Here is a 57,671-nt window from a genome sequence, read left to right as displayed (position 1 = left end):
CCACGGAGGCGCTGTCCTCGCGCACAATGGAAGCGAAGAACTTACCCGGTCTTTATGTCATCGGCGAGGCTGTCGATGTCACCGGCTGGCTTGGTGGCTATAATTTTCAATGGGCGTGGTCTTCGGGCTGGGCAGCGGGAACAGCGATTGCTAAGCGGCGTGAGGGCTGAATGCTAGGGCCCGACGGTGGCGCTTCCTGCACGATACCTACGCTTAGAGAGGTGTGTCTTGGGTTTTCGGCCAGTTTTCGTTAAGCACTGTCAGGCCTCACGTTGTAGAGGTTCTTCCGTACTGCGAGATCTTGCCCACCGTGCCTGGACCACATGATTGGTGTGCATTCAAATTATTTCTGAAATGGCAATTTCAACGGAACGCCGACATTCGTCAGGTAAGCCTTGGAGGTCTTCCATCACCCTCGTTAGGAGAGCCTCTCCGCCGTAGGAACGCGCAGTTTTCTTCAGGATACGATGGACGTCGTTACATCGACAGGCCGTTAGGGCGAGGTCACTTGGTGTCCAATCTGACGACAAAAACGCAGAAACTAGTTCACGTCGGGCAACTTTGCATCGATCCCAATCAAAAAAGGGGAAAAGCCTCAGGAAATCTGGTGTCGCATCCTGTTTAGCTAGCTCTTTATAAACAATTGGAAACGCAACTGCGACAACTGACGAAACTTGGTCTTTTACTTGATGCAATAGGATTGGCATGATCTGTGCGGCAGCAGTCAGAGCGCTTCTAGGTGTGAGCCGTTGAGCTTCGGTTAGAAAGTTAGTGTAAGCAAAAGATGCGTCTGAGGACAAATCGAAGTAACGACGCCCGCATAATTCCTCGGTCATTTCTGCAATCGCACGAGTTAATCGAGTCCTCACCAACTCGGCGGAACTATGGAACGCGATCATGTTTCTGTTAGCAATATTTGTGTCAAGCTCTGAAGAAAGCCCCAGACGCACTGACCTAGCACCATCAAGTCGGTCGCCTGCTGCGTTGAGCATATCGACCAAAAAAGTCCTTTCGTCTCCGCCAAACGGACTTCCAAGGCAACGCTCTAATGCTCGGACCGCCAGTTCTTGTCTTCCTTCGGGGCCTTTGATGATGAAAGCCTGTCGGACAGCGAGTATAAAAAGACCAATCGGTATATCCACGAAGAATATTATTCTATCGAGTACGTCTGGAACGTTTTGAAGAATTTCAGCCGCGACTTTTCCCCCAATTTCCGTATCGTTAACCAGAAGTGATAGATCACCAATATCTGCTTTCCGTAGGAGCAGTGAGAGAAGCTCTGATCTGCTATCGTCTTCCAATCGCGTATCATTTAGAAGCCAAACAACGTCGTCAATTGAGGCATCCAGGGTATGGCTTAGTATCTCATTGCGGGTTGGCGAGCAGGGGAGATCTGCCAGGGCGGAACGTACCTCGTGATTTGCTCCGACACCTCTGGCGTGACTGAGCGCCAACTCGATTATGCTTGGTGCTTGGAATTTTTCGAGCGAGGCAAGGTGCTTAATTTCTACCGCTATTTTCTTTCTGTCAAGATTCGCAATAAGCGGCGTAGCCACAGGTAGCTGCCAATCCTCTACTAGGTGAGGAAGAAGCGTTTCTGAAATTTCCGAGACTAGGGGTGCATTGAGCTCGGGCAGACTTTCGCCAATCCTCGAGATCAATTTTTTATCTTTGGCCACACATTCAGCTAACTTTGGGCCATTGGCGATCAATCGTCCGAACACCACTGGCTCGGCTGAGAAGAGCGCGTTCTTAGCCTCACTAGCGAAGGAGTTTCCGATCCCTGCGGCTATCCAGACAAGCATTGTGTCAAAAACGCCCTGAGCATCGGGCTTCGACAATAGTGCAACTGCTCCTTCCGGAGCACGCCCTGCCAATTCCTCTGTGGCTTGTCCAAGAGCTCCCGCTCCAAGAGACATCCTCCGCCCTAGAGTTTTTCGAGCAACCGCCCCCAGAAAGTCCCAAGCTTCTGGGGGCGAAAAGGCATTGGGCGCACGAAGTATGGCTGTAGCAAGCGGAGCCTCCAACTCGCTCATAGCAACCTCCTCTCTCACTTTGCCCGAGTTTGCAATATCTAGGAGGCCGAGAGCCGCTGCTGGTGTCTTTTCCAATTTGGAGAGAAGCTCCTCCCACAACATTATTATTCGTAACGATGTCGCGCTTCCCCCGTCGTCAACAAGAGCAACATCCTTGGGAGAAAGGAGGTAAGGGTGCGGATGCTCAAACACTCTGTTCGCGATTGTGTCAGTCCAGTGATGGCGAGAACTTTTAGTCGCACTTCCGTCAACCCTCCTGCCATCCCAGTCACTGAATTTTGCACGAGCGTTTATCGGTGCAAACACAAGATCAAAGTCACGGCCACTGACCTTGCGTGCCGATAAGGCAAAAGTGGAAAACGAGAAACGGCGCCGCATTGATGGCCAAAGAGCGTTGAGAAGGCGTATTGCAACCAATTCAGGATCAGGCGCATCAAACACTACGATGGGCCGCGCATCTTCAAGAAACAGTGCTTCGAGAAATTCCTTCCCGTTAAATCTTCGAGCAGGCGGCAGAGAAACAGTATCGCCTAACGATATTTTTGCGCGGATGGCCTCGCCCGGCTCCGGCATCTGCTCTCTCATCAGAAGGTTCAGATACGGAGAGATCTCTTCGGCCGTCGCCCAATCGGACGCGGGGATCAGTAAGCTCAATGTCCTCACGCAGCCAGCGCGAGCGACAGTCGTATCTTGCCACGTTCTGGCCAGTACATACCATTCGCGGCTTGGTAGCAGGTATCCAGTCAAGTAAGGTTCGAACCGCTCTCGAGGGCGCAGTGCGCCTGCCATGTCCGATAGTCTATCGATCGTTGACTGATCGTCTTTCTCCAGTTGCGCGGAAGCAGCTAGGCGTTGATGCCCTTTCCGATAACCATGAACTTGCTGTTCTACGGTGATCACGAGCCGACCACCCATGCTACCGGCAAGGTTAAATCGTCGTCTTTAACCCAATTTCCAGTAGAATCCTGAACCGCTACCCAGCCCCGGCCGTCCAAGCCATTTTCTTGCACCGTGTCACGACAGGCCTCGTCAGCCTTAAGATCCCCTCCCACGACACTGAGGCCGAAAACGCGAATATCGAGGCGCTCAATGTCGCTGAGACGGCCGGCGAGCAATGGATACTCATGTTCCAAAAATGCCTGCGGGCCACTAGCGAAACCGTTACTGTCAATGAGATCCCAGGCGCTAACGACAATCGAGACCTTGGGACGGCCGCCGTCGGGGCGATCAGCGAGCGACACTTCAAGAAAGCGAAGAAGTTCGCAGAGCATTACCTGCGTCGGCATGCCTTTTTCTTCCTCGTCTCCTAGCTTAGAGAGCAACTTCTTTGAAGTGACCCAATCCAACGACGGAACCTCTTGGTCAGACCCCACACGTACAAACAGAAGCGCGCCGTCAGAGCTGCGTAGTTCATCCATCCACTCCACTGAAATTTCAGAATTCTCGACTGCGCGTAACCATAGCTCACCGGAGATGTCAGGAATTATTATAGACGCCGTCTCTGCACCTTTGCCCTCGGCGACCAGAACCTCAAAGTCACGTCGTGCATCAGCAAATTCAGAGCGCGGGGCAAAGTTCCCGGAGTTTAGGTGGTCTGTTACTTCAAGTACAAATCTAATGTCGGTAGGCTGCTCGGCTGCAATGAGACGCCCTTTTTGCGCATCCAAAGCTGGCCAAAGTCGGCCGACATAGTTGGTCTTACCGGAGTCGGGACCACCAAGAAGGACAACGGACCGTCTCATTGTTGCTTCCTAAAATTTAGATATGTGCGTGGCTCTTCCCTCGGAGGGGCGTCAGGCCAAAATTGAGGAAGCTCCGGAGTGCAACCAACTGTACTGCTTATCAAATCCGAGATCCCGAACCCCGGCGCTATCTCGGGAACGTCAGAGAAAGTCGCAACTGGGATTATCTTTGCGACCACGTCACGACGTTCTAATTCCAATGATAGGCGCGTGGACACATTGGCAGGCAATTCGCAAGCATCGCGATGCGTGACCACTATCAGTAGTCGAGGAACACGCCCATCGAACATAGTCTTCAGTCGCTCTATAAGCTGCCCTAGCCGCGAAATTACACTTTGCCTTCGTTCTTTGTTCTCTAGCGTCCGCCCATCCACCACCAGCCAGATCGCCTCTGCAGACTTAAGGAATTCAAAGCGGTCAGAACGGGCCGTTTCCACTAAGGCAGTAGTCCATTCTCCGGGTAGATCCGGTAGAGCTAGGTCGAAGCGGCGTTCGTCAGCCTGGCGCACGAGGCGCAAGTGAAGAAACCCTGGCCTACGTTCATCTGCGAGTTCCGTATGAACAGTCATTTGTTCAGGTGGCTGTCCAGTATTCCAGTCCCTCGCGCCGCGGGCAATATCCTCGAAGGCCAGCAAGCTCTTACTGTCGGCAAAGGACCAGCCGTCAAGTTTAGCGTTGGCTAGCATCAAGTAGAGACTCACCAAACATGCGGTCTTTCCCGCCTCGGGGTCACCCAAAATTCCAACAACCGTTGTGTAACGCGATGCCATCAATGTGGCTACAACTTCTGGCGACTGCGTGCGGCTACTTGGGAACGAAAGGGTATCACGCGGCCTCTCTAGTACCGGTTCACCAATGTCGTTTGACTCTGAGCTCCTGCCAGGGAGAGGCTCATCTGCTTCCGGCGTATCAGTTGCTACCGACCGATGCTTACAATTATCCGGATCATTCTCAAGTGCGCACGTTCCTGTTTCAGCTACCGTGCAGCCCTCGAAATTGCAGGCCACATTCATCGCTTAATGACCCCTGTGCTCACCATGCGCGCCAATGCCCCCTCAAGTAGTGCGTGGCTGCCCCAAGTTGATGCCGTTCTCTTCACTCTCGCTAGGGGGGCTTCGGTTTCACCTGTGGACAGAGCGTGTATGATTGGGAAGACGGTAGGGCAGGATAAAACCTCACTCGACGCAAATTGGGCCACCAGTGCGTCTTTGTTTTCGCCGATCTCTGCAACTAACTCGACTAGGTCAACCTCTGGATCTTGATCAACTGTACGAAGAACAAGATCCCGATGGACGTCAGCCGGCAATCTCCTCAGATGTCCAGCTGCTTCAAATCCCGAGGCAACGAGCCGAGTTGCTTCGGGCATACTGGTGAAGGTACTATCAAGTAGACGACTGCGATTTAGTTGTATCCACCACAAAAAGTCCAATTCTTCGCGATCAAGTACGGCGTTTCGGATCAGTGCTTCGATAGAAGTCTTCGCTGCCTGCGTAAAGTTCGTCGTGGCTACAGCATCCTCCTCTTTCACCGAAACCTCAAGATCAACCGGCGCGGCCACTTCTTCTCGTTCACGCGCCTTGTTTGCGCTATCAATGCTCCGCTGCCGTGCTAGAGCGAATACCTCTTGACGTAACGCCTCCCGTTTATCGTCATTGCAGGGGGGCTGGAAACCGAGTGCCAGCCAAAGTGCGTTTGAGTAGACATCTTTAATAGTCCACCCACTCGAGCCCATTTCACCCTTCATCAAGGAGACGGCGGCCATACCTGCGCATACACCAACATCGAGTGGTCGTTCGGAGTAGAGAAATGCAGACGCATGTTTCTGCACAGCGCTTTGAACCTCCTCACCGAGCTTTTCGGCCGGGACGCCATCGCCCCCAAGCGCCTCCGCGATCAAGCTCGCCTTAGATACTATCTGTTCAGGCTGACGGATCTTCATCCAGTTCGTCGAGAGCTGTTCAGCCGCCTTACGCCGAGAGTTTACGTCCTCGTTCGAAGGCGTGAGGTCAGAAATCCTCATGTGTACCGCGATATTGTCCATCATTTGTCCCCCTTGTGTCGTTCGGATACGAGTTTATCAATGAGAGAGATAGCGTCTGGAAGCCTTCCCTGCCGCGTCAAAAGTTCGAACAACCTTCGCTCTACGTTTTGCGTCATCCTCTCATCGAAGTCCGCTGGAATAGCGTCCAACTCGACAAGGATGTGCAAACGTTCACTCTCCAAAAGGTCGCGGAAAAATCGAAGAAGCGTTAGCTCATAGCCTTCCTCATCTGGTGGCATCTCCGATGCTGCCCCTGCTGTTGGTTCAGCAACAATGGCGGGAACCAACTCGATTACGGGTTCAGCTTTTTTGCCGTCTTCTCCCTCGACCGAGGCTGCTTGCGGCAAGGCGCATTTTCTGAAGTTCGGTGACCCCAGCGCGAAACGACGCTCCCGCCCACCCAAGCGATCATCATCGGGCTCAAAGCGCGTTTGCTCTGAATTCCATGAGCGCGGATACATCGTTACGGACAAGGCGTCCGTCGTCTCGTCCCAGTCAAACTCTAGTATGTTGTAAGTGTAATTGTATGTTTCATCTGTGTTCCGAGGTACGGCCGCCCCTGCCGCCACCATTAAGACTTCGCAGCCTTCTTCCACTTTTTCAACCGAGACCTTAGGGTAATGCTCATGCCCAGAAATTAATACCCGAGCTCGGCTTCGCACATACTGACGAACGTCATCTTCATCCTTGCACCAGTGTAGAGGATGATGGACGAGGACAACGTTCTCTTCACCTTCCACACGCGGAATAACAAATTGCCTGGAACCAATAATCAACTCAGCAGGGTCGTCCCGTTCTCTGCCAGTACACAGCAGCGACGAGTTTAAGAGGATAAACCTTATCGCTCGTTTGGGAGCAATTTCAATGCGCAAATTGGTGGCATATTTGGCCTCACCGTTGAGTCCGCATGTGTATCCAACACTAAACCGATTATAATCCTCAAATCTCGACAGCAAAGTCGCACGGTCTTGCGGATTTGATACCACCTCTTCGTATTCGGCGGGCCCGCCTTGTCGAATATAGTTTAAGAGTTGGGTGCCGCCGACTGAAACTTTAGATCGGTTTACGTCATGGTTCCCCGGGACCATTTGGACGCGATGTATTGGGCACCCAATGTTCTCTGCCAGCTTGTCAAGCCAAACACCTGCAGCTTCGAATTCTTCCCACTTGCCCGAGTAAGCTATGTCCCCGGATACTAGGATGCCTTTGATGGTGCCTTCCGGAATGTGGCGAAAGACCTCAGCGGCATCTGCGATTAGCTGTTCCTTCACGTCATCATGGACATGCACCGAGTCATCTTTCTCCTGGCCAAAATGAATGTCTGAAACATGTACAAAAACTGCCGGCATGTGTTCTCCAAGTGCAACCTAAAGGCAATGTGGCGATTTGTGCATACAGCACAACAAGTTCCAAGACGGAATCGTATTTTGGGTGAAGCTTAACTAGGCAAGCTTCACCCAAACTGTGGGCGCTAGTGTTGAGTATTGCGGCTCTCACCTGCAGTGAGAAGCAAACTTACACGTAAGCACAGCCAATTCGCCGATAAGGAGCCGCCGCACCAGAATGGCTTCTACGGTGTACCTACGCAGCGGTACACCAAAAAAACCGCACAGCATCTACGCGGATTGCGGAACCGAAACCTGCCTGCAGTCGACCAGGACGAAGGTTTCGGCGGCATTGATGCGGCCGCAAGGCGCCGTCGCTCCGTCAATCCCAGTGAGTAGTATAGTGCGCGGATCAACCGCCGTGCCGCTTTTCTTCATAGGGGGTGGAAAGCGGCATTGGGCCTTGGGCATCTCAACCGGGAGGAACGGGAGCGGCTTGATGGCTGCGTGATGGCGTTAGGCTGATCGAAGTTCCAACTGAACACCGGGCCGATAAGCTGGCGCCCGAGTTGCACGGAGGCGCTGTCCAGCTAAAGCGCTTGTGTACTCTGCAACGGCCCTCGAAGCCTCAATGGGTATAAAGGGAACGCTCATCAGGTGTATGTACCTATGTAACCCATTGATAGTACACTTCGGGGTACACTTTTCACTCTATACAAGAGGCCGGAGATGCGGATCTTCTCGCCCGGCGCCTTGGCGTGGTCGATCACCAGAGTGCTGCCGCCCGAATAGCGTGCGCACATCATGCCGGCCGCGCCGGCGCCGAGAATCAAAGTGTTTATCTGCATGGCGCGCATCGACCATGGAACCGGCGCCGGCGCAAGGGGAAGACCGGGCAAGCGGGGATTTGCGGATCGCCGCTGCCGGACGGCGGCATCCCGCCTGTCAAGATGCCAGCAGGGCGGTGTGGTGGATTTTTGCCGAACTGTGTTCTTTTTCTGGCGCAGCGGCTCACGTTTCGTTACAGTTTCAGGGAGACCCCGAAAAATGGGGCGGAACGAGGCATATAGTGGCGGTATTCCCATGACTGAGATGGTCTATGGCGCGGTTCCCGTGCAGGCTGGTGAGCCGATTCTTCCCAAATGGTGGCGGACGCTGGATAAATGGACGATGTCCTGCGTCCTGATGTTGTTCGTGATCGGATTGCTCTTGGGGCTGGCGGCCTCGGTGCCGCTGGCAGAGCGCAACGGGTTCGGAAATTTCCATTATGTGCAGCGGCAGGCGGTGTTCGGCCTGACGGCGCTGGCGGCGATGCTGGTCACCTCGGTGATGTCGCCCACGCTGGTGCGGCGGCTGGCGGTGGTTGGCTTTGCCCTGACATTTGTCGCGCTGGCCTTTTTGCCGATATTCGGCACCGATTTCGGCAAGGGCGCGGTGCGCTGGTATTCGCTGGGGTTTGCCTCGCTGCAGCCGTCGGAGTTCCTGAAACCCGGCTTTATTGTCGTTGCGGCCTGGATGATTGCCGCCAGCCAGCAGATCAACGGACCGCCGGGCACGCTGATGTCGTTCGCGCTGTGCATGATGGTGGTCATGATGCTGGTTTTGCAACCTGATTTCGGCCAGGCCTGTCTGGTCCTGTTCGGCTGGGGCGTGATGTATTTTGTGGCAGGCGCGCCGATGCTGCTGCTGGTTTGCATGGCCGCCGTTGTGGTGCTGGGGGGGGTCTTTGCCTATAACGGCTCGGAGCATTTTGCCCGCCGCATCGACGGCTTTCTGAACCCGGATATCGATCCCACCACCCAGCTGGGCTATGCCACCAACGCCATCCGCGAAGGCGGGCTGTTCGGGGTTGGAGTCGGCGAAGGCCAGGTGAAATGGTCGCTGCCGGATGCCCATACCGATTTCATCGTTGCGGTCGCGGCCGAGGAATACGGGCTGGTGCTGGTGGTGGTGCTGATCGCGCTTTATGCCTCGATCGTGGTGCGGTCGCTGTTACGGCTGATGCGCGAGCGCGATACGTTTATCCGCCTGGCGGGCACTGGCCTGGTGTGCATGTTCGGCGTGCAGGCGATGATCAACATGGGGGTTGCGGTGCGGCTGTTGCCCGCAAAAGGCATGACATTGCCTTTTGTCAGCTACGGCGGATCTTCGCTGATTGCCACCGGGATTGCGGTGGGTATGCTCCTGGCCTTTACCCGCACGCGTCCGCAGGGCGGGATTGCAGATTACCTGAGTGGCCGCGGCCGCTGACGAGATGTGAAAGAGACCCCCTGAGGATGGCACAGAAACTGCTTTTGATGGCCGCTGGCGGGACCGGCGGCCATATGTTTCCGGCGCAGGCGCTGGCAGAGGTGATGCTGGCGCGCGGCTGGCGGGTGAAGCTGTCGACCGATGCGCGCGGGGCGCGCTATACCGGCGGCTTTCCGCATTCGGTTGAAATTTCGCAAGTGTCCTCGGCCACCTTTGCCCGCGGCGGCTTGCTGGCCAAGGCGCTGGCGGGGCCGAAGATCGCGGGCGGTGTGCTGGCGATGGCACTGCAGATGCGGCGCGAGCGCCCCGATGCGGTGATCGGCTTTGGCGGCTACCCGTCGATTCCGGCCCTGGGGGCGGCGACACTGCTGAAACTGCCGCGGATGATCCACGAGCAGAACGGCGTGCTGGGCCGGGTGAACCAGCTGTTTTCCAAGCGGGTGGCAGGCGTGGCCTGCGGCACCTGGCCAACTGACCTGCCTGAAGGGGTGGCACATGAACATGTGGGCAACCCGGTGCGCGGCGCGGTGATGGAACGCGCGGGTGCGGCCTATATCCCGCCGGGGGATTACCCGATGTCATTGCTGGTAATGGGCGGCAGTCAGGGCGCGCGGATTCTGTCCGACGTGGTGCCTGCGGCGGTTGCCGCGCTGCCGGATCACATTCGCCGGCATCTGCGGGTGTCGCATCAGGCGCGCGCCGAGGACCTGGACCGGGTCAATGCGTTTTACGCCGAGCATGGCATAAATGCCGATGTGCAGACATTCTTTCACGATGTGCCTGCGCGGATGTCGGAGGCGCAGCTGGTGATCTCGCGTTCGGGCGCCTCGTCGGTGGCCGATATCTCGGTGATCGGGCGGCCCTCGATCCTGATCCCCTTTGCCGCAGCCGCTGGCGACCACCAAAGCGCCAACGCCCGTGGGCTGGTTGACGCCGATGCTGCCGTGATGATCCCCGAAAGCGCCCTTGATATCCCGGTGCTGGCAGAGCATATGGGCGCAATTCTGAGTAACCCGCAGGCTGCCACCCAGATGTCGGCCGCTGCACTGAACGCCGGGATTCCCGATGCCGCCGAGCGATTGGCGGCATTGGTTGAGCAACTGGCCCAGGAAGGATAACTGTCATGACCCCTGCAACCAAGCTGCCCGGCGATGTCGGCCCGATCCATTTTGTCGGCATTGGCGGCATCGGCATGTCGGGCATCGCCGAAGTACTGCTGAACCTGGGCTACAGCGTGCAGGGGTCGGATCTGAAATCCTCGAAAATCACCGCCCGGCTGGAAGAGCTGGGCGCGCGGGTGTTTGTGGGCCAGAAGGCAGAGAACCTGGAGGAGGCTGCGGTTGTGGTGATCTCCTCGGCGATCAAACCGGGCAACCCGGAGCTGGACGAGGCCCGACTGCGCGGCCTGCCGGTGGTGCGCCGGGCCGACATGCTGGCAGAGCTGATGCGGCTGAAGTCCAACGTCGCCATTGGCGGCACCCACGGCAAGACCACCACCACCACCATGATGGCCGAGCTGATGGTGGCCGGCGGCTTTGACCCCACCATCGTCAATGGCGGCATCATTCACGCCTATGGCTCCAACGCGCGGATGGGGCAGGGCGAATGGATGGTGGTCGAGGCGGATGAAAGCGACGGTTCCTTCAACCGGCTGCCCGCGACCATTGCGGTGGTGACCAACATCGACCCGGAGCATATGGAGCACTGGGGCGATTTCGACACGCTGCGCGACGGGTTTTTTGAGTTTGTGTCCAACATCCCGTTCTATGGCATTGCGGTCTGCTGCACTGATCACGCCGAAGTGCAGGCGCTGATCGGGCGGATCTCCGACCGCCGTGTGGTGACCTATGGCTTCAATGCGCAGGCCGACGTTCGGGCGGTGAACCTGACTTACAAGGCAGGTGTCGCGCATTTCGATGTGCATCTGCAGGCCGAGGACCGGGTGATCGAGGGCTGCACCCTGCCGATGCCGGGAGACCACAATGTCTCCAACGCGCTGGCCGCGGTGGCGGTGGCTCGGCATCTGGGTATGAACAGTTCCGAGATTCGCGCGGCGCTGGCGGCCTTTGGCGGTGTGAACCGGCGATTCACCAAGGTGGGCGAGGTGAACGGCGTCACCATCATCGACGATTACGGCCATCATCCGGTCGAGATTGCCGCGGTGCTGAAGGCGGCGCGCCAGGCCAGCGAGGGCCGGGTCATCGCAGTGCATCAGCCGCACCGCTATTCACGCCTGTCCAGCCTGTTCGAGGATTTCTGCGGCTGCTTCAACGAGGCCGACGTGGTCGCCATCGCCGAGGTGTTTGCGGCCGGAGAGGAGCCGATCGAGGGCGCCAGCCGCGACGATCTGGTGGAAGGGCTGATCCGCCACGGCCACCGCCACGCCCGCGCCATCCTGAGCGAAGAAGACCTGGAGCGCCTGGTGCGCGAGCAGGCGCGCCCGGGCGACATGGTGGTCTGCCTCGGCGCCGGCACCATCAGCGCCTGGGCCAATGATCTGCCTGCACGGCTGGGGTGCTGAGGAATGCGGCGGCCGGCGGCCGGATGTTCTGAAGAATACCGCCGGATTTCCCTCCGGAGAACGGCGCGATGACGCTGTCGCTGACCCTTGCTGCCGTCTGGGCGCTGACTGCCAATGTGCTGGCGATGATTCCCAGCCGCGACAATCACTGGGCCCGGGCCTATGTGCTGATTGCGCTGGGGGTGCCGCTGCTGGGGTATGTGACCTATGAAAACGGCCCCTGGTGGGGGCTGGCAGTGCTGCTGGCGGGCATGTCGGTGCTGCGCTGGCCGGTGCTGCATTTCGGGCGCTGGGTTAAGCGCGCTTTGGGGTTGTAGCCATTCCGCCGCCCGCCGGTCCGCGAACAGTTAACGATTTCTTTCGGATTGCTTGATACTCAAACAGGAATATCTCGTGTTCCTTGTTTGATCCCAGCGTGTTTCCGCTGGCGGTGGAGGCCGCCCATGGTTGCTGTTGCCCTGATCTGGCTGGCATTCGGTTCTGTCTGGCTGATGTCGTTTTACAGTCTGGCGCGGGCGGGGCGGACAACAGCCGCCACCCTTGCCGGTTCAATCTGGTTTGTGGTTCTGATCTGGCTGGTTGGCCGGCTGCTGTTTGCGGCGGGGACTGGCCGCTTCGTCATGTTATCCCTTTATTTCGGCGGCCACCTGGTCTACGGACTGTGCTCGCTGGCTGGCTGGAACTTGGGACGGAAAAGACGATGGCGGCGGAAAGTGAAATTATTCTTCCGGCGGTGCGCGGCCGCCTTACCGGACAGAAATCGCTTGCGGAACTGACCTGGCTGCGCGTCGGCGGGCCGGCGGAGCATCTGTTCCAGCCTGCTGATGTTGACGATCTGGCGGCGTTCCTGCGCGATCTTGACCCGGCGGTGCAGGTGTTCCCGATGGGCGTGGGGTCGAACCTGATCGTGCGCGACGGCGGCCTGCGGGCAGTGGTGATCCGGCTTGGCCGCGGTTTCAACAATATCGGGACGGACGGCGGTACCGTGACCGCGGGCGCCGCAGCGCTGGATGCGCATGTGGCGAAACGTGCGGCGGATGCGGGTGTTGACCTGACCTTCCTGCGCACCATTCCGGGCTCGATCGGCGGCGCGGTGCGGATGAACGCGGGCTGTTACGGCAGTTACACCGCGGACGTGTTTGTCTCCGCCACCATCGTGACGCGGCAGGGAGAGATCCGCGAGATCACCGCCGAAGAGCTGGATTTTCAGTACCGACAGACCGCTTTCCCTGAGGGCGCGGTGCTGGTTTCGGCTGTTTTGCGCGGTCCCAAGGGCGACCCGGCGGAACTGCACGCGCGGATGAAGGTTCAATTGCAGAAGCGCGATGAGACCCAGCCGACCCGCGACCGTTCGGCCGGCTCCACCTTCCGCAATCCGGCGGGGTTTTCGTCTACAGGGCGTGCGGATGATGTGCATGACCTCAAGGCCTGGAAGGTGATCGACAACGCCGGCATGCGCGGTGCCCGGCGCGGCGGCGCGCAGATGAGCGAGAAACATTCCAACTTTCTGATCAACACCGGTGGCGCAACTGCCGCAGATCTTGAGGGATTGGGGGAAGACGTGCGGAAAAAGGTTTACGAGAATTCCGGCATCACGCTACAGTGGGAAATCATGCGGATTGGTGATCCGCTTCCCGAATAGCTGAAATTCTTCTGCGTTGACAAAGGCTTCTGTGGCCGCAGGCGGAGGTGGTCATAGGGGCCGCGAAGGGCTCGGGGAGCGGAAGTCTTAATTGTGGTAAAGGCGCGGTTAACGCCTCGGTAAGATTTTGGGCGGTAGGGTGCCGGCATGGCGGCACTGATCCGTCTGGGCGATCAAGGGGCGTATAGCCCTGGAGCAAACGGCCGGGACCATCCGGGCAAAGAGATAGATCGGGTTTTTCTGGGGACCCTAAAAACCAGGGGCGCAAAGCCCCGTATAAATTGAGGCGCTTCGTGGTGAGTAAGTCGAGCAGGGCACTCCCGAAAGTCGCGGTGCTGATGGGCGGACCGTCAGCCGAACGCGAAGTATCGCTGTCCAGCGGCCGTGAAAGCGCGGCCGCTTTGCGCGGTGAGGGGTTTGAGGTTGTCGAGGTGGATGCAGGCCGGGACCTGCACGCGCGGCTGGCGGATATCAAGCCGGATGTGGTGTTCAATGCGCTGCACGGTCGCTGGGGCGAGGACGGCTGTGTGCAGGGTGTTCTGGAATGGCTGGGCATTCCCTATACCCATTCCGGGGTGCTGGCCTCGGCGCTGGCGATGGACAAGCAGCGCTCCAAGGAAGTGTACCGCGCCGCCGGGCTGCCGGTTGTCGAAAGCGGTTTGTTTGCCAAGGATGAGGTCGGCGCAGGCCATGTGATGGTGCCGCCTTATGTGGTGAAACCCAACAATGAAGGCTCCAGCGTCGGCATTTATATTGTGCAGGAGGCCGCCAACGGCCCACCGCAGTTGTCGGCAGAAATGCCGGCCGAGGTGATGGTCGAGACCTACGCGCCGGGGCGTGAGCTGACCACCACTGTGGTCGGGGACAAGGCGCTGGCCGTGACCGATATCCTGACTGATGGCTGGTATGATTATGACGCCAAATACAAGCCGGGCGGCTCGCGCCATGTGCTGCCCGCGGATTTGCCGCGGGAAATTCATGACCTGTGCCTGGAATACGCGCTGAAGGCGCATGAGGTGCTGGGCTGCCGCGGTGTCAGCCGCACCGATTTCCGCTGGGACGAGGCGCGCGGCGCCGGCGGGCTGATCCTGCTGGAGACCAATACCCAGCCCGGGATGACACCGACCTCGCTGGTGCCGGAGCAGGCGGCTTTTTGCGGCATGACCTTCGGTGAGCTCTGCGCCTGGATGGTGGAGGATGCCTCATGCAACCGCTGAAGGGGCGCTTGCGCCGCCGTGGCGGCGGCGAGGGGCGGGCGGATCCGGCGCCGTCGCGGCTGAAGTACCGGTTGCAGCGCTGGATGCTGACGCCGGGTATCCGGTTCGGCCTGCGGGTCGGGGTGCCGTTCTGCCTGATCTTTGCCGCGGCCAGTGCCTATCTGGCGGATGAGGCCCGCCGCGCCGCGCTGCAGGGGCTGGTCAGCGACGCCCGCGCCGCAATCGAGGAACGGCCCGAATTCATGGTCAACGTGATGGCGGTGGACGGGGCCGGACCCAGCGTGGCGCAGGACATCCGCGAGGTGATGCCGGCCGAATTTCCGGTGAGTTCCTTTGATCTGGATCTGGAGCAGATCCGCGACGTGATCACTGGGCTGGACCCGGTCAAGTCCGCCAGCGTGCGGATCCGCCCCGGCGGCATCCTGCAGGTGGACGTCGAGGAACGGAGACCGGCGCTGATCTGGCGCAGCCGCGAGGGGCTGGCGCTGCTGGATGAACAGGGCATTCACGTCGCTGAGCTGGGCCGCCGCAGCCTGCATCCTGAGCTGCCGCTGATCGCCGGCAAGGGGGCGGAAAAGCAGGCGGCGCAGGCGCTGCGGCTGTTCGCAGCGGCCAAACCGCTGGGGCCGCGGCTGCGCGGGCTGGTCCGTGTGGGCGAGCGGCGCTGGGACGTGGTGCTGGACCGCAAGCAGCGGATCATGCTGCCGGCGGAGCAGCCGGTGCGCGCATTGGAACGGGTGCTGGCGGTGAGTGAAGTGCAGGATTTGCTGGAACGCGATGTGGCCGCGGTGGATATGCGCCTGGCCGGGCGCCCGACCGTGCGGATGACCGAAAACTCAGTGGAAAACTGGTGGCGGATCCGGCAGCTGAACGGGGGCGGGCAGTAGCATGACAGATCTCTATCAATCGCAGCGGGCAATGCGGCAGATGCGCCGTCAGGCGATGCAGCGCGGCGTGGTGGCCATTCTGGACGTGGGCAGTTCCAAGATCGCCTGCCTGGTGCTGCGGTTCGACGGCTCCGGGCGGCTGAGCGAGGATGGCTCCATCGGCGCCTTGGCCGGGCAGTCGGGGTTCCGGGTGATCGGGGCGGCGACGACGCGGTCGCGCGGTGTGCAATTCGGTGAAATCACCGCCATGCAGGAGACCGAGCGCGCCATCCGCACCGCAGTGCAAGCGGCGCAGAAAATGGCAGAGGTGCGGGTCGATCACGTGATTGCCTGTTTCTCCGGGGCCAATCCGCGCTCTTACGGGCTGGATGCCAAGCTGGATCTTGAGGGCCAGGTGGTCTCGGAACATGAAGTGGCGCAGGTTCTGGCCTCCTGCGAGGTGCCGGAATACGGCGCCGGCCGCGAGGTGATCCATGCGCAGCCGGTGAACTTTGCGCTCGACAACCGGTCCGGCCTGGGGGATCCGCGCGGCCAGATGGGGCAGACGCTGGCGGTCGACATGCATATGCTGACGGTGGATGCCATCGCGGTGCAGAACCTGGTGCGCTGCATCCAGCGCTGCGATCTTGAGCTGGCGGGAATTGCGTCGTCGGCCTATGCCTCGGGGTTTTCGGCGCTGGTCGAGGATGAGCAGGAGCTGGGGGCCGCCTGTATCGACATGGGCGGCGGCTCAACCTCGATCTCGGTCTTCATGAAGAAGCACATGATCTATGCCGACGCGGTGCGTCTGGGCGGCGATCACATCACCAGCGACATTTCGATGGGGCTGGGGGTGCCGCTGACCAATGCCGAGCGGATCAAGACCTTTTGCGGCGGGGTGCATGCCACCGGTGCCGACGACCGCGACATGATCGACATCGGCGGCGATACCGGCGATTGGGAGCATGACCGCCGCACCGTCAGCCGGGCCGAGCTGATCGGCATCATGCGGCCCCGTGTTGAAGAGATCCTGGAGGAGGTGCGGGCGCGGCTGGATGCGGCGGGTTTCGAATATCTTCCCAGCCAGCAGATCGTGCTGACCGGTGGCTCCAGCCAGATCATGGGGCTGGACGGGCTGGCCAGCCGCATTCTCGGCCAACAGGTGCGCCTGGGACGTCCCCTGCGCGTTCATGGCCTGCCGCAATCTGCAACCGGGCCGGGTTTTGCCTCGGCTGTGGGGCTGTGTCTGTTTGCGGCCCATCCGCAGGATGAATGGTGGGACTTCGAGATGCCGGCCAGCCGCCATCCTGCGGGCACTTTGGGCCGCGCCGTGCGCTGGTTCCGGGACAACTGGTAGGCCGTTTTCATTTTTGCCTGACGGGTCAAAGAGGGCGTGACAGCGCCGGCAGGACCCGTTAGGTTGTTCTTAACGTCCGCGGCAAACGCGGCGATTCAGCAGGCCGGGCAGTGGCCAGCCACATATCAGGAAAGATGTCTTCTGCAGAAGTGATTTTGCGGATGCGATTGGTGTGTTGTGTGTGGCTTGTGCTGAATCCCCCATATCTGCTAGGGACGGCGAAATACCGCGGTTCAGGCTTCAGAAAGAGGCCGTATTTTGTGGCACGTTGTGCTTTTTGGGATGACGAAACTCCCTCTGCGCGGTAGAATTATGGTGAATAGCACAGGAAAAAGCCCTTTGCGGGAAGGGCGGGTAACACAGGCGGTAAGAGCATGACGTTGAATCTATCGATGCCCGGGCAGGAAGAGTTGAAGCCGAAGATCACGGTGTTTGGTGTCGGCGGGGCCGGCGGCAACGCTGTCAACAACATGATCGCCAAGGAGCTGGACGGCGTCGAATTCGTCGTTGCCAATACCGACGCGCAGGCGCTGCAGCAGGCCTCGGCCAAGAGCCGCATCCAGCTGGGTGTGAAAGTGACTGAAGGCCTGGGGGCTGGCGCCCGCCCGCAGGTCGGCTCTGCCGCGGCTGAGGAAAGCATTGAGCAGATCGTCGACCATCTGGCCGGCGCGCATATGTGTTTCATCACCGCCGGCATGGGCGGCGGCACCGGCACCGGTGCGGCGCCGATCATCGCGCAGGCCGCCCGCGAATTGGGCGTGCTGACCGTTGGTGTTGTGACCAAGCCGTTTCAGTTTGAGGGTCTCAAGCGGATGCGTCAGGCCGAGGCGGGGGTCGAAAGCCTGCAGAAGGTCGTCGATACGCTGATCATCATTCCGAACCAGAACCTGTTCCGCCTGGCCAATGAAAAGACCACCTTCACCGAGGCGTTCTCGATGGCGGATGATGTGCTGTACCAGGGTGTCAAAGGCGTCACTGACCTGATGGTGCGCCCGGGCCTGATCAACCTCGACTTTGCCGACGTGCGCGCGGTGATGGACGAGATGGGCAAGGCGATGATGGGCACTGGCGAGGGCGAGGGTGAAGACCGCGCGGTCCAGGCCGCCGAAAAGGCGATTGCCAATCCGCTGCTGGACGAAATCAGCCTGAAAGGCGCGCGCGGCGTGCTGATCAACATCACCGGCTCGCACGACCTGACCCTGTTCGAACTGGACGAAGCCGCCAACCGCATCCGCGAGGAAGTGGACCCGGACGCCAACATCATCGTCGGTTCGACCCTGGACACCGGCATGGAAGGCAAGATGCGGGTTTCCGTCGTCGCCACCGGTATCGACGCTGTGGATGTGAATACCGAAATGCCGGTGCCGCGCCGTCCGATGTCGGCGCCGCTGCGTCAGACCGTCAGTGTCGAGAATACCCGTCCGGCGCCACTGGAACTGGAAACCCCGGTTGCCCAGCCGGCGGCTGCAGAAGCCGCACCGGCTGCAGCACCTGAAGCTGCTGCAGCGCTGGAAGAGCCTGCGCTGTTCGAGGAGATGAACGTGCAGCAGGCCGTTGCGCAGGAGCAGGCCGAGGACCTCTTTGAAGAGCCGGAGCAGGTGGACAGCGACGGTCTGCCGCCGCCGGCCTATCAGCCGCAGGTTCCGGAGTTCCGCCCGCAGGCTGCAACACGCGAGCCGCAGCCTGACGCCTTTGTGGCGCCGCGGGCACCGGCGCCGGGCACCCCGTCGCCGCAAGCGCTGGAGCGCCTGCAGGCGGCAGCGCAGCGGGTGCAGCAGCCGCGCCCGGCAGCGGCCCCTTCCGCGGCGGCGCCGCAGCCGCAACAGCAGCAGAATGCGCAGCAGCAGCCCGACGGGCAGCGCCGCTTTGGCCTGAATTCGCTGATCCACCGGATGACCGGCACAACCGAGGCTCCGGCGGGCAAGCCGCAGCCGCAGGCGGTGCGCCAGCAGCCGGCCATGCAGGCCCCGGCCGCCGCAGCCCAGCCGCAGCCGGTTCAGGCACAGCAGCCTGATCTTGACCAGGAACGCATCGAAATCCCCGCTTTCCTGCGCCGCCAGGCCAACTGACGGATCACAAAACTGGTTATAAAAGCCGCCTTCGGGCGGCTTTTTACGTTTTAAATGCAGATGTTTAAGTGGTTTTGAGCGGTGTTTTGCTTATCTGTTACAGCCATGTTTCAAACCGTTACAAAGATTGAGTTGTAGGTTTTTTTGCAAAACCTTAACTCTCTGTCGCAACACGGTCGGATGAGGCCGGAAACAGTGGAATGAGGCGCAAAGTGCAGAATACGCTCAAAGCATCGGTGGCATTTGAAGGGCCCGGCCTGCATTCCGGCCAGCCTGCACGCATGGTTCTGATCCCGGCTCCGGCGGGGCATGGCATTGTCTTCAAACGTACCGATATTGCATTGGGCAACACCCGGATTCCGGCGCGCTGGGATCTGGTCGAGCGCAGCCCGCTGTGCACCCGTCTGGTCAATACCTCCGGCGTCAGCGTGTCCACCGTGGAACACATCATGGCGGCCTTGGCCGGTTGCGGCGTGCACAATGCGCTGATCGAAATCGACGGGCCGGAAGTGCCGATCGTTGACGGCTCCTCGGCACCGTTTGTGCGCGGCATCATGCAGTACGGCGTGCACCGGCTGGGCGTGCCTGCCACAGCCTATGAGGTGCTGAAGCCGGTGACCGTGGAGAAGGACGGCGCCCGCGCCACCCTGCTGCCCAGCGACCGGCTGACCATTGAATTCCATATCGACTTTGCCGAGGCCGCCATCGGCCGCCAGAGCAAGGTTCTGGATATGCGCAACGGCAGCTTTGCACGCGAGCTGTGCGACAGCCGCACCTTCTGCCGTCAGGCAGACGTGGAAGCGATGCAGGCCAATGGCCTCGCTCTGGGCGGAGTGCCGGGCGAAAACGCCGTTGTGTTTGACGGAGAACGGGTTGTGAGCGGCGCGGGTCTGCGCCATTCGGATGAGCCTGTGCGCCACAAGATGCTGGATGCCCTGGGGGATCTGGCGCTGGCCGGGGGGCCGATCTTGGGGCGGTATGTTGGCGAGCGTGCGGGGCATGCGCTGACCAACACCTTGCTGCGTGCCTTGTTTGCGGAGCCGGGCGCGGTCCGGGCCGTTGCCTGCGATGCAGCGATGTCCGCGCGGCTGCCAGGGCAAGGTCTGATCTGGTCGGAAATCCCGGCAGAACAGCGGTGCGTGGCATAGGGCAGAAAACCAGGAACGAGCGGCAAACTGGCCCGGGACGCGCGTGTCCCGGGTCTTTTCCTTTCCAGGATCGGCAGGCAGGCGGGCGCAGGACCAGCAGGGCGCACTTGACCATTGCCCGCTTTCTCTGCCATGTGAACGGGGAATTGGCGAAAGGCGTTTTGCACGCCATTTGGATGTGCTAGAGACGGCATAACCGGGGCGGACACCCGTAAGTCAAAGACGGTGAGGTTAGGCACTATGAACGGCATCAGGGCGGGAGCCAAAACCCTCGGCGCGGTCCTTCTGATGGCGGCCCTTGCGGGCTGCGGCGGAGACGGCGGCGCGGTCAAGCGGGGCGAGTCTCTGGAGGCTTTCTCACCCGAGCAGATCTATGAGCGCGGTGAATTCGAGCTGGCCCAGAGACAGCCCAAGGACGCCGCCTATTACTTTGCCGAGATCGAGCGCCTGTACCCCTATTCCGAATGGGCCAAACAAGCGGTGATCATGCAGGCCTTTGCCTTTCACAGCACCAAGGATTACGAGAACAGCCGCGCCGCCGCGCAGCGGTTCATCGATTTCTACCCGGCTGATGAAGATGCCGCCTATGCCCAGTATCTTCTGGCACTCAGCTATTACGACCAGATCGACGAGGTCGGCCGCGACCAGGGGCTGACCTTTCAGGCGCTGCAGGCGCTGCGCACGGTGATCGAGGTTTATCCCGAGAGCGAATATGCCACTTCGGCGATCCTGAAATTCGACCTGGCGTTTGACCATCTGGCAGGTAAGGAAATGGAGATCGGCCGCTATTATCTGCGCCGGGGTCATTATACATCTGCGATCAACCGCTTCCGGGTGGTGGTCGAGGACTTCCAGACCACCAGCCACACAGCCGAGGCGCTGCACCGGCTGGTCGAGGCCTATCTGTCGCTGGGGCTGACCGACGAGGCGCAGACGGCGGGTGCCATCCTGGGCCATAACTTCCAGTCCACCGAATGGTACGACAGCAGTTACAAGCTGCTGACCTCGAACGGGCTTAAACTGCGGGACCGGGGCAACAACTGGCTGAGCCAGATCTATCGTCAGACGGTGAAAGGGCAGTGGCTGTAACGGCCGCTGCTGCACGGAGGCGGGGCTATGCTGCGCGCGCTTGATATCCGGGATATCCTGATCATTGATCATCTGGAGCTGAATTTTCAGCCCGGCCTCAATGTGCTGACCGGCGAGACCGGGGCGGGGAAATCCATTTTGCTCGACAGTCTGGGGTTTGTGCTGGGCTGGCGCGGGCGGGCCGAACTGGTGCGCCAGGGCGCAGCGCAGGGCGAAGTGCTGGCTGAGTTCGATCTGGCCGAGGGCCATCCGGCGCATGCCATTCTGGAGGAGGCGGGCCTGCCCGGGGGGGAGACGCTGATCCTGCGCCGGGTAAATACGGCTGAGGGGCGCAAGACCGCCTGGGTCAACGACCGGCGCTGCTCGGGCGAGGTGCTGCGGGCCTTGTCTGAAACCCTGGTGGAATTGCACGGCCAGCATGATGACCGCGGGCTTTTGAACCCGCGCGGGCATATGGCGCTGCTGGACCAGTATGCCAATGTGCAGGGGCTGCTGGCCTCGGTGCGGGCGGCTTGGGCCGGGGCGGCCAAGGCGCGCAAGACCGTTGAGGCCACACGCGCCGCCCTGGACGCGGTGCGGGCCGAGGAGGAGTTCCTGCGCCATGCGGTGGGCGAACTGGATAAGCTGGAGCCGCAACCGGGCGAGGACGAGGCGCTGGATACCCGCCGCCGTCAGATGCAGGCGGCCGAGCGCATCCGCGGCGACATCACCCGCGCCCATGCGCTGCTAAGCGAAGGCGCCGAGGCCGCCATGGGCGAAGCGCAGCGCTGGCTGGAGGGTGTTGCAGGCCAGGAAAGCGGCACCGGGCTGGAGGAGCCATTGGCCGCCCTCAGCCGTGCGATGATCGAACTGGGCGATGCGCAGGACGGGGTCGACCGGGTGCTGGGTTATCTGGAGTTCAATCCGGGCGAGCTGGAAGACTGTGAGGAACGGCTTTTTGCCATCCGCGGGCTGGCACGCAAACACGATGTGCAGGCCGATGAACTGGCGGGCTATGCGGATACCCTGCGCGGTAAGCTGGCGGCGCTGGATGCAGGCGATCAGGACCTGGCCGATCAGGAAGCCGCCTTGAAGGCCGCCGAGGCCGCCTATGCGCAGGCCGCGGAACAGCTGAGTGCAGCCCGCCGCGAAAGTGCTGTTGCGCTGGATCAGGCCGTGATGGCGGAACTGGCGCCGCTGAAGATGGAACGGGCGGTGTTTGAAACCCGCATTTCCAGCTGCGCGCCGGGGCCTGAAGGGATCGACGCGGTGGCGTTTACCGTGGCGACCAATCCGGGCGCTCCGGCAGGGGCCTTGAACAAGATCGCCTCGGGCGGCGAACTCAGCCGGTTTTTGCTGGCGCTGAAGGTCTGCCTGCGCGGCGAGGATGCTAGCAAAACCTTGATTTTTGATGAGATCGACCGTGGTGTCGGCGGTGCGACGGCGGATGCCGTGGGCCGCCGCCTGCGCAGCCTTGCCAGCAGCGGACAGGTGCTGGTGGTGACCCATTCGCCGCAGGTGGCAGCCCTTGGCGGCCATCACTGGCAGGTGCGCAAACAGGTGGTGGACGGCATGACATTGTCGCAGGTGGTGCCGCTGGCCGAGGCTGAGCGGGTAGATGAGCTTGCCCGCATGGTGTCGGGTGATACCATCACCGAAGAGGCCCGCGCTGCCGCCCGCGCACTGCTGGCCGGGTAGCCAGCCGGACCACCGCGGCGGCCCCCTGTTGCGGGTGAGGGGTCTTTACCCGGCCTGTGCCATGTGTAGGCTATTAAAACGAAAAGACCCGTTGACAGATTATGGTGCAAGAAATCCGTTCATCGATTTCCGCAGTTTTCCTGCAGTGGCTGGCTGGCCTCAAGGGCATCTGGCGGGTGCTGCGCAATCGCGGTCCCAGCCAGTTCCAGTTCTGGCTGATTGCATTGCTGATCGGCATCGCCGCCGGTTTTGCGGCGCTGTTTTTCCGCAAGGGCATCTCGGCCCTGCAGGCCTGGATCTATGGCGCGCCGGACGTCGATTACCTGCATTCTTTTGCGCAGGGGCTGCCGTGGTACATGCTGGTCGCCATTGCCGCGGGCGGCGGGCTGGTGGTTGGCCTTATCCTGGACCGGTTCACCCCGGACGGGCGTGTGCGGGCGGTGGCCGATGTGATCGAGGGCGCAGCACTGCATGACGGGCGCGTCGAGATGCGCGCAGGCGCCGCTTCGGCGCTGGCCTCGCTGATTACCCTGTCGACCGGCGGCTCGTCGGGCCGCGAGGGGCCGGTTGTGCATATGGCCGGGGTGATCGCCACCTGGGTCAGCAACCGGATCAACGCCGACGGCATCACCGGGCGCGACCTTTTGGGCTGCGCGGTGGCGGCGGCGGTCTCGGCCAGCTTCAACGCCCCGATCGCCGGGGCGCTGTTTGCGATGGAGGTGGTGCTGCGGCACTTCTCGATCAATGCCTTTGCGCCGATCGTTGTTGCCTCGGTGGCGGGCACGGTGATCAACCGGCTGGAATACGGCGATGTCACTGAATTCACGCTGGTCACACCAGGCGCGCTGCAATTCTACGTCGAACTGCCTGCCTTCCTGATCCTGGGGCTGATCTGCGGGATGGTGGCGGTGGTCCTGATGCGGGCGATTTTCTTTGCCGAGAAGGTCGGCACAAACGTGCAGGAGCGGCTGAGCGTGCCGCGCTGGCTGCGCCCGGCGGTGTCGGGAGCCATCCTTGGGGGCATCGCGGTCTGGTACCCGCACATCATCGGTGTTGGCTATGAGACCACTGTGCTGGCGCTGACCGGCGGGCTGCTGCTGGGCCAGGCGGTGGTCTTTACCGTGGTCAAGACAGCCGCGGTGGCGATCACCATGGGCGGCCGCATGGGCGGCGGGGTGTTTTCGCCTTCGCTGATGATCGGGGCGCTGACCGGGCTGGCCTTTGGCCTGATCGCCACTGCAGTGCTGCCGGATGTGTCCGGCACCCACACGCTTTATGCCTTTGCCGGCATGGGGGCGGTGGCTGCCGCGGTACTGGGAGCGCCGATTTCCACCACACTGATTGTTTTCGAGCTGACCGGCGACTGGCAGATCGGCCTGGCGGTGATGGTTTCGGTGTCGATGTCAACCGCACTGGCGTCGCGGCTGGTGCACCGGTCGTTTTTCCTGACCCAGCTGGAGAGCCGGAACATTCACTGCGCGGCGGGGCCGCAGGCCTATTTGCTGGCGCTGATCCGCGCCGGTGCGGTGATGCGTCCGATGGGCGACAGCCGCTGTGCGTCGCTGGAGGACTGTCAAACGCTGGTTGAGGAGGGACTGTGCATCCGTGCTTCTGCGTCACTGGAGGCGGCGATGCCGGTGTTCGACCGGGCAGAAGCGGCCTTTTTGCCAGTAATGATGGAAGAGGGCGGAACAGAGGAAATCATCGGCGCACTGTATCATGTGGATGCGCTGAAGGCTTACAACCGTGCCTTGGCTGCTACCGCAGCGGAGGAGCACAGATAGGCGGAACCGGGCAATCGGGTATCTGATCGCCGCGGCCCGACCGGTGCATCCCCCCGCTGTTACGGGAAAAATTGCGCATTCATGCCGGAATCTGTGCGAAATCGGTGACACGTAAAGGTTAAGTTAAAAATTTTATTGCTCTGAAACGGCGCCTGACCCAACACTGTAAGCGGATTATTGCTAGGCTTACTCATACGGTAGGAAAACATGTGCAATTTCGAAACCGGCCCGCAAGAGGCTGGCGCGAACAACAAGGCGGACGAACAGGCAAATGAACGGGCAGCGCTGGAAGCAGCGATCAACTATGCGATCCAATGCGCCCGCGAAACAGGCATTCTTGGTGCAGGTGATGCGCTGGAGGAAGCCAGGCGGAACCTCAGCCGCGCGATTTTGACCTGAACTTCGGCCTTTGTGAAAAAATAGCTGCGCCGGCCCCAGTTGCGGAGCCGGGCCGTTAATGCTTCACCGGGTATCAGGCGGTGGAAGCTGCTGCATCGCAAATGCGCTACACCGGTGCCTTGGCGCCGGCCGTTTTTTACTTCCGGTAAAACTTGTTCCTGATGCCCGGTTGCGGCGCGGGATATGGTGCCGCCCCGCAACCCGGACAACAGGTTCAGACTTGTTCGACTTTGACAGAGTCGCTCAGCACGAATGCCAGGCAGCCTTTGATTTTGGACGCCGCTTCAGCCGGGTGCTCATAGCTCCAGGCCGCGTTTTCGGTGACCGAGGACTTGTTGGCGATCGAGAAGTAGCTGGCCTCGCCCTTGTGCGGGCAATGGGTCGATTTGCTGGTCCGGTCGAGGAAGGCCATGGCGATGTCTTCACGCGGGAAATAGATGACCGGATCCATATCGCCCTCCGTCAGTTCCAAAGCATTGGAACTTTCTCCCAGTACAGCGCCGCCGGAGCGGACGACCCAGGTGCCTTCGGCCTTGCGGATACGGATATTGGTCATGCGTGTTTTCCCATTCTCTTCGTTCGTGTCGTCTGTTTCTGTTCAGTCTGTGTAACAGCCGGGTGTCAGCCTGCTGTCACAAGGGGGCAGTCGCGGCATCAAGCCACACCTGTGCGGCAGGGCTGAGCTGCGGGCCGATCTTTGCCAGAACCTCCTGGTGATAGCTGTCGATCCAGGAGGTCTCGTCGGCTGTCAGCATGGAGGCGTTCACCAGCCGCCGGTCTAAGGGGGCGAAGGTGAGTGTGCGCCAGCACAGCATCTCGCGCTCCGGATCGCTGCTGTCAAGAGCCGGGGCCGGTTCAACCACCAGAAGGTTCTCGATCCGGATACCAAAGGCGCCCTCGCGGTAGTAGCCGGGCTCGTTCGACAGGATCATACCCGGTTCAAACGGCACATGGCTGGTGCGGGCCAGCCGCTGCGGGCCTTCATGCACGCTGAGGTATGCGCCGACGCCATGGCCAAGGCCGTGGTTGAAATCCTGGCCTGCCAGCCACAGCGGCATCCGCCCGATGCATTCGATGTCGCGGCCCGCCAGCCCCTTGGGCCAGCGCAGGCGGGACATGGCGATCATCCCCTGCAGCACGCGGGTAAAGGCAGCGCGCTCTTCCTCTCCCGGCGTGCCGATGGCGATGGTGCGGGTGATGTCGGTGGTGCCATCCAGATACTGGCCGCCGCTGTCCAGTACCAGCAGGTGGCCGTCCTGCAGTGTGGTGTTGGTTTCCCCGGTCACCCGGTAGTGCATCACGGCGCCGTTTTCGCCGGTGCCTGCGATGGTTTCAAAGCTGATGTCGCACAGGGCGGGGTCCTCGCGGCGCAGCGCTTCCAGTTTCTTCACCACGTCGATTTCGGTGATCGTGCCGGGGGTCTGCACGTCGAGCCAGGCAAGCATTTCGGCAATTGCGGCGCCGTCGCGCAAGTGAGCGGCGGCACTGCCCTCAATCTCGGCTGGGTTTTTGCGGGCTTTGGGCAGGGCGCAGGGATCGCCTGCAGGCACCAACCGTTCGCCTAGCGCGTCCGCCACGATCTGCGGCAGGGTGCCGGAATCCGCGGCGACTGAGCCGTTCAGCGCTGCAGTTGCGTCGAGGAAGGCTTTGGGGTCATGCACGGAAACAGAGCTGCCGAAGTGGCCGTCCAGGCGGTCAAGCTTCGCCGCTGCCATGAACAGGTCGACACGGGCATCGCTGTGGAGAATGGCAAAACCATGCGCCACCGGGTTGCGCGCCACATCGCTGCCGCGGATGTTCAGCAGCCACATGATGCTGTCGGGCAGGGTAATGACGGCTGCCGCCTGGCCTGCATCCCGCAGACTCTTGGCAAGGCGGGCGCATTTGTCCGCGGCGCTTTCGCCCGCGTACTCAATGGGATGCGCGGAAACCGGCTGCATCGGCGGTGCGGGCTGATCCTGCCAGATCCGGTCCACCAGGTTGCCGCATTGTGCCAGGGTGATGCCGCTGCCCTTCAGGTCCTGGGTCAGCGCGGTGATCTGGCCCGCGGCATGAAGCCAGGGGTCAAACCCGATCTTGCCGCCATCGGGAAGCTGTTCCTTCAGCCAGTCCGCCAGCTGCACCTCGGGCCAGGGCACGGGGGTGAAATCCGCTGCCACCTGGCGTTTCACCTGAGTGCGGTAGCGGCCGTCGATGAACACGCCGGCGATATCCTGCAGTACTGCACAGAAGCCGGCCGAGCCGGTGAACCCGGTGAGCCAGGCCAGCCGTTCGTCGTGCGGTGCCACGTATTCGCCCTGATGCGCGTCGGAACGCGGCACCAGAAAGCCATCGAGGCCTTCTGCCGCCAGTTCCTTGCGCAGGGCAGCCAGCCGGGGCGGGCCCTGTTCCGGGCGGGCGGTCACGTCGAAAGTCTGGAACATGGGTGTTTCTCCTGAAGAATGAGCGGAGCGGCTTGGGGCAGATGCCCGTGGCGGCGTAAAGGAATGGGCACGGCTGCGCGCGCCTTCTTGTCCCAAATCGCCTTGCCGCTGGCAAGCCTGACGATGCGGGTTTGCTGCGGGGCAAGCGGCACGGGGGAGGCGGCAGCTCCCGCCCGGTCTCAGGGCATAGGGTGCCGCCGCGCGCGTCAGCACGCGGCTGTGCCCAAGACTGAGGCCGGCATCTTCGATGCAGGCCAAAGGCGCGGGAGGGCGCCCCTGGCTGAAGGGAGAGGGCTGACGTCAGCCGGCGCGTTTGATGCCCATGACCCGGGCGCGGGCGCGCGGGTCGCTGTCAAACAGAGCCGCCAGCTGCTCGGTCATCGCGCCGGCCAGCTGCTCCACATCGGTGATCGTGACCGCGCGTTCGTAGTACCGGGTCACATCATGGCCAATGCCGATTGCAAGAAGTTCCACCTGTTTCCGCTTCTCCACCATGGCAATCACATCGCGCAGGTGTTTTTCCAGATAGTTCGCCGGGTTCACCGACAGCGTCGAATCATCCACTGGCGCCCCGTCCGAAATCACCATCAGGATCTTGCGGGCTTCCTGCCGGGCCATCATCCGCCGGTGCGCCCATTCCAGCGCCTCGCCGTCGATGTTTTCCTTCAACAGGCCCTCTTTCATCATCAGGCCCAGGTTGGCACGGGTCCGGCGCATCGGCGCATCGGCGCCCTTGTAGATGATGTGGCGCAGATCATTGAGGCGTCCGGGCTGCTGCGGGCGTCCGTCGTTCAGCCAGGCCTCGCGGGCCAAGCCGCCTTTCCACGCACGGGTGGTGAAGCCAAGAACTTCGACCTTCACATTGCAGCGTTCCAGCGTGCGGGCCAGAACATCGGCGCAGATTGCCGCGATGGAGATCGGGCGGCCGCGCATCGAGCCGGAGTTGTCGAGCAGCAGCGTCACCACGGTGTCGCGGAATTCAGTGTCCTTCTCGCGCTTAAAGCTGAGCGGGGTGGTCGGGTTGGCGACAACGCGGGCCAGGCGGCCGGCGTCCAGCGTGCCTTCCTCCAGGTCAAACTCCCACGACCGGTTCTGCTGTGCCTGCAGGCGGCGCTGAAGCTTGTTGGCAAGGCGGGAAACCGCGCCTTTCAACGGTTCCAGCTGCTGATCAAGATAGGCGCGCAGGCGTTCCAGTTCAGCAGGTTCGGCCAGATCCTCGGCGGCGATTTCCTCGTCATGGGCGTCCTGAAACACCTTGTAGTCCGGGTCAGCCTCGGAAGCTGGCGGCGGGGCAGGCGGCTCCAGCGGCGCTTCGCCGTCGGGCATTTCGGTGTCTTCGGCGAACTCGTCATCCGCCATCTCGTCCATCGAGACCTGGGCCTGGCTTTCGTCCTGCTGCTGCTCCTGGGCCTGCTCGGGGCTGGCGTCGGCCTGATCGTCCTCGGAATCGTCCTGGCCGCTGCTGTCCGGATCGTCCTGCTCTTCGGCGTTGTCTTCGGCATCGTCATTGGTGTCGTCGTCCAGTTCATCCGGGTCGTCGCCCAGCTGGTCGCCGTAGCCGAGGTCGGAAATCACCTGCCGCGCCAGTTTGGCAAACTCGGCCTGATCGGCGATCTTTTCGTCCAGGTCTTCCAGTGTGCCGCCGGCCTGGGATTCGATGAAACCGCGCCACAATTCCATGATGTTCGACGCCCCTTCGGGCAGCGGGCGCCCGGTGGCCAGATGGCGGATCAGATAGCCTGCGGACGCCGCCAGCGGCGCCTCGGAGGAGGACTTCATCTGATCATAGCCGCGCCGGATCGACTCGTTACGGATCTTCACGTCGATGTTGGAGGCAGTGCCGGGCATGTGGCGCGCGCCCATCGCCTCGCAGCGGGCGGTTTCCATCGCCTCATAGAGGTCGCGGGCCATTTCGCCCTGCGGCACATATTTGGCGTGGGTGGCGTTGTCGTGGAACTTGTGGCGCAGCGCCAGCGCGTCGGCGGTGCCGCGGGCCAGCAGCACCTCCTCGCGGCTCATCCGGCGGGAGACCTGCGGCAGCCGCATCGAGTCGCCCGAGAGCCCCGAGGGGTCAACAGTATAACTGACCGACAGGTCCGGGTCGTTGGCCATAACTTTGGTGGCTTCGGCCAAGGCCTTCTTGAATGGATCGGCGGGGTTGTCGTTCGGCTTTTTCATGGTCGCACCTAGTCCCTTGTGAGCATCCCCCCTCTTTTCGGGAAAGTCCAGTGGCCAGCTGCGGATAGGGCAGCGCCCGGCCCGGCGGGAAGGGAAGCGGAGTGCCCGCCCCGTCGTGCTGAAAGCACGCCTCCGGCTTGACGGAGGGCGGGACGGGCGCTGCCCGGCCTAACGGCCGAGCGGCACGTCACAGATTAGCCCAGCGAAACGCTGGCCGCGCTTTCCGGCAGTTCTTCGTCAAAGCAGCGCTGGTAGAACTCGGCCACGGTCTGGCGTTCCAGCTCGTCGCATTTGTTCAGGAACGACAGGCGGAAGGCATAGCCGACGTTGCGGAAAATCTCGGCGTTCTGGGCCCAGTTGATCACCGTCCGCGGCGACATCACGGTGGACAGGTCGCCGTTCATGAAGGCGGTGCGGGTCAGGTCGGCAACGGTCACCATCTGGGAGATGGTCTTGCGGCCCTTCTCGGTGTTGTAATGCGGCGCCTTGCTGAGCACGATCGCGCTTTCGGCATCGTGGCTCAGGTAATTCAGGGTCGAGACCAGCGACCAGCGGTCCATCTGGGCCTGGTTGATCTGCTGGGTGCCGTGATACAGCCCGGTGGTGTCGCCCAGACCCACGGTGTTGGCGGTGGCAAACAGGCGGAAGAACGGGTTCGGGGTGATGATCTCGTTCTGATCCAAGAGGGTCAGCTTGCCGTCATGCTCCAGAACCCGCTGGATCACAAACATCACGTCGGCGCGGCCCGCGTCATATTCGTCAAACACGATCGCAACCGGGTTGCGCAGCGCCCAGGGCAGGATGCCTTCGTGGAATTCGGTGACCTGCTTGCCGTCGCGGAGCTTGATCGCGTCCTTGCCGATCAGGTCGATCCGCGAGATGTGGCTGTCGAGGTTGACCCGCACCGAGGGCCAGTTCAGCCGGGCGGCGACCTGTTCGATGTGGGTCGATTTGCCGGTGCCGTGGTAGCCCTGGATCATCACCCGGCGGTTGTGGCTGAAACCTGCCAGGATGGCCAATGTGGTTTCCGGATCGAACTTATAGGTGTGGTCCACCGCCGGCACCCGCTCGGAGCCTTCGGCAAAACTCTTGACCGTCATGTCGGTGTCGATCCCGAACACATCGCGGACCGAAATCGTCTCGGTCGGTTTCGCATCCATATCCACAAAGCCGTCGGTCATCGCAGTCGATCCTTATCCCTCTTCCCTGCTGTCAGGGGTCATTTCGCGGGATTGGTGCCTGATCTGGCGGGCAAGGGCAAGGGAAAGTAGCGCCGCAAACCGGCTGAGGTTGCGATTGTTCTGGATCTGGACAGGACGGTCGGGAAAGGCGGGCAGCGCCCGATCCTATGCACAGCGCCCCCAGCCGGGCAGCGGGGGGCGCGTTTTGCCGGCTCTTGATGAGCATTGGGGGGAAGGCTGCGGCCGGCTCCTCTTTGGGTAACCGGTCATGGCGGCACACGTCAAAGAAATAAAGAGTCTATTTTAAAGTTTCGGCAAAAGACCGCCCATAACGGACGGGCCGATATTGGGGCAGCAGGCGGGAAAGCGCAGGAGTGGAGACAGCCGCATTGCTGGCGGAAACCTCTGGCTGCGGACTGGTTTGCCTTATGGCTGTTGTGCCTCTTGCCCTGGCGGAAATGCTTTGGGGACCAAGCCCCCCGCAGGCCGGCAAAAAAAGAGCGGCCCCTGGCCGCCCTTCGCGCATCGGTATTCCGGCCGCTTATTTGAAGCTTTTGCTGTCTTTGATCTGGTCCCAGGCCCACATGACCTCTTGCAGCTGCTCTTCCTGGCTGCGGTCGCCGCCGTTGATATCCGGGTGCAGCACCTTGATCAGCTTCTTATAAGCCTTGCGGATATCAGCCTTGGTCCAATCGTCCTTGGCCTCCAGAATCTCGACCGCGCGGCGCTCGGTGGGGGGCAGGCGGCGGCCTGCCTTGGCGGCGCGGCCGGGGTTCTGCGTGGCGTTTCCACCCAGTACCTGATGCGGATCCTCGATGCCCAGCCGCGCCCAGGCGCGGGCTTCGGGGTCGCTCATCGGCTTGGTTTCGCGCTCCCAGACCTTGTCTTTGGACCGCTGCGCGTTCAGCTCAGCCTCGGTGGTGCCTTCAAAGAAATTCCATCCATTGTTGTACTCGCGGACGTGCTCCTGGCAGAACCAGTAGAAATCATCCAGCACATCCGGCGCCTTGGGGGCGCGGAACTTGCCGGCTTCCTCGCAGCCGTCCTTGTCGCAGACACGAACGGAGGTTTCGGACGCGCCAGTGGCGGCCCGGCGTCCACGCGGGTTCTTTTTCTTGGCTGAGCGGATAGACATATCAAAGCCAAAGGGATCGGACTTGCTCATGGGGGCGCACCTTCTAGACGCATCTGTTCGACTCGGAGGCAGCAGTTTAGTCTAAGGGGCGCCAGATTGAAGGGGGCGCGTCGAAAAAAGATGGGATGAGCGGAAAATGAACGTGAAGCAAGAGATGGAGGCAGCGCTGCAGGCGGCATTTGCCCCCAGCGCACTGGAGGTGGTGAACGAAAGCCACAAACACGCAGGCCATGCCGGCGACGATGGATCGGGCGAGAGCCACTTTGCGGTGATGATCCGGGCAGAGGCCTTTCAGGGCATGAACCGGGTGGCGCAGCACCGCGCCGTGCACAAGGCACTGGGTGGTATCGTGCCCCGCATTCACGCACTGGCGCTGGATATCGGGAGATAAGGGCGCAGGGGAGGATCAGCCCTCCCCATCGCCTTTCTGCTCGGCGCGTTTTTTCAGCGCGGCGGTCATGCCTGCAACCGGGCTCAGCTCTTCAACACCGTCATCTGACTGCATCCTGGCGGCACCGGCACCGGGCACCTGGCTTGCTTCCGGGGGCGCTTCCGGATCGCCGGCCGCGGCTGTCAGCGGCGGTGCTTGGGGTTCGGAACGGTGGAATGCGACCGAAGGCGCAGCGGGTTCTCTGCGGCCTGGGGGCGGTGTTTCCGCTGCCTGCTCCGCGGCAGTGGCGCGGCGGAACACCATCACGTTGCGCCAGTTGGTGGTCGAACCGGTAAGCCCGGAGCGTTCCTCGCTGGGCAGCAGTTCGGCGCGCTGGAATTCCCAGCCGTCAGCCGCCATTTCGTTCAGCAGGATCTCGACCGAATTGGCAAAGCGTGCCTCCGGGGTCTTTACACCCTTCGCCTTGGTGCCCTTGGCGGGGGCGGGGATAACTTTGTATTCGTAGGGGTGCATTGGCTTTTCTCTTCCAGCTTGACGGCTTGTACCAAGCAATTTGGAGCGGGCCAAGACGGGTAATTGGGTTGAGGAGCAGGAACGGCCTGCCAAACCTCAAAAACAGGAAGGCATTAGCGGCGCGGCATGAAGCCTTGTAGCAGCACCTGCACAGGCTTCAGAAGCTATTCCGGTGGTTCAGGCAGGTCTTTTGATTTGTATGTATCGGGAAATGGGGGCCATTCAGAACAGAAAGCGGCAGGTGGCACCGGAGCTGTCAATTTTAGCATTTCGCCGGATTTGCAACTGCTTCGGGGGTTCGAATGGCGTTGATTTGGCAAGCGTGAGGTATGCAGCCTTGTGTGATGGACCGGGCACTGGCGCGCAGCGCGTGCTGTTTAGCCCTCGTCATGGAGCACAAAAAAGGCGCCGCAGGGGCGCCTTCTTAAGATAGGGTTCCGGCAGGGATCAGTCGCCCAGTTTCTTGGCAACCAGCTCGTTCACCGCCTTGGGGTTGGCCTTGCCGCCGGTGGCCTTCATCACCTGGCCGACGAACCAGCCCGCCAGTTTCGGGTTCACCTTGGCCTTTTCGACCTGCGCCGGGTTGGCAGCGATGATCTCGTCCAGGGCGGTCTCGATGGCGCCGGTATCCGTCACCTGCTTCATGCCGCGCTCCTCGACGATCTGCGCCGGGTCGCCGCCTTCGGTATAGACGATCTCGAACAGGTCCTTGGCGATCTTGCCAGAGATTGCGTCTGAGGAAATCAGATCGATGATCCCGCCCAGCTGCGCCGGGGAAACCGGCGAGTCGGTAATGGCATGGTCTTCTTTCTTGAGGCGGCCGAACAGCTCGTTGATCACCCAGTTGGCGGCCAGCTTGCCATTGCGGCCCTTGGCGGTTTCTTCAAAGTAGGCGGCCGCTTCCACCTCGGCGGTCAGCACCGAGGCGTCATAATCGCTAAGGCCGAAGTCCTTGATGAACCGCGCCTTTTTCTCGTCCGGCAGTTCCGGCAGATTGGCGGCGATGTCATCCACCCAAGCCTGTTCGATTTCCAGCGGCAGCAGGTCGGGGTCGGGGAAATAGCGGTAGTCATGCGCCTCTTCCTTGGAGCGCATGGAACGGGTTTCGCCCTTGTCCGGATCATAAAGCCGGGTTTCCTGGTCGATCTTGCCGCCTGCTTCGATGATGGCGATCTGGCGGCGCGCTTCGACCTCGATGGCCTGCTGGATGAAGCGCATCGAGTTCATGTTCTTGATCTCGCAACGGGTTCCGAGGTGCGAGAAGTCCTGGGTCTCCTGGTACTTTTCATACTGGCCGGGCAGGCAGACCGAGACGTTGACGTCGGCCCGCAGATTGCCGTTCTGCATGTTGCCGTCGCAGGTGCCCAGATATTGCATGATCTGGCGCAGTTTGGCGATGTAGGCGGCGGCTTCCTCCGGCCCGCGGATGTCGGGGCGGGAGACGATCTCCATCAGGCAGACACCGGTGCGGTTCAGGTCCACGAATGACATGTTGGGGTCCATGTCGTGGATCGATTTGCCCGCGTCCTGCTCCATGTGGATGCGCTCAACCCGCACGTTGCGCGCGGTGCCGTCGCCCAGCTCCACCAGCACTTCGCCTTCGCCCACGATGGGGTGGTAGAGCTGGGAAATCTGGTAGCCTTGCGGCAGGTCGGGGTAGAAATAGTTCTTGCGGTCAAAGGCGGACCACAGGTTGATATCCGCCTTGAGTCCAAGGCCGGTGCGCACCGCCTGTTCAATGCAGTATTCGTTGATCACCGGCAGCATGCCGGGCATTGCCGCGTCCACAAAGGCCACATTGGAGTTCGGCTCGGCGCCGAATTTGGTGGAGGCGCCGGAGAACAGCTTGGCTTTGGAGCTGACCTGGGCATGCACCTCCATGCCGATGACCAGTTCCCAGTCATGCTTGGCGCCCGCGATCACCTTGGGCTTGGGGAGTTCATATGTCAGGTCGAGCATGGTTTTCCGCCGTATCCGAATGTCCTTGGTTGGCAAGGGTTCTAGGCGTGTGCGGAGCAAGGGGCAAGGGGCTGGTGGCCGAGAATGCGCTGGGAGGCGCGGATACGTCCTTAATTGCTCGGGCTGTAAGCCCGGGCAGCGCCAGTCCGCCCCATGCGCGGGTGCTTTCCTTCCGCCCAAGGGCGGGCGCTGCCCTTTGCGATGGCTTGCTCGAGACTGATTCAGCCCCTTGGCGATACGCCTGCGCGGAGCTAGAACTGGCAGCCCGAGCAGTTCAACAGGAGGCCGCCTTGGACACATCCGCCCGCATCAGCCAGACCATCGCCACAGAGATCGGCGCTGCCGCGAAACAGGTGAACGCCGCCGTTGCGCTGCTGGACGAGGGGGCGACAGTGCCCTTTGTCGCGCGCTACCGCAAGGAGGCGACGGGCGGGCTGGACGATACCCAGCTGCGCACCCTGGCAGAACGGCTGGAGTATCTGCGCGAGCTGGAGAAACGGCGGGCGGCGATCCTCGAGTCGATCCGCGGGCAGGACAAGCTGACTGACGATCTCGCGGCCTCGATCACCAAGGCTGAAACCAAGGCGCAGCTGGAGGATATCTATCTGCCCTACAAGCCGAAGCGGCGCACCAAGGCGATGATTGCCCGCGAAAACGGGCTGGAGCCTTTGGCAGACGCCATTTTGGCGGATCGGAATGCAGATCCGGAGAAACTGGCCGAAGGTTACATCACCGAGACGGTGGCGACGGTGAAAGACGCGTTGAACGGGGCACGGGATATTCTGACCGAACGTCTGACAGAGAATGCGCATTTGCTGGGGCGGCTGCGGGAATTCCTGCAGCGGGAGGCGGTGCTGACCGCCAAGGTTATCGAGGGCAAGGAGCAGGAAGGCGCCAAATTCTCCGACTATTTCGCACATACTGAGCGCTGGGCCGATGTGCCGTCGCACCGGGCACTGGCGATGCTGCGCGGATCTAACGAAGGCGTGCTGACGCTGGATGCCGGGCCGGAACCGGAAGAGGGTGTGGCACGGGCCGAGGCGATGGTGGCCGCGGAATTGGGCGCGGGCGGCAACGGTCCAGGGGATATCTGGCTGCGCAAGGTGGCGGGCTGGTGCTGGCGGGTGAAGCTGAGCCTGTCGATGATGCTGGAACTGATGGGCGATCTGCGCGCCCGGGCACAGGAGGATGCGATTCAGGTGTTTGCGCGAAACCTGAAAGACCTGCTGTTTGCGGCGCCAGCCGGTGCGCGGCCGACCCTCGGGCTGGACCCGGGCATCCGCACCGGCGTCAAGGCGGCGGTGGTTGATGCAACCGGGAAACTGGTGGCGACAGAGACGTTGTATCCGTTTCAGCCGAAGAACGACCTGCGCGGCGCGCAGGTGTCGATCGTCAAGCTGATCGCCGAACACGGCGTCGAGCTGATTGCCATCGGCAACGGCACTGCCAGCCGCGAGACCGAACGGATGGTGGCGGAAGTGCTGAACCATCTGCCTGCCAAGGTGAAGGCGCCGACCAAAGTGGTGGTGAGCGAGGCCGGTGCCTCGGTCTATTCCGCATCCGAGCTGGCGGCGCGGGAGTTTCCGGATCTGGATGTGTCCTTGCGCGGCGCGGTGTCGATTGCCCGGCGCCTGCAGGATCCGCTGGCGGAACTGGTGAAGATCGAGCCCAAGAGCATCGGCGTGGGCCAGTACCAGCATGATGTCGATCAGCACAAGCTGTCGAAATCGCTGGAAGCGGTGATCGAGGATGCGGTGAACGGTGTGGGGTTGGATCTGAATATGGCCTCGGCACCGCTTCTGGCGCATGTCTCGGGGCTTGGCCCCGGCTTGGCGGAGGCGATTGTCGCACACCGCGACCTGAACGGGGCGTTCATGACCCGCAAGGAGTTGCTGAAGGTCGCGCGGCTGGGCCCCAAGGCGTTTGAGCAATGTGCCGGTTTCCTGCGCATCCGGGATGGCAAGGAGCCGCTTGATGCGTCCTCGGTCCACCCCGAGGCCTATGATGTGGCGCGCAAGGTGGTTGCGGCCTGCGGGCGCGACATCCGGCAGATCATGGGCGATGAAACCGCTTTGAAAGGTTTGCGGGCTGAAGATTTTGTCAGCGACAAATTCGGCCTGCCCACTGTCCGGGATATTTTGCAGGAGCTGGAAAAGCCGGGCCGCGACCCGCGCCCTTCATTTGTGACGGCATCCTTCAAAGACGGGGTGGAGCAGATCACTGACCTGAAGCCGGGCATGGTGCTGGAAGGCACGGTAACGAATGTGGCAGCCTTTGGCGCCTTTGTGGATATTGGCGTGCATCAGGACGGGCTGGTGCATGTCAGCCAGCTGGCAGACCGGTTTGTGAAGGATCCGCATGAGGTTGTGAAGACCGGGCAGGTGGTCAAGGTGACGGTCACAGAAGTGGACGTGACGCGCAAACGGATCGGCCTGACCATGCGCAAAGATGGCGGTGCGTCGGCCAAGGAAGACCGGAATGCGCGCGGCCCGGCCAAGGGTGCAGGACCACGGCGGGGCGGCAAGCCTGCAGGCGGAAAAGGAAAAACGTCTGCCAGCCCCAAGGGGAGCCAAGGCAAGGAGCAGGGCACAGGCGCGCTGGGTGCGGCGCTGATGGATGCCTTTAAAAAGAAGTAGCAAAGCGGGGCCTTGGCCCCGTTTTTCATGAGAACCGGCCGGCTATGCCGGGCTGAATTGCAGGCCGTGGTTGGTAAAGGCGACTTTCTGCCCGCCTTCGATCTCTCCGCGGAATTGCCCGGCTATGGCGGCAAGCGCGCCGTCATGACCGCGGTCAGCCAAGCGGCTGACGGAACGGATGCGGTCACTGTTGTCAAATCCCTCGGCAGCATGAGCCCAGACCAGCGGATGCAGTTCCGTCAGGTGATCGCGGATCAGCCAGGTTGCGGCCCCGGCAATCTTCAGCCGCGGCACGTCGGCCTGCAAATTCTGGCCCAGGCCCCTGCGCAGGGAAACCGTGCAATAGGCGGCCAGCAGGTTGACCATCTCCTGCGAGGGGTTGGCATTGACGATGTCCTTCAGCCCGTCGAGGAAGAGCCGGGTGTCAACACGGGCGCAGGCCTGATCGTCAATGGAAATGGCGTCGAAATAGACCCAGGTGTAGCCGCCAGCCCCCCAGGTTTCAGCGGTGCGGGACGCGGTGCGGCGGGCCTCCAGTTCGAGGGCCGCATAGGAGCCGGACCGGTGTGGCAGCATATGGGCGCCGAGTGTGCGCATGTGGCGGTGGTTGCCGGGAGCAAGATCAATCAGCGCGCCGAATTCGTCCGCCACCCGCAGCGTCCCGGCGTTGCGGCCGGCAAACAGCGCACAGCGTGCGGCTTTCAGAAACGGGCTGTCCCGGCAGCCTTTTTCAATTGGATCCAGCAAGGCCGCGGCACGGTCGAAATGGGCGGCGCAGCGGCGCTGGTTCGGCTGCGATGCCACGGTTTGACCACCGGTCCCGCGCCAGGCCCAGCCGATGTCGATATGGGCAAGGGCAACCAGGGCCGTCAGATAGGGATCTTGGCGGTTCTCGGCCCGCAGCGCCTCAAACGCCATCAGGCCGCGGATCAATGAGCGGCTGCAGGCATCCTGGTCCTCCGCCAAAGCATGTTCGGTTGCGTTCACAACATCAGCCCGGGCGCCATAGGCGACGAGGTCAGCCAGCGGCAGACCGCAGCGGGCGGCGGCGCGGGTTTGATCCGCGTCACGGATTTGCCGGGACAGTTCGTCCCAGCGCTCTTGCCGGGCCAGAAACTGGCCGCTGTCCTGGGCCTGGATGCACTCCGGATCACCCCTTGCGCTGCAGACCGGGATGGACAGGCTGTCTTCCAGGCGGCGGTCCGGAAGTTCCGCTGCCGGGGCTGGGTGCGGAGCAGGGACAGGAACAGGAACAGGAATGGCGGCAGGCTTGGCACGGTCGGAAACCAGACCTGAAATTCGGGACAGAAGATCCCGTGCCTGTCGAGAGGTTGTGAGCATTTGCGCTTCCTGGTGAGTGGCAGCTTGTCGTTTCTCACAATGTCGTCAGACATTGGGGCGCAAAGATGGCGGCACTGGGAAAGTTCACGCCTAAATGGGAACATTCGCGGGGGGCAGCGACACGCGCGCCGGCTGATGTGCAAATTTACAGGCCGGGCCGTCAGAACGCAGCGAAATGATGACGTTCGGTTTTGATGCCGCGGGCTTGGAATGCGGCGTCTGCTTCGGCGTGCGGCGGGGTGGCCTCCTGCGGCAGGCGGATGCGCTTGCCGCTGCGCAGGATCAATGTGGCGCGGACTGAGAAATCCCAGCGGGTGTCAAAACGTACACGGTCGATCTCCCCAAGTTCGGCTTTGCCGGTCAGGCCTCCGGTGAACCATTCGATTTGGTTTCCCGAAAACATGAGGCCTGACAGGGGATTGCGGATCAGATCCAGAAGCGCGGGGAGAACCGGCAGGGCCAGCAGGATCACCAGCAAAACGGCCGCATCCAGCAACAGCCACGACAGTAGCAGTACCGCCAGCCAGGCGCCAGTTGCCAGCATCGCAGCCAGAGAGCGGCCCCGGCGGGAGAAGCTGTAGCCCGCCGCCGGAGAGGGTGTTTCAGGCATCCAGGATCCGGGTGATCATCTCATTGGTGTCCCGGCTGAGGCCCGGCGCGCCGGCAATGCGGCTCATCTGGGCACGGAGCAGCGCTTTCCGGTCCGTACCATAGCGTTTCCATGTCTGGAAGGCGGCGCACATACGGGCGGTGGTCTGCGGGTTCAGCTTGTCCAATGCAATCAGGTTGTCTGCCAGCAGGGCATAGGCCTCGCCGCTTGCATGATGGAAGCCCGCGTGGTTGCCCGCCAATGCGCCAAAAACTGCGCGGAAACGGTTGGGGTTCTTCATGTCGAACAAAGCGTGTTTGGTCAGGGCGGCCGCGGTGGCTGCGGTTTTCTGTGGCGCGGAGCAGGCGATCTGCAGGGCAAACCATTTGTCCATCACCAGCCGGTCGTCTTGCCACTGGTCAAAGAATGCCTGTGATTGGGAATCCCCCTTTTCGGCTTTCATCAACGCGGCGAGGGCGGCGTATTGCTGGGTCATGTTGTCCGCAGCTGCGTATTGGCGCACGGCCTGTTCGCCTCCGTCCAGACGGGTGAGCAGCGACAGGATGCGGCCATTCAGGGCGCGCTTGCCGGCACCTTTTGCATCCGGGGCATAGGCGCCGTCCACCGTTGTGGCAGCATACAGCCGGGGCAGGCTGGTTTCCAGCTGCTGCGCCAGGGTCTGGGTAAAGGTCTCTGCCGCGTCGTAAATTTTCTGCGGATCGGGTGTGAAGCCGCGTTCATGCAAGGTCTGGGCGATGTCGGCCTGGCTGGGCGGGGTCAGCACCAGGGCGCGGAAGGCCGGATCCTGATCGTCGTCACGCACCAGCTTTTCCAGCGCATCGAGATAGGCCGCATCCGGGGCGGCGCCATCCAGAACCATTGCCACGCGGGATTCCTTGGCCAGCGCGTTGCCTGCTTCCCAGCGGTTGAAGGGGTCGGTGTCATGCGCCAGCAGGAAGGCGCGTTCGGCGTTTGTGGTTTCACGTTCCAGAATCACCGGGGCGGAGAATTCGCGCAGGATCGACGGCACGGGTTTCGAGGCGAGGCCGCCAAAGGTGAAGCTTTGTTTTGCCCCGGTCAGCTCCAGCACCTCGGTCGCGCGCACTTCGCTGCCGTTGGGGGACAGCAGGCCCACCGCCATCGGGATCACCCGCGGCGCCTTGTCCGGCTGGCCGGGCGTCGGGGGCGTCGATTGCTCAAACGTCAGTGTGTAGGTGCCGTCCGCGAAGTCTTCGGACACCTTCACCCGCGGCGTGCCGGCCTGGCTGTACCACAGCTTGAATTGCTGCAGGTCGCGCCCAGTGGCGTCTTCGAACACTTTCAGCCAGTCTTCGATGGTGCAGGCCTGGCCGTCATGGCGCTCGAAATAGAGTCTCAGCGCCTTGTAGTAGTTGTCATCCCCCACCAGCCGCTTCAGCATGCCGATCACCTCGGCGCCTTTTTCGTAGACGGTGGCGGTGTAAAAGTTGTTGATTTCCTGGAATTGTTCTGGCCGCGGCGGATGCGCGAGGGGGCCGCCATCCTCGGGGAACTGGCGGGCGCGCAGGGTGATCACATCCTCGATCCGCTTGACCGGTTCCGAGCGCATGTCGGCGGTGAACTGGGCGTCGCGGAAGACGGTCAGCCCCTCCTTGAGGCAGAGCTGGAACCAGTCGCGGCAGGTGATCCGGTTGCCGGTCCAATTGTGGAAATACTCATGGGCGATGATTGCCTCGATGCGCTCGAAATTGGCGTCGGTCGAGGTTTCGGGCGAGGCCAGAACGCAGGAGGAATTGAAAATGTTCAGCCCCTTGTTCTCCATCGCGCCCATGTTGAAGTCGTCCACGGCGACGATGTTGAACAGGTCGAGGTCGTACTCAAGCCCGTAGACGTCCTCGTCCCATTTCATCGACTTCTTCAGCGCCTCCATGCCAAAGGCGCATTTGCCCTCGTCACCGGGACGGACCCAGATGTTCAGCTCGACATCCTTGCCGGACCTGGTGGTGAAGCCGCCGGGGTAGTTGACCAGATCGCCCGCCACCAGCGCAAACAGATAGGCCGGTTTCGGCCAGGGGTCGTGCCATTCGGCCCAGCCTTCGCCCTGGCCCATCGGGTTGCCGTTCGACAGCATCACCGGTTCGTCGCCTTCGATGCGGACAGTGAAGGTGGACATCACGTCGGGGCGGTCGGGGTAATAGGTGATCTTGCGGAACCCCTCGGCCTCGCATTGGGTGCAATACATGCGGTTGGACATATAAAGCCCCTCCAGCGCGGTATTGCCCGCCGGGTTGATTTCCACTTCGGCCTCCCAGGTGAAGGGCGCGCTGGGCACTTTGCAAGTAAGGCCTTTATCGGTGGTTTCGGGTGCGATGTCCTGGCCGTCGATCTTTGCTGAGATCAGCTGGAGGTCCTCACCGTGCAGGAAGAAGGTCTTGTCAGCTGCATCCGCTTTCGGGGCAAAGCGGATCTTGCTGAGAACGCGGGTGGTTTCCGGCGTCAGGCGGAAGGTCAGGTGAACGCTTTCAACGTCATATCCAAAAGGGGTGTAATCTTTCAGGTAGAAGGTTTGGGGCGTGTCTTTGGCCATTCTCGCTCTCCTCTGCACTGCTTCTTTTCAGGTGTAATGTATAGGGGCAGGACTGCAAGCGGATTGGTGGCTGTAACGCCGCAACGGGAAAATTCCGCAGCACTTTCTTGAAAATCAAGAAATTGAGTTCGGTTTCAGAGGTAGGCTGTTTTGTTGCCGGTCGGAAACTTCTCCCCTAGTTATGAAGCAGCATACAGTGGTGTACCGTCCAAAGGAGCAAGTCATGAGCCGGGTCGAAAAGCAGGGAATTCAGGTTGCGCTGGAACTGGCGGACTTCATCGAAAAGCAGGCGTTGCCCGGCACCGGTGTCGAGGCGGAGACGTTCTGGAAAGGCCTGGCGGCATTGGTGAACGGCTTCGGGGCGGAAAACCGCGCGCTGCTGGAGAAACGGGAAAAGATGCAGGCGGAAATTGATGCCTGGCATATCGCCAACCGGGACAAGCCGCATGACCATGAGGCCTATAAGGCGTTCCTGGCAAACATCGGCTATCTGCTGCCCGAAGGCGGCGATTTTGAGATCGAAACGCAGAACGTGGACCCTGAGATCGCATCGGTGCCGGGGCCGCAGCTGGTGGTGCCGATCACCAATGCCCGCTATGCGCTGAACGCCGCGAACGCGCGCTGGGGCAGCCTGTATGATGCTTTCTACGGCACCGATGCAATGGGCACGCCGGCGCCCAAGGGCGGTTACGACAAGGGCCGCGGCGCGCGGGTTGTGGCGCGGGCGCGGGTGTTCCTGGACGAGGCTTTTCCGGTCGATGGTGCCAGCCACGCCGATGTGCGCCGCTATTACGTGCAAGACGGGCAGCTGCTGGTCGACGACCTGCCGCTGGCGCAGCCGGAGAAATTCGCAGGCTACCGCGGCAACCCGAAGGCGCCGGAGGCGGTTCTCTTGCGTAACAATGGCTTGCATGTGGAGCTGGTTTTTGACCGCGCCCATGCGATCGGGGCGCGCGATCAGGCGGGGCTGGCGGACGTGCGGCTGGAAAGCGCGATGTCTGCAATCATGGATTGCGAAGACTCGGTGGCTTGCGTTGATGCCGAGGATAAAGTGCAGGCCTATTCCAACTGGCTGGGGCTGATGAAGGGCGATCTGGAGGCGAAGCTGGACAAGGGCGGAAAGAGCATTACCCGCCGTCTGAACCCGGATTTCGGCTTCACTGCGCCGGATGGCTCTGCGATGTCCGTAAAAGGCCGGGCGGTGCTGTGGGTGCGCAATGTGGGCCATCTGATGACCAACCCGGCGGTGCTGGATCAGGATGGCAACGAGGCCTATGAAGGGCTGCTGGACGCGCTGATCACCGTGATGATCGCCAAGCACGACTTGAATCGCGAGGGCGGCAACTCGGCCCACGGTTCTGTCTACGTGGTGAAGCCCAAGATGCATGGGCCGGAGGAAGTCGCTTTTACCGACCGGATCTTCGGCAAGGCCGAGGATATCCTGGGCCTGCCGCGCCACACCGTGAAGATCGGCATCATGGATGAGGAGCGCCGCACTTCGGTCAACCTCAAGGAATGCATCCGCGCGGCCAAGCACCGGGTGGCCTTCATCAATACCGGTTTCCTGGATCGCACCGGGGACGAGATCCACACCTCGATGGAGGCGGGGCCTTTCTCCCGCAAGGACTTCATCAAACGCAAGGGCTGGATCGGCGCCTATGAGAACCTGAACGTGGATATCGGGCTGGAATGCGGCCTGAGCGGCAAGGCGCAGATCGGCAAGGGCATGTGGGCGATGCCGGACATGATGGCGGCGATGCTGGAGCAGAAGATCGAGCATCCGAAATCCGGTGCCAACTGCGCCTGGGTGCCAAGCCCGACCGCCGCCACCCTGCATGCGCTGCATTACCACAAGGTGGATGTGTTTGCGGTGCAGAAACGGCTCAAAGCAGGCGGCCGCCGCGCCCATGTGGATGGGATTCTGGAAATTCCGCTGGCCACCTACCGCAAATGGACGCCGCAGCAGATCGCACGCGAGGTGGACAACAACGCGCAGGGCATCCTGGGTTACGTGGTGCGCTGGGTCGATCAGGGGGTGGGCTGCTCCAAGGTGCCGGACATCAATGACGTCGGCCTGATGGAAGACCGCGCCACCTGCCGGATTTCCGCCCAGCACATTGCCAACTGGCTGCATCACGGCGTTGTTTCCAAAGAGGAGGTGATGGGCAGCCTTCGCAAGATGGCCAAGGTTGTGGATGAGCAGAACCGCGGCGACAACACGTACCGTTCGATGGCACCGGGCTATGACAGCATCGCCTTCCAGGCGGCCTGCGATCTGGTGTTGAAGGGCCGGGTGCAGCCATCGGGCTATACCGAGCCGGTGCTGCATGCCCGCCGTCTGGAGTTGAAGGCTTAGGAAGCTGCTGGCTGACCGCGGCAAACTGACCGCATGAAACAGTTTCCCCGCAATTAGGGGTAGTCAAAGGGGGCCTTTTGGCCTCCTTTTTCCTTTTGTGACGTCAGGTAACGGGAGGAAGTACGCCAATGTCAGGGATATCACTGGATCAGGCCCGCACGATCATCTGCAAGGCGCTGGAAAGCGGCCGCGCATTGCGGCTGAAACCGCTGTCGGTGGTTGTGCTGGACGCAGGCGGCCATGTGCAGGCGTTCGAACGCGAGGATGGCGCGGCGCCGGGCCGGTTTGCGATTGCGCAGGGCAAGGCCTATGGCGCGGTGATGCTGGGCATGGCGGGCACGGCGCAGATGGCCCGGGCAGAAGCACAGGCCTATTTCATGGCGGCGGTGAACGGTGTCTATGGCGGCCAGGTTGTGCCGGTGCCGGGCGGAGTTCTGGTGAGGGACAGTGAGGGTGCCGTGATCGGGGCCGTGGGTGTCACAGGCGACACCTCGGATAACGATGCGATTGCCGCAATGGCTGGCATCGAGGCCGCAGGTTTGCAGGGGGAGATCTGAATCGCAAGGGTATTCCGCAGCGTTGTGCGCGGCTGAACAGTCTGTTGCGCCGTGTTCCCCGTTGAAGTGTCGGCCGCAGGGAGCTAAGTTTTTCTTCACACAGCAAAAGAAGAGCGGACTATGGCCCGGCCCAAAGTTGGCATCATCGGAAATTCCTACCTGATCAACGATCAGTATCCTGTCCACGCGGGCGGAACCATGAACTCCGAGGCGATCGCCGAAGTGGCGGGTTGCATGCCGCTGATGATCCCGTCAGATCCGCGATTTGTCACGGTGGACGAGCTGCTGGAGAGTTTTGACGGGTTTCTGCTCACCGGCGGGCGCCCGAATGTGCACCCGCATGAGTACGGCGAGGCCGAGACCGAAGCGCATGGTGCCTTTGACCGGGCGCGCGATGCGATCACCCTGCCGCTGATACGAGCCTGTGTTGATCGCGGCCAGCCGTTCCTGGGAATCTGCCGCGGTTTCCAAGAGGTCAATGTGGCGATGGGCGGCACGCTGCACCCGGAAATCCGCGACCTGCCTGGGCGGATGAACCACCGGATGCCGCCGGATGGCACGCTGGAGGAGAAATTCGCCCTGCGCCATATGGTCAGGTTCACTCCCGGCGGCGTGTTCCACCGGCTGTTCGGAGCCGAAGAGGTGATGACCAATACATTGCACGGCCAGGGGATCAAGCGCCCGGGCGCGCGGGTGGTGGTTGACGGGCAGGCGCCCGATGGCACGCCTGAAGCGGCTTATATCAAGGATGCGCCGGGCTTTACCATGTCAGTGCAGTGGCACCCGGAATGGGACGCGGCCAGCGATCCGGTGTCGCGGCCGCTGTTCGAGGCGTTCGGCGATGCGGTCAGGGCCTGGGCTGCCGGCGCGGCGCGGGCCGGATTGCAGAGGTCAGCTTAAAAGGTTTGTGTATGGCAGTTTGTGCGAGGCGGGAGGCTGCCGGCAGGCCGTTTTCCTGCGCTATAAGGCAATTCAAGGCAAGTGATGCAGCGGCGCTGGCGGATGTTATCTCGTCCGCTGTTCATGGTATTGCCAGCCGGGTATATTCTCCTGCGCAAATCAGCGCATGGTGCCCAAAGACACCGCCAAGTGACGCGATCCTGCAGAAGCTGTCCGATGGCCGGGCGGTATGGGTGGCGGCAGATGGCGAAGACGTGCCAGTGGCTTTCATCGATCTTGAGGCGGACGGCCATATCGACATGCTGTTCTGCCATCCCCGTGCAGCCGGGCAGGGCGTTGCTGCGATGCTTTACGGAAAACTGGAAGAGGCTGCGCTGCGCCAGGGAATCAGGCTGTTGTATGTCGAGGCCAGCGAAGCGGCGCGCGGCTTTTTCGAACGTGCGGGGTTTGCCTTGGACAAGCGGAGCGAATTTGTGCGCGGCGGTGTGAAAATTCACAACTACCGGATGGTCAAGATTCTGGACTAGGCGAAGACCCTGCGGCCCGCCCTGCGGGGCGGGCTGCAAGCCGTTTCAGACCATCAGGTCAAATTCATGCATCAGGGGCAGGTGGCGCGCGCGTTTGCCGGAAAGGTCAAACAGCGCGTTTGCCAACGCCGGCGCGGCTGGCGGGGTGCCGGGCTCACCTGCGCCGCCCATATGGGCCTGGGTTTCCAGCACCTTCACCACGGTCTTGGGCATCGTATGCATGCGAAGGGCGTCGTAGTCAGGGAAGTTGCCCTGTTCGGCGGCGCCATCGGAAAAGGTGATCTCGCCAAAGCAGGCCGCCGACAGCCCGTATGCCATGCCGCCGAACATCTGGGCCTTGACGATCTCCGGGTCGATCACCTGGCCCATGTCGCAGGCAATCCAGGCCTTGACGATGCGGATTCTGCCGTTTTCCTCCGCAACCTCGATCACCTCGGCCACCGGCGTGCCAAAGCTGTAGCACAGGGCCACGCCGCGTCCCACGCCATCGGGCGTGGCGCCAGTCCAGCCGGACATCTCCTTGACCGCCTCCAGCACACCTGCGGCCGGCTCCCATTCACGGCGGGCCAGGTCCAGGCGGAACTCCAGCGGGTCGGTGCCGGCGGCATGGGCCATTTCATCAATGAAGCTTTCGACGAAAAAGGCGTTAAAGCTGTTGCCGACAGACCGCCAGAAGCCGACCGGGATCTGCAGGTCGGAGATATGCCCGGCCATCCGGTAATTCGGGATTGCATAAGGGGAGTTGAAGAACCCCTCGACGTGCACCTTATCGGGGCCTGCGGGAGTGAAATCCGCCAGCCGCTTCATTGCCTGTTCGGTGGGCGAGGCCGCGGCCACCTTGCCGTCCATCAGCACCGCCGTGCCATCTTTCACCGCGCCGCGCATCCGGGCCATGGCGCCGGGGCGGTACATGTCGTGCTGCATATCTTCCTTGCGGCTCCAGGTAAGCTGAACCGGCACGCCGGGTATCGCCTTGGCGGCGCGGGTGGCGAACACCGCATAGTCGAACTCGACCCGCCGCCCGAAACCGCCGCCCAGATAGGTGGTGCGGATGTCGACCTGCTCGGCGTCCAGCCCTGCCTCGGCGGCGCATTTCGACTGGGTGAATGCCGGCATCTGATTGCCGCACCAGACGGTCAGCTTGCCGCCCTCCAAGAGGGCGGTCGCATTCATCGGTTCCATGGTGGCATGGGCCAGATAGGGCACCTGATAGTCCGCGGTCAGTTCCGTTGCGCCCACGGGCAACTGGTCGGCATCGCCGTCGTCGCGCAGAACCGAATTTGGCGCGTCGTCAAAGGCCTCGGCAATGCGGGCGAAGATCTGATCGGTTTCCGGCGGATAGGGGGCGTTCCCCCAGTCTACTTCGATTGCCTCCACGGCCTGCATGGCCAGCCATGTATTGCTGGCAACCACCGCCACGCCGGCGCCCATGTCGATTACCTTTTCCACGCCGGGCATGGCGGCGGCTGCGGCGGCGTCGAAGCGCTTCATGCCGCCGCCCTGGCGCGGGTTCATCCGCAGCGCTGCAAACTTCATCCCCGGCAGCCGCACGTCGATGCCGAATTCTGCAGTGCCGGTGGATTTCTCCACCATGTCGAGCCGGGGTTGGGATTTTCCGATCAGCCGCCATTCATTGCTCGGGCGCAAGTCCGCTTCCACTGGGTCCAGCTTGGCGGCCTCGATGGCGAGGTCGCTGTAGGGGATCAGGGTTCCGTCCGGTGCAATCACTGCACCCTTGGCGGTGCTGAGCTGGCCGCGGCTGAGGCCGAGCCGTTCTGCCGCCGCCTGTTTAAGCGTCTCGCGGGCGGTGGCGCCAGCATGCCGCATCCGCTTGAACCCGTCTTTCATCGAGGTCGAGCCGCCGGTGCCATGCAGGTTCAGCACTTTGCCGAGATGCCCCAGCGCTTCGCCGATGGAATGTTTGAAGTTGCCGCTGTCATAGCCCTTGCCCGGCAGCGCATCCGCGATGAAGGCGGAGTTGTAATAAGCCTTGGCGGCCGGCCCGTGCAGCACCCGCACCTGGTCCAGTTCCACGTCCAGCTCTTCCGCGATCAGCGCGGCCCAGCTGGTCTTCACGCCCTGGCCCATTTCGGCGCGCGGGGCAAACAGGGTGATGCCCTTCCGGTCGATCAGTACAAAAGGGGTCAGCGCAGCCTCACCCTCCGCCGGTTTCAGCGGGTTGGGGGCTGGGCGGCTGACGTAATAGGCGCCAAAGGCCACGCCGCCGACAATGGCGGCTGAGCCGATCAGGAAGCTGCGGCGGGCGATTTTTCCGATGCTGGCCATGAAATTATGCCTCCTGCATCTGTTTTGCCGCGGCATGGATGGCAGCCCGGATACGCTGGTAGGTGCCGCAGCGGCAAAGGTTGCCCTGCATCGCTTCGTCAATCTCGGCGTCTGATGGGGCCGGGTTTGCTGCCAGCAGGCTGGCCGCCTGCATGATCTGGCCGGACTGGCAGTAGCCGCATTGCGCCACCTGTTGCGCCACCCAGGCCTGCTGGATTGCCGCCATTGCATCAGGCGTTCCGAGGCCCTCGATCGTGGTGACATCCCCCCAGACATCCGACAGTGCCACCTGGCAGGAGCGCACCGCCTCGCCATCGATGTGCACCGTGCAGGCGCCGCAGGCTGCAACGCCGCAACCGTATTTGGTGCCGGTGAGGCCGACTTCATCGCGCAGCACCCACAGGAGAGGCACATCGTCAGGCAGATCCACCTGATGGGAGTTTCCATTGATGCGGAGCGTGGTGGACATGGCGTGCCTTCCTCTGATGCGGTAATGACAAATGTAACCATAAGTGTCAGTGTGTCAATTGACGTTTTTGGCGAACAATGTCAGAAGTAAACTCATGAACATGGCAGGCATTGATCCGAAACAGCAGGCAATCCTGGGGGCCGCTTGGGTAGCGTTCTCCACCTATGGGTTCCGCAAAACCTCGATGGACGACATCGCCAAGGGCGCGGGCATGTCGCGCCCGGCGCTCTATCTGCATTTCAAGAACAAGGAAGCGATCTTCCGGGCGCTGGTGGACGCGTACTACGGCAATGCGGCGGAGAATGTCCGGGCCGGGCTGGCGTCGGAAGGGCCGATGGCTGAGCGCCTGCTGGCCGCATTCGAGGGGCAAGGCGGCGAAGCGATTGAATCGATGCTGGCCTCGCCGCACGGGATGGAGCTGTTTGAGATCACCAAGAGCGTGGCAGGCGCGCAGATCGAAGAAGGCGAGGAAGCTTTGCGCGGGGTTTATGCCTCCTGGCTGCAGCAGCAGGCAGAGGCCGGGCAGGCAGCGCTGAACGGCGATGCTGCAGTGATTGCCCGGACCATTTGCGCGTCCCTCAAAGGCATCAAGCAGGCCGCCGGAGATTATCCGACCTACCAGGAAGGTGTGCGCCAGCTGGCAGCCCTGTTCGCGGCCGGGCTGGCGCCGCGCTGACGGCCGGTCCTGACATTCCGGCCTGCTGCCTGGGTCAAAGCTCGGTGCGCAGGTGCCAGAGTTCGGGGAACAGCTCCACCTCCAGCATCCGTTTCAGATAGCTGACGCCGCCGGTGCCGCCGGTGCCGCGCTTGAAGCCGATAACGCGCTCCACGGTGGTGACGTGGTTGAAGCGCCAGCGGCGGAAGTAATCTTCGAAATCCACCAGTTTCTCGGCCAGTTCATACAGCTCCCAATGGGTTTCGGTGTCGCGGTACACCTCGGTCCAGGCGGCCTGCACGGCCTCATGCGGCACATAGGCTTCGGAGACATCCCGGTTCAGCACGGCATCCGGCAACGGGAATTTTTTCGCAAGGGCCTTCAGCGCCACGTCATAAAGCGAGGGCTGGGCCAGCTCGGCTTCCAGCAGCGCCAGGGTATCGGGGCGGTGCGAATGCGGGCGCAGCATCGCCTTGTTGCGGTTGCCCAGCATGAACTCGATCTGCCGGTACTGGTGCGATTGAAAGCCGGAGCTTTGGCCCAGCTCGTCCCGGAACGCGGTATAATCCGACGGCGTCATGGTGCGCAGCACGTCCCAGGCGGAGTTCAGCTGCTCAAAGATCCGCGCCACCCGGGCCAGCATCTTGAACGCCTGATGCGCCTTGCCGGCCAGCAGCCGTTGGCGGGCCGCGGTCAGTTCGTGAATGGCCAGCCGCATCCACAGCTCAGAGGTCTGGTGCTGAATGATGAACAGCATTTCGTCATGGGTGTTGGTCCATGTCTTCTGCGCGTTCAACAGCATGTCCAGCGACAGGTAGTCACCATAAGACATGCGCCCGTCAAATGACATCTGGGCGCCGTCTTCGGCGGGGTCATAGGGTTTTGTCATCGAAGTGTTCCTTTTCCTAAGTGTATCACGGTTCAGGGAAAGGGAGGGTTTCTCCGGTTCAGGGTGCCGCATTGGGCCAGGCGCCGCCATAGCGCGACCCAGCCCGCCGGGCGGCATAGGGGGACACGGTATGTGCGTGTCAGGCGCATCAGGTGACGGCGCTGCGCTTTTTATATTCGGCGCGGTCCCACAGAACGTTGTTCATGACGTCGGCGATGATCCCGGCCGCGGAGCGCACGTCATTCTCGTCGATATAGAGCGGTGTGAAGCCGAACCGCATGATGTCCGGGGCCCGGAAGTCGCCGATCACGCCGCGGGCGACCAAAGCCTGCATCGCGGCATAGCCCTCGTCGAACTTGAACGACACCTGGCTGCCGCGGAAAGCGGGATCGCGCGGCGAGGCCAGCTCCAGCTGCGGGCATTTTTCCTCGACTTCGGCAATGAACAGGTTGCACAGTTCGATGGATTTGGCGCGCACGGCGTCCATGTCCGCCATGTCCCAGATATCCATCGCCGCCTCCAGCGCGGTCAGCTGGATCACCGGCGGCGTGCCGACGCGCATCCTGTCGATGCCATGGCCAGGGCGGTAGTCGAGATCAAAGGCAAAGGGCGCCTCATGGCCCAGCCAGCCGGACAGCGCCGGGCGGGCGGTTTCCGCGTGGCGGGGCGCAACATAGATGAAGGCCGGCGCGCCGGGGCCGCCATTGAGGTACTTGTAAGTGCAGCCCACTGCGAAATCCGCCTTGCAGCCGGCCAGATCCACCGGCACGGCACCAGCGGAATGGGCCAGATCCCAGACCGTTATCACGTCATGGGCGTGGGCTTTTTCCGTCAGCGCTTTCATATCGTGCTTGCGGCCGGTGCGATAGTCGACCTCGGTGATCATCAGCACAGCGATTTCCTCGGTAATGCTGTCTTCCACCGCCTCCGGATCGACCACCCGCAGTTCATAGTCCGGCCCCAGCGATTTCAGCAGCCCGCTGGCCATGTAGAGGTCGGTGGGGAAGTTGCCGTTGTCCGATAGCACCACCTTGCGGCCCGGGTTCAGCTCCAGCGCCGAGGCGACGGCCTGGTAGACCTTGATCGACAGTGTGTCGCCCATCACCACATGGCCCGGCTCGGCCCCGATCAGCCGCCCGATGCGGTCACCCAGCGCCTTGGGCTTGTCCATCCATCCGGCCTTGTTCCAGCCAGTGATCAGCATCTGGCCCCATTCGTCCTGCATCATCGCGCCAACGCGATCCCTGGCCGCACGAGGCAGCGGACCCAGCGAGTTGCCGTCCAGATAGATCACCCCGTCGGGCAGGTCGAACATCGCTTTGGTTGCTGCAAAATCGGTCATGGGCGCCCTCGCATCTGCTGGGTATTTTAAGCTTAAATATTTTCGGGGTTTGCTACCGTATCGTGGCCCGTCTGTCCAGTGCCTGGCAGCCTGCCTCAGCCCGCCGCTCAGCCGGGAGGCGGATCTGGAATGCCGAATTCGGCCCGTTTGCGTTTGGATAATCCCGCGGTCACCAGCTGGTAGGAAATGGTGATTTGCTCCCGCAACTCCGCATCCGTCAGCCCGGGCGCATCGTAATGCTGCAGCCATTTCATGCCACGCGATGCCAGATAGGGCGCGGGGCGGACGCCGGTGCGCTCCTGCAGCACCTCAAAGGCAATTTCGCCTGCCTTGAAGGTGAAGGCATCCCTGCCGTCAGCCCAGCCGCAGACCGCAAACAGCTTGCCACCTGCTTTCCAGACGTCCGAGTTGCCCCATTGCACAACGTGTTCGGCGGCAGGGAAAGTGGCGCAAAAGCGGTTGAAAGACTCCCGGTTCATCAGGTCTGCCTGCCCGTGACCTCAGTGCATTGGCCGTTCACCGGTCCCGGCCCGGACAGCCACAGCCCCCCCCTGACTTGACGCTCACGTCCTTTTTTACTGCGCCCGGTAATCGCGATCTGCACGCCTTCAGCTGCGAGGGTTTGCGCAATTGCCAGCCGGTTTCCGGTGCCGCCGCCGGTGGCCTGTCCGTGTTTGCCCTGCCGTATCATGCTCTCCGGCCTCCTTGGTTTGCAGGCCAGCCTAACCGGGCAACGGTCTCTGGCAACCCCGCAGTGCCGTCTTGCCGTATAATCTCAGCGTTTACAGTCATATTCACATGTGTGAATGTTGCAGCGCACACCCAGGGAGAGAACCGATGAAAGCCTTTGCCGTTGCTGTCTGCGCAGCCCTGTTGATGCCCTTGCCCGCGCCCGCGAGTGAGGACATTGCTGACCAATACCCGCAGTCCGAGCTCTATTCCAAGCCGGTGGAGGTCATTCCGCACGTGTTTTCCGCCATCGGCGCCACCGCACCGCCCACATATGGGAATGCAGGTCATAACAACAACCTGTCCTTCATCGTGACCTCCGAGGGCGTGGTGGTGGTGAATGCAGGCGCGTCGGATGCGCTGGCCAGGGCCCTGCACGACGAAATCAAGCAGGTAACGGACCAGCCGGTGGTTCTGGTGATCAACGAAAACGGGCAGGGCCACGCGATGCTTGGCAACGGATATTGGCGCGATCAGGGCGTCGATGTGCTGGCCCATGCAGAGGCGATTGCGCAGACAAAGGAAAACAGCGACCTGATCCTGCAGCGGATGCGCGGCTACAACGGGGACCGCGCAGGGGATACCCGTGTCGAACATGCAAATCTGTCCTTTGATGACCGTTATGACCTTAGCCTGGGCGGGGTGGAAATGCAGGTATTGCATCTGGGACCGGCGCATGATCCTGGCGACATACAGATCTGGATTCCTGCCTGGGACATGCTGATTGCCGGCGACATCGCCTTTCATGAGCGGATGCTGCCGGTCTTTCCGCACACCTGCACCAAATGCTGGATCGACACCTGGCAGGACAAACTGGAACCGCTGGAGCCCGCCTACGTGATCCCGGGCCATGGCCACCCGACCAATTTGCCGCAGTTGCGCCGGTTCACTCTCGACTATCTAATGGACCTGCGGGCCAAGATCGGTGCCCATATCGAGGCGGGCGGAGACCTCGCAAGCGCCTACTATGTGGATCAGGCACGCTGGAAAGGGCTGGACACGTTTGAAGAGCTTGCCACCAAAAACGCAGGCCGGGTGTTCGAAGAAATGGAATGGGAATAAACCGCGCCTACTTCAGTACACAAAAATATACGTAGGCTTTCAGGCAAATTTATGCAGGATCATGCCGCAAGCCGGAATAGATTCGTCGTTTCCGTAGTATTGGGGGCATTTTGTCCTTTTCTGAAGGTCCCGGCTGAACTGGTCTGGACGACCAAGCCGGATAAGGAAAGATTGCCCGCAATGTGCATGATTTCAGGACATATTCTGCAAGCGGGCGGGGCGTGATGCGTTGGCTGGATGTGCCGCCCGTCTGGCTGGCGGGCTTTGTTCTGGCGGCCTGGCTGCAGTCCGCACATGCCGCATTCGGGCTTTCTTTCGGAGGCACCTGGGCTGAATTCCTGGGCGGCACTCTGCTCGGCGGCGGCCTGTTGCTGGCTATACTCGCCATCACTGAAATGCGGCGGCAGAAAACCACTGTTATTCCGCACCAGACACCCAGCCGGCTGGTGCAATCCGGGATCTTCAGCCGTAGCCGGAACCCGATCTATCTGGGCGATGTTCTGATCCTTGCGGGCCTGGTGCTGCGGTTTGATGCGGTGCTGTCTTTGCCGCTGATCCCCATCTTCCTATGGGTGCTTGAAAAGCGGTTTGTCATTCCCGAGGAAGACAGGCTGCGGCGGACATTCCGGGCAGACTGGGCCCGCTACGGGAAGAAGGTGCGCCGCTGGATCTGACCGGAACGCGGCGCTGCAGCATGAATTTGCGGCAGTGCAGCAAAATCCTTGCGCAACAATGTTGCGCGTAGTAGAGAAAATCATTGTGATCCGTGCCCAAACATTGCTGGCGCGGGCAAGACGAGGGGGACCCATAAGGTGAAAATAGGGACACCAAAAGAAACATTTGCGGGTGAAAACCGGGTCGGAATGACGCCGGAGTCCGCGACGCAGTTGCAGAAGCTGGGGTATTCTTGCGCGATCGAGGCGGGGGCCGGTGCGGCGGCGGGCTTTTCCGATGCGGCCTATGCGGCGGCGGGGGTCGAGATCATCAAGACGCCGGCAGCGCTTTGGAAAGCCTGCGATATTGTCGCCAAGGTGCGCCAGCCGGATGAGACTGAGCTGAAACGGCTGACCAAGGGCAAGACGCTGATCTCCTTCTTCAACCCGGCCGGCAATGACGCGGGCATGGACGCGGCCAAGGCCAAGGGCGCCAATGTGATCGCGATGGAAATGGTGCCGCGGATCAGCCGCGCGCAGAAGATGGACGCGCTCAGCTCCATGGCCAATATCGCCGGCTACCGCGCGGTGATCGAGGCGGGCAACAACTTCGGCCGTTTCTTCACCGGCCAGATCACCGCGGCGGGCAAGGTGCCCCCCGCAAAAGTGCTGGTGGTCGGCGCAGGCGTCGCGGGGCTTGCCGCGATCGGCACCTCGACCAGCTTGGGCGCGGTGACCTATGCCTTCGACGTGCGGCCTGAAGTGGCCGAGCAGGTGGAATCGATGGGCGCCGAGTTTGTCTATCTCGATTTCGAGGAAGAACAGCAGGACGGCGCCGCCACCGGCGGCTATGCCTCTGTGTCTTCGCCGGAATTCCGCGAAGCGCAGCTGGCCAAGTTCCGCGAGCTGGCGCCGGAAATGGACATCGTCATCACCACTGCGCTGATCCCCAACCGCGAAGCGCCCGAGCTGTGGACCGCGGACATGGTTGCGGCGATGAAGCCGGGCTCGGTGATCGTCGATCTGGCGGCGGAAAAGGGCGGCAACTGCAAGCTGACCGTCGCGGATGAGAAGATCGTGACCGACAACGGCGTCACCATCATCGGCTACACCGATTTCCCCAGCCGGATGGCGGCGCAGGCCTCGACGCTTTATGCCACCAACATCCGCCACATGATGACTGACCTGACGCCGGAAAAAGACGGTTTGGTCAATCACGACATGGAAGACGACGTGATCCGCGGCGCCACCGTGGCCTTTGAGGGCGAGATCACCTTCCCGCCGCCGCCGCCGAAAGTTCAGGCGATTGCGGCCAAGCCCAAGGAGGTGGTGCCGGAGCTGACGCCGGAGGAAAAACGCGCCCAGGAGGTCGAGGCCTTCAAGGCGCAGACCAAAAGCCAGGTCACCCTGCTGGCAGGCGGCGGCGCGCTCTTGCTGCTGGTGGGGCTGTTTGCGCCCGCGAGCTTCATGCAGCATTTCATCGTCTTTGCGCTGGCCTGCTTTGTCGGCTTCCAGGTGATCTGGGGTGTCGCGCACTCGCTGCACACGCCCTTGATGGCGGTGACCAATGCGATCTCCTCGATCATCATCCTGGGCGCCCTGATGCAGATCGGCTCCGGCAGCTGGCTGGTGATCCTGCTGGCGGCGCTTAGCGTCTTCATGGCCGGGATCAACATCTTCGGCGGCTTCCTCGTCACCCGGCGCATGCTCGCCATGTTCCAGAAATCTTAAAGCGAGGCAGGTACAATGGATTACGGTTTCACCACCGCCGCTTACGTTGTTGCGGCTGTTCTTTTCATCCTGTCCTTGGGCGGTCTGTCGGGTCAGGAAAGCGCCAAACGCGCGGTCTGGTACGGCATTGCCGGCATGGCTCTGGCGGTCTTTGCGACCCTGATCGGCCCCGGCTCCGGCCTGTGGCTGTTGTCGGTCCTGCTGATCGCGGGCGGCGGCCTGATCGGTACTTATGTCGCGAAAAAGGTGCAGATGACCGAGATGCCGCAGCTGGTTGCGGCGATGCACTCGCTGGTCGGCCTGGCCGCAGTGTTTGTGGGCTTCATCGCCCATTTCGAGATCGGCAATGCGGCGGCGACCCTGGCCGCGGGCAGCACCGGGGATCTGGGCACCTTTGCCAAGCTGATTGCCAAGAAGACCCCGGCCGAGATCGCGTTTCTGCGGGTTGAGCTGTTCCTCGGCATCTTCATCGGCGCGATCACCTTTACCGGCTCGGTCATTGCCTTCGGCAAGCTGGCGGGCAAGGTCACATCCGCCGCAACCAAGCTGCCGGGCGGCCATATGCTGAACGCGGGCGCCGCAGGCCTCTCCTTTCTCAGCCTGATCTGGTATTTCAACTCCGGTGCCTTCCTGCCCTTGCTGCTGATGACCCTGGCGGCGCTGTTTATCGGCTACCACCTGATCATGGGCATCGGCGGCGCCGACATGCCGGTGGTTGTGTCGATGCTGAACAGCTACTCCGGCTGGGCCGCCGCCGCCATCGGCTTCAGCCTTGGCAATGACCTGTTGATCGTGGTCGGCGCGCTGGTCGGCTCTTCGGGTGCGATCCTCAGCTACATCATGTGCAAGGCGATGAACCGCTCCTTTGTCAGCGTGATCCTTGGCGGTTTCGGCGGCGCGGCGGGCCCGGCGATGGAGATCGACGGCGAACAGATCGCCATCGACGCCGACGGCGTGGCGGCAGCGCTGGAGGAGGCCGACTCTGTGGTGATCATCCCCGGCTACGGCATGGCGGTGGCGCAGGCGCAGCAGAACGTCGCCGAGCTCACCCGCCGCCTGCGCGCCAAAGGCAAGACCGTGCGCTTTGCCATCCACCCGGTGGCGGGCCGCTTGCCGGGCCATATGAACGTGCTGCTGGCCGAGGCCAAGGTGCCCTATGACATCGTGCTGGAGATGGACGAGATCAACGAGGACTTCCCGCAGACGGATGTGGCGATCGTGATCGGCTCCAACGACATCGTGAACCCGGCAGCGCAGGAGGATCCCAACTCGCCCATCGCCGGCATGCCGGTGCTGGAATGCTGGAAGGCGAAACAGGTGTTCGTCTCCAAACGCGGCCAGGGCACCGGCTATTCCGGCATCGAGAACCCGCTGTTCTTCAAGGAAAACACCCGCATGTTCTACGGCGACGCAAAGGCCAGCCTCGACACCCTGCTGAGC

Annotated in this window: 47 protein-coding genes and 1 pseudogene (1 of these 48 running past the window's edge); 27 read left to right on the top strand and 21 right to left on the bottom strand. The window is 61.9% G+C overall.

Going from position 1 to position 57,671, the window contains the following annotated elements; translation table 11 throughout:
* On the top strand, positions 1–170 hold the final stretch of the coding sequence (locus tag AC0KW6_RS18070; protein ID WP_474035588.1) for a BaiN/RdsA family NAD(P)/FAD-dependent oxidoreductase. 1,003 nt of this gene lie to the left of the window's left edge; only the last 170 of its 1,173 coding nucleotides appear in the window; its start codon lies beyond the left edge, outside the window; the stop codon is at positions 168–170.
* A 168-nt stretch (positions 171–338) separates the two neighbouring features.
* Here AC0KW6_RS18070 and AC0KW6_RS18065 read toward each other — a convergent pair whose 3' ends face one another.
* The 6 genes and pseudogenes from AC0KW6_RS18065 to AC0KW6_RS18040 form a co-directional block, all read right to left on the bottom strand.
* Positions 339–2,936 carry a GAP1-N1 domain-containing protein gene (locus AC0KW6_RS18065; protein ID WP_474035587.1) on the bottom strand — a complete coding sequence of 866 codons (2,598 nt, stop codon included), beginning with the start codon at positions 2,934–2,936 and terminating at the stop codon, positions 339–341.
* Positions 2,933–3,778: a TRAFAC clade GTPase domain-containing protein gene (locus AC0KW6_RS18060; RefSeq protein WP_474035586.1), complete on the bottom strand. Its 846-nt coding sequence runs from the start codon at positions 3,776–3,778 to the stop codon at positions 2,933–2,935. Before AC0KW6_RS18060 ends, AC0KW6_RS18065 begins: the two co-directional genes overlap by 4 nt.
* Positions 3,775–4,548, bottom strand: a complete 774-nt coding sequence (locus AC0KW6_RS18055) for a TRAFAC clade GTPase domain-containing protein (protein ID WP_474035585.1) — start codon at positions 4,546–4,548, stop codon at positions 3,775–3,777. The genes AC0KW6_RS18060 and AC0KW6_RS18055 overlap by 4 nt, the downstream gene beginning before the upstream one ends.
* A 239-nt stretch (positions 4,549–4,787) precedes the next feature.
* The gene (locus AC0KW6_RS18050) at positions 4,788–5,822 is read right to left on the bottom strand and encodes a GTPase-associated system all-helical protein GASH (RefSeq protein WP_474035584.1); all 1,035 of its coding nucleotides are present in this window, start codon (positions 5,820–5,822) and stop codon (positions 4,788–4,790) included.
* Complete coding sequence (locus AC0KW6_RS18045; RefSeq protein WP_474035583.1) at positions 5,819–7,168, bottom strand: metallophosphoesterase; 1,350 nt, start codon at positions 7,166–7,168, stop codon at positions 5,819–5,821. Before AC0KW6_RS18045 ends, AC0KW6_RS18050 begins: the two co-directional genes overlap by 4 nt.
* A gap of 698 nt (positions 7,169–7,866) precedes the next feature.
* A pseudogene (locus AC0KW6_RS18040) lies at positions 7,867–8,001 on the bottom strand (aminoacetone oxidase family FAD-binding enzyme); the annotation flags it as partial.
* Between the two features lie 226 nt (positions 8,002–8,227).
* Here AC0KW6_RS18040 and ftsW point away from each other — a divergent pair.
* The 15 genes from ftsW (at position 8,228) to AC0KW6_RS17965 (ending at position 25,163) form a co-directional block, all read left to right on the top strand.
* Positions 8,228–9,394 carry a putative lipid II flippase FtsW gene (gene ftsW, locus AC0KW6_RS18035; protein ID WP_474035582.1) on the top strand — a complete coding sequence of 389 codons (1,167 nt, stop codon included), beginning with the start codon at positions 8,228–8,230 and terminating at the stop codon, positions 9,392–9,394.
* Positions 9,395–9,420: 26 nt separating this feature from the next.
* Complete coding sequence (locus AC0KW6_RS18030) at positions 9,421–10,512, top strand: UDP-N-acetylglucosamine--N-acetylmuramyl-(pentapeptide) pyrophosphoryl-undecaprenol N-acetylglucosamine transferase (RefSeq protein ID WP_323782184.1); 1,092 nt, start codon at positions 9,421–9,423, stop codon at positions 10,510–10,512.
* Between the two features lie 5 nt (positions 10,513–10,517).
* Entirely contained in the window at positions 10,518–11,915 is a 1,398-nt protein-coding gene (murC, locus tag AC0KW6_RS18025; protein WP_323782180.1) for a UDP-N-acetylmuramate--L-alanine ligase, read from the top strand.
* Between the two features lie 68 nt (positions 11,916–11,983).
* Positions 11,984–12,232, top strand: a complete 249-nt coding sequence (locus AC0KW6_RS18020) for a DUF2484 family protein (protein ID WP_323782177.1) — start codon at positions 11,984–11,986, stop codon at positions 12,230–12,232.
* Between the two features lie 126 nt (positions 12,233–12,358).
* A complete protein-coding gene (locus AC0KW6_RS18015) occupies positions 12,359–12,691 on the top strand; it encodes a hypothetical protein (RefSeq protein ID WP_323782172.1) in 333 nt (110 codons plus the stop codon).
* A complete protein-coding gene (gene murB / locus AC0KW6_RS18010; protein WP_323782169.1) occupies positions 12,616–13,557 on the top strand; it encodes a UDP-N-acetylmuramate dehydrogenase in 942 nt (313 codons plus the stop codon). The genes AC0KW6_RS18015 and murB overlap by 76 nt, the downstream gene beginning before the upstream one ends.
* Positions 13,558–13,853: 296 nt before the next feature.
* Positions 13,854–14,774: a D-alanine--D-alanine ligase gene (locus AC0KW6_RS18005; RefSeq protein WP_323782166.1), complete on the top strand. Its 921-nt coding sequence runs from the start codon at positions 13,854–13,856 to the stop codon at positions 14,772–14,774.
* Positions 14,762–15,661: a cell division protein FtsQ/DivIB gene (locus tag AC0KW6_RS18000; RefSeq protein WP_323782163.1), complete on the top strand. Its 900-nt coding sequence runs from the start codon at positions 14,762–14,764 to the stop codon at positions 15,659–15,661. The genes AC0KW6_RS18005 and AC0KW6_RS18000 overlap by 13 nt, the downstream gene beginning before the upstream one ends.
* 1 nt (position 15,662) lies before the next feature.
* A complete protein-coding gene (ftsA, locus tag AC0KW6_RS17995; protein WP_024090731.1) occupies positions 15,663–16,997 on the top strand; it encodes a cell division protein FtsA in 1,335 nt (444 codons plus the stop codon).
* Positions 16,998–17,371: 374 nt separating this feature from the next.
* Complete coding sequence (gene ftsZ, locus AC0KW6_RS17990; protein ID WP_474035581.1) at positions 17,372–19,066, top strand: cell division protein FtsZ; 1,695 nt, start codon at positions 17,372–17,374, stop codon at positions 19,064–19,066.
* A gap of 200 nt (positions 19,067–19,266) precedes the next feature.
* Positions 19,267–20,214 carry a UDP-3-O-acyl-N-acetylglucosamine deacetylase gene (gene lpxC / locus AC0KW6_RS17985; RefSeq protein WP_323779697.1) on the top strand — a complete coding sequence of 316 codons (948 nt, stop codon included), beginning with the start codon at positions 19,267–19,269 and terminating at the stop codon, positions 20,212–20,214.
* A 240-nt stretch (positions 20,215–20,454) separates the two neighbouring features.
* Positions 20,455–21,303, top strand: coding sequence for an outer membrane protein assembly factor BamD (locus AC0KW6_RS17980; protein WP_323779701.1), 849 nt, complete (start codon positions 20,455–20,457; stop codon positions 21,301–21,303).
* A gap of 27 nt (positions 21,304–21,330) precedes the next feature.
* Positions 21,331–22,980 (top strand): DNA repair protein RecN, encoded by a 1,650-nt coding sequence (gene recN / locus AC0KW6_RS17975; RefSeq protein WP_474035580.1) that lies wholly within the window; start codon positions 21,331–21,333, stop codon positions 22,978–22,980.
* A 101-nt stretch (positions 22,981–23,081) separates the two neighbouring features.
* Complete coding sequence (locus tag AC0KW6_RS17970) at positions 23,082–24,764, top strand: chloride channel protein (RefSeq protein WP_474035579.1); 1,683 nt, start codon at positions 23,082–23,084, stop codon at positions 24,762–24,764.
* Positions 24,765–24,971: 207 nt separating this feature from the next.
* A complete protein-coding gene (locus AC0KW6_RS17965; protein WP_323779708.1) occupies positions 24,972–25,163 on the top strand; it encodes a hypothetical protein in 192 nt (63 codons plus the stop codon).
* Positions 25,164–25,377: 214 nt separating this feature from the next.
* Here the strand turns inward: AC0KW6_RS17965 and AC0KW6_RS17960 are convergent, their stop codons facing one another.
* From AC0KW6_RS17960 to AC0KW6_RS17940, 5 genes are all read right to left on the bottom strand, one after another.
* On the bottom strand, positions 25,378–25,719 hold the full coding sequence (locus tag AC0KW6_RS17960; protein ID WP_323779711.1) for a DUF427 domain-containing protein: 342 nt from the start codon (positions 25,717–25,719) through the stop codon (positions 25,378–25,380).
* Positions 25,720–25,795: 76 nt separating this feature from the next.
* Positions 25,796–27,586: an aminopeptidase P family protein gene (locus tag AC0KW6_RS17955; protein WP_474035578.1), complete on the bottom strand. Its 1,791-nt coding sequence runs from the start codon at positions 27,584–27,586 to the stop codon at positions 25,796–25,798.
* 300 nt (positions 27,587–27,886) lie between these two features.
* Positions 27,887–29,764, bottom strand: a complete 1,878-nt coding sequence (cobT, locus tag AC0KW6_RS17950) for a cobaltochelatase subunit CobT (RefSeq protein ID WP_474035577.1) — start codon at positions 29,762–29,764, stop codon at positions 27,887–27,889.
* Between the two features lie 194 nt (positions 29,765–29,958).
* Positions 29,959–30,945 carry a cobaltochelatase subunit CobS gene (cobS, locus tag AC0KW6_RS17945; RefSeq protein WP_323779718.1) on the bottom strand — a complete coding sequence of 329 codons (987 nt, stop codon included), beginning with the start codon at positions 30,943–30,945 and terminating at the stop codon, positions 29,959–29,961.
* A gap of 541 nt (positions 30,946–31,486) precedes the next feature.
* Positions 31,487–32,110 (bottom strand): DnaJ domain-containing protein, encoded by a 624-nt coding sequence (locus tag AC0KW6_RS17940; protein ID WP_323779720.1) that lies wholly within the window; start codon positions 32,108–32,110, stop codon positions 31,487–31,489.
* Positions 32,111–32,216: 106 nt separating this feature from the next.
* On the opposite strand from AC0KW6_RS17940, the gene AC0KW6_RS17935 reads away from it, so the two are divergent.
* Positions 32,217–32,471: a BolA family protein gene (locus tag AC0KW6_RS17935; RefSeq protein WP_323779723.1), complete on the top strand. Its 255-nt coding sequence runs from the start codon at positions 32,217–32,219 to the stop codon at positions 32,469–32,471.
* 15 nt (positions 32,472–32,486) lie between these two features.
* Here AC0KW6_RS17935 and AC0KW6_RS17930 read toward each other — a convergent pair whose 3' ends face one another.
* Positions 32,487–32,984 (bottom strand): DUF4177 domain-containing protein, encoded by a 498-nt coding sequence (locus tag AC0KW6_RS17930; protein WP_474035576.1) that lies wholly within the window; start codon positions 32,982–32,984, stop codon positions 32,487–32,489.
* Positions 32,985–33,431: 447 nt separating this feature from the next.
* The gene (gene gatB, locus AC0KW6_RS17925) at positions 33,432–34,943 is read right to left on the bottom strand and encodes an Asp-tRNA(Asn)/Glu-tRNA(Gln) amidotransferase subunit GatB (RefSeq protein WP_474035575.1); all 1,512 of its coding nucleotides are present in this window, start codon (positions 34,941–34,943) and stop codon (positions 33,432–33,434) included.
* A 290-nt stretch (positions 34,944–35,233) separates the two neighbouring features.
* On the opposite strand from gatB, the gene AC0KW6_RS17920 reads away from it, so the two are divergent.
* Positions 35,234–37,579, top strand: coding sequence for a Tex family protein (locus AC0KW6_RS17920; RefSeq protein WP_474035574.1), 2,346 nt, complete (start codon positions 35,234–35,236; stop codon positions 37,577–37,579).
* A 42-nt stretch (positions 37,580–37,621) separates the two neighbouring features.
* On the opposite strand, the gene AC0KW6_RS17915 is transcribed toward AC0KW6_RS17920, so the two are convergent.
* From AC0KW6_RS17915 to pepN, 3 genes are all read right to left on the bottom strand, one after another.
* On the bottom strand, positions 37,622–38,920 hold the full coding sequence (locus AC0KW6_RS17915; protein ID WP_474035573.1) for a hypothetical protein: 1,299 nt from the start codon (positions 38,918–38,920) through the stop codon (positions 37,622–37,624).
* 160 nt (positions 38,921–39,080) lie between these two features.
* Positions 39,081–39,530: a hypothetical protein gene (locus tag AC0KW6_RS17910; RefSeq protein ID WP_474035572.1), complete on the bottom strand. Its 450-nt coding sequence runs from the start codon at positions 39,528–39,530 to the stop codon at positions 39,081–39,083.
* Complete coding sequence (gene pepN, locus AC0KW6_RS17905) at positions 39,523–42,075, bottom strand: aminopeptidase N (RefSeq protein ID WP_474035571.1); 2,553 nt, start codon at positions 42,073–42,075, stop codon at positions 39,523–39,525. The genes AC0KW6_RS17910 and pepN overlap by 8 nt, the downstream gene beginning before the upstream one ends.
* A 223-nt stretch (positions 42,076–42,298) precedes the next feature.
* Between pepN and AC0KW6_RS17900 the strand changes: the two genes are divergently transcribed.
* From AC0KW6_RS17900 to AC0KW6_RS17885, 4 genes are all read left to right on the top strand, one after another.
* On the top strand, positions 42,299–44,431 hold the full coding sequence (locus AC0KW6_RS17900) for a malate synthase G (protein WP_474035570.1): 2,133 nt from the start codon (positions 42,299–42,301) through the stop codon (positions 44,429–44,431).
* Between the two features lie 128 nt (positions 44,432–44,559).
* A complete protein-coding gene (locus tag AC0KW6_RS17895) occupies positions 44,560–44,988 on the top strand; it encodes a GlcG/HbpS family heme-binding protein (RefSeq protein WP_323780474.1) in 429 nt (142 codons plus the stop codon).
* A 120-nt stretch (positions 44,989–45,108) separates the two neighbouring features.
* The gene (locus AC0KW6_RS17890; RefSeq protein ID WP_323780477.1) at positions 45,109–45,888 is read left to right on the top strand and encodes a gamma-glutamyl-gamma-aminobutyrate hydrolase family protein; all 780 of its coding nucleotides are present in this window, start codon (positions 45,109–45,111) and stop codon (positions 45,886–45,888) included.
* Complete coding sequence (locus AC0KW6_RS17885; RefSeq protein WP_474035569.1) at positions 45,777–46,415, top strand: GNAT family N-acetyltransferase; 639 nt, start codon at positions 45,777–45,779, stop codon at positions 46,413–46,415. The genes AC0KW6_RS17890 and AC0KW6_RS17885 overlap by 112 nt, the downstream gene beginning before the upstream one ends.
* Positions 46,416–46,460: 45 nt before the next feature.
* Here AC0KW6_RS17885 and AC0KW6_RS17880 read toward each other — a convergent pair whose 3' ends face one another.
* The gene (locus tag AC0KW6_RS17880; protein WP_323780483.1) at positions 46,461–48,701 is read right to left on the bottom strand and encodes a xanthine dehydrogenase family protein molybdopterin-binding subunit; all 2,241 of its coding nucleotides are present in this window, start codon (positions 48,699–48,701) and stop codon (positions 46,461–46,463) included.
* A gap of 4 nt (positions 48,702–48,705) precedes the next feature.
* On the bottom strand, positions 48,706–49,170 hold the full coding sequence (locus tag AC0KW6_RS17875; protein WP_474035568.1) for a (2Fe-2S)-binding protein: 465 nt from the start codon (positions 49,168–49,170) through the stop codon (positions 48,706–48,708).
* Between the two features lie 94 nt (positions 49,171–49,264).
* Here AC0KW6_RS17875 and AC0KW6_RS17870 point away from each other — a divergent pair, with 94 nt between their 5' ends.
* Positions 49,265–49,846 (top strand): TetR/AcrR family transcriptional regulator, encoded by a 582-nt coding sequence (locus AC0KW6_RS17870; protein ID WP_474035567.1) that lies wholly within the window; start codon positions 49,265–49,267, stop codon positions 49,844–49,846.
* Between the two features lie 34 nt (positions 49,847–49,880).
* Here AC0KW6_RS17870 and kynA read toward each other — a convergent pair whose 3' ends face one another.
* The 3 genes from kynA to AC0KW6_RS17855 all read right to left on the bottom strand — a co-directional run bounded on the left by kynA (position 49,881) and on the right by AC0KW6_RS17855 (position 52,535).
* Positions 49,881–50,714 carry a tryptophan 2,3-dioxygenase gene (kynA, locus tag AC0KW6_RS17865; protein ID WP_323780492.1) on the bottom strand — a complete coding sequence of 278 codons (834 nt, stop codon included), beginning with the start codon at positions 50,712–50,714 and terminating at the stop codon, positions 49,881–49,883.
* Between the two features lie 148 nt (positions 50,715–50,862).
* A complete protein-coding gene (kynU, locus tag AC0KW6_RS17860; protein ID WP_474035566.1) occupies positions 50,863–52,056 on the bottom strand; it encodes a kynureninase in 1,194 nt (397 codons plus the stop codon).
* A 107-nt stretch (positions 52,057–52,163) separates the two neighbouring features.
* The gene (locus AC0KW6_RS17855; RefSeq protein WP_474035565.1) at positions 52,164–52,535 is read right to left on the bottom strand and encodes an MmcQ/YjbR family DNA-binding protein; all 372 of its coding nucleotides are present in this window, start codon (positions 52,533–52,535) and stop codon (positions 52,164–52,166) included.
* A 358-nt stretch (positions 52,536–52,893) separates the two neighbouring features.
* On the opposite strand from AC0KW6_RS17855, the gene AC0KW6_RS17850 reads away from it, so the two are divergent.
* The 4 genes from AC0KW6_RS17850 to AC0KW6_RS17835 all read left to right on the top strand — a co-directional run.
* The gene (locus AC0KW6_RS17850; protein WP_323780504.1) at positions 52,894–53,847 is read left to right on the top strand and encodes an MBL fold metallo-hydrolase; all 954 of its coding nucleotides are present in this window, start codon (positions 52,894–52,896) and stop codon (positions 53,845–53,847) included.
* Positions 53,848–54,071: 224 nt separating this feature from the next.
* Complete coding sequence (locus tag AC0KW6_RS17845) at positions 54,072–54,521, top strand: methyltransferase family protein (protein WP_323780506.1); 450 nt, start codon at positions 54,072–54,074, stop codon at positions 54,519–54,521.
* A 138-nt stretch (positions 54,522–54,659) separates the two neighbouring features.
* On the top strand, positions 54,660–56,231 hold the full coding sequence (locus AC0KW6_RS17840) for a Re/Si-specific NAD(P)(+) transhydrogenase subunit alpha (protein WP_474035564.1): 1,572 nt from the start codon (positions 54,660–54,662) through the stop codon (positions 56,229–56,231).
* Positions 56,232–56,246: 15 nt separating this feature from the next.
* Positions 56,247–57,671, top strand: a 1,425-nt coding sequence (locus AC0KW6_RS17835; protein WP_474035518.1) for an NAD(P)(+) transhydrogenase (Re/Si-specific) subunit beta, incomplete at its 3' end; no start/stop codon positions are given.

It is taken from the genome of Leisingera sp. SA215, from assembly GCF_055902035.1.
The sequence above is the reverse complement of the archived record's forward strand: the minus strand, read 5'-3'. Positions and strand labels throughout refer to the sequence as shown.

Bases quoted from the DNA above. Each gene is read 5' to 3' on its own strand.
- AC0KW6_RS18060 (WP_474035586.1), bottom strand. From the start codon at position 3,778: ATGAGACGGTCCGTTGTCCTTCTTGGTGGTCCCGACTCCGGTAAGACC.
- AC0KW6_RS18055 (WP_474035585.1), bottom strand. From the start codon at position 4,548: ATGGCATCGCGTTACACAACGGTTGTTGGAATTTTGGGTGACCCCGAG.
- AC0KW6_RS18050 (WP_474035584.1), bottom strand. From the start codon at position 5,822: ATGATGGACAATATCGCGGTACACATGAGGATTTCTGACCTCACGCCT.
- AC0KW6_RS18045 (WP_474035583.1), bottom strand. From the start codon at position 7,168: ATGCCGGCAGTTTTTGTACATGTTTCAGACATTCATTTTGGCCAGGAG.
- ftsW (WP_474035582.1), top strand. From the start codon at position 8,228: ATGACTGAGATGGTCTATGGCGCGGTTCCCGTGCAGGCTGGTGAGCCG.
- AC0KW6_RS18030 (WP_323782184.1), top strand. From the start codon at position 9,421: ATGGCACAGAAACTGCTTTTGATGGCCGCTGGCGGGACCGGCGGCCAT.
- murC (WP_323782180.1), top strand. From the start codon at position 10,518: ATGACCCCTGCAACCAAGCTGCCCGGCGATGTCGGCCCGATCCATTTT.
- AC0KW6_RS18020 (WP_323782177.1), top strand. From the start codon at position 11,984: ATGACGCTGTCGCTGACCCTTGCTGCCGTCTGGGCGCTGACTGCCAAT.
- AC0KW6_RS18015 (WP_323782172.1), top strand. From the start codon at position 12,359: ATGGTTGCTGTTGCCCTGATCTGGCTGGCATTCGGTTCTGTCTGGCTG.
- murB (WP_323782169.1), top strand. From the start codon at position 12,616: ATGGCGGCGGAAAGTGAAATTATTCTTCCGGCGGTGCGCGGCCGCCTT.
- AC0KW6_RS18000 (WP_323782163.1), top strand. From the start codon at position 14,762: ATGCAACCGCTGAAGGGGCGCTTGCGCCGCCGTGGCGGCGGCGAGGGG.
- ftsA (WP_024090731.1), top strand. From the start codon at position 15,663: ATGACAGATCTCTATCAATCGCAGCGGGCAATGCGGCAGATGCGCCGT.
- ftsZ (WP_474035581.1), top strand. From the start codon at position 17,372: ATGACGTTGAATCTATCGATGCCCGGGCAGGAAGAGTTGAAGCCGAAG.
- lpxC (WP_323779697.1), top strand. From the start codon at position 19,267: ATGAGGCGCAAAGTGCAGAATACGCTCAAAGCATCGGTGGCATTTGAA.
- AC0KW6_RS17980 (WP_323779701.1), top strand. From the start codon at position 20,455: ATGAACGGCATCAGGGCGGGAGCCAAAACCCTCGGCGCGGTCCTTCTG.
- recN (WP_474035580.1), top strand. From the start codon at position 21,331: ATGCTGCGCGCGCTTGATATCCGGGATATCCTGATCATTGATCATCTG.
- AC0KW6_RS17970 (WP_474035579.1), top strand. From the start codon at position 23,082: ATGGTGCAAGAAATCCGTTCATCGATTTCCGCAGTTTTCCTGCAGTGG.
- AC0KW6_RS17965 (WP_323779708.1), top strand. From the start codon at position 24,972: ATGTGCAATTTCGAAACCGGCCCGCAAGAGGCTGGCGCGAACAACAAG.
- AC0KW6_RS17960 (WP_323779711.1), bottom strand. From the start codon at position 25,719: ATGACCAATATCCGTATCCGCAAGGCCGAAGGCACCTGGGTCGTCCGC.
- AC0KW6_RS17955 (WP_474035578.1), bottom strand. From the start codon at position 27,586: ATGTTCCAGACTTTCGACGTGACCGCCCGCCCGGAACAGGGCCCGCCC.
- cobT (WP_474035577.1), bottom strand. From the start codon at position 29,764: ATGAAAAAGCCGAACGACAACCCCGCCGATCCATTCAAGAAGGCCTTG.
- cobS (WP_323779718.1), bottom strand. From the start codon at position 30,945: ATGACCGACGGCTTTGTGGATATGGATGCGAAACCGACCGAGACGATT.
- AC0KW6_RS17940 (WP_323779720.1), bottom strand. From the start codon at position 32,110: ATGAGCAAGTCCGATCCCTTTGGCTTTGATATGTCTATCCGCTCAGCC.
- AC0KW6_RS17935 (WP_323779723.1), top strand. From the start codon at position 32,217: ATGAACGTGAAGCAAGAGATGGAGGCAGCGCTGCAGGCGGCATTTGCC.
- AC0KW6_RS17930 (WP_474035576.1), bottom strand. From the start codon at position 32,984: ATGCACCCCTACGAATACAAAGTTATCCCCGCCCCCGCCAAGGGCACC.
- gatB (WP_474035575.1), bottom strand. From the start codon at position 34,943: ATGCTCGACCTGACATATGAACTCCCCAAGCCCAAGGTGATCGCGGGC.
- AC0KW6_RS17915 (WP_474035573.1), bottom strand. From the start codon at position 38,920: ATGCTCACAACCTCTCGACAGGCACGGGATCTTCTGTCCCGAATTTCA.
- AC0KW6_RS17910 (WP_474035572.1), bottom strand. From the start codon at position 39,530: ATGCCTGAAACACCCTCTCCGGCGGCGGGCTACAGCTTCTCCCGCCGG.
- pepN (WP_474035571.1), bottom strand. From the start codon at position 42,075: ATGGCCAAAGACACGCCCCAAACCTTCTACCTGAAAGATTACACCCCT.
- AC0KW6_RS17900 (WP_474035570.1), top strand. From the start codon at position 42,299: ATGAGCCGGGTCGAAAAGCAGGGAATTCAGGTTGCGCTGGAACTGGCG.
- AC0KW6_RS17895 (WP_323780474.1), top strand. From the start codon at position 44,560: ATGTCAGGGATATCACTGGATCAGGCCCGCACGATCATCTGCAAGGCG.
- AC0KW6_RS17890 (WP_323780477.1), top strand. From the start codon at position 45,109: ATGGCCCGGCCCAAAGTTGGCATCATCGGAAATTCCTACCTGATCAAC.
- AC0KW6_RS17885 (WP_474035569.1), top strand. From the start codon at position 45,777: ATGGGACGCGGCCAGCGATCCGGTGTCGCGGCCGCTGTTCGAGGCGTT.
- AC0KW6_RS17880 (WP_323780483.1), bottom strand. From the start codon at position 48,701: ATGGCCAGCATCGGAAAAATCGCCCGCCGCAGCTTCCTGATCGGCTCA.
- AC0KW6_RS17875 (WP_474035568.1), bottom strand. From the start codon at position 49,170: ATGTCCACCACGCTCCGCATCAATGGAAACTCCCATCAGGTGGATCTG.
- AC0KW6_RS17870 (WP_474035567.1), top strand. From the start codon at position 49,265: ATGAACATGGCAGGCATTGATCCGAAACAGCAGGCAATCCTGGGGGCC.
- kynA (WP_323780492.1), bottom strand. From the start codon at position 50,714: ATGACAAAACCCTATGACCCCGCCGAAGACGGCGCCCAGATGTCATTT.
- kynU (WP_474035566.1), bottom strand. From the start codon at position 52,056: ATGACCGATTTTGCAGCAACCAAAGCGATGTTCGACCTGCCCGACGGG.
- AC0KW6_RS17855 (WP_474035565.1), bottom strand. From the start codon at position 52,535: ATGAACCGGGAGTCTTTCAACCGCTTTTGCGCCACTTTCCCTGCCGCC.
- AC0KW6_RS17850 (WP_323780504.1), top strand. From the start codon at position 52,894: ATGAAAGCCTTTGCCGTTGCTGTCTGCGCAGCCCTGTTGATGCCCTTG.
- AC0KW6_RS17845 (WP_323780506.1), top strand. From the start codon at position 54,072: ATGCGTTGGCTGGATGTGCCGCCCGTCTGGCTGGCGGGCTTTGTTCTG.